The organism is Virgibacillus carmonensis, from assembly GCF_057836705.1.
Genome location: NZ_JBYQFJ010000002.1, coordinates 173,014 through 230,684, shown reverse-complemented (window position 1 = coordinate 230,684; position 57,671 = coordinate 173,014). Strand labels below are relative to the sequence as shown.

Annotated in this window: 57 protein-coding genes and 1 riboswitch (2 of these 58 only partly in view); of the genes, 43 read left to right on the top strand and 14 right to left on the bottom strand. The window is 39.0% G+C overall.

Features of this window, described 5'->3' with window-relative positions; genetic code table 11:
- A protein-coding gene (locus tag AC3G7N_RS02415) for a queuosine precursor transporter (protein ID WP_489420540.1) crosses the window boundary here: on the top strand, nucleotides 1-38 show its final stretch. It extends 574 nt beyond the left edge of the window; only the last 38 of its 612 coding nucleotides appear in the window; its start codon lies beyond the left edge, outside the window; it ends in the stop codon at nucleotides 36-38.
- Between the two features lie 52 nt (nucleotides 39-90).
- Here the strand turns inward: AC3G7N_RS02415 and AC3G7N_RS02410 are convergent, their stop codons facing one another.
- Both AC3G7N_RS02410 and AC3G7N_RS02405 read right to left on the bottom strand, forming a co-directional pair.
- Nucleotides 91-1,944, bottom strand: coding sequence for an FtsX-like permease family protein (locus AC3G7N_RS02410; RefSeq protein WP_489420539.1), 1,854 nt, complete (start codon nucleotides 1,942-1,944; stop codon nucleotides 91-93).
- A gap of 15 nt (nucleotides 1,945-1,959) precedes the next feature.
- Nucleotides 1,960-2,727 (bottom strand): ABC transporter ATP-binding protein, encoded by a 768-nt coding sequence (locus AC3G7N_RS02405; protein ID WP_489420538.1) that lies wholly within the window; start codon nucleotides 2,725-2,727, stop codon nucleotides 1,960-1,962.
- A gap of 357 nt (nucleotides 2,728-3,084) precedes the next feature.
- Between AC3G7N_RS02405 and AC3G7N_RS02400 the strand changes: the two genes are divergently transcribed.
- Together AC3G7N_RS02400 and glpK are read left to right on the top strand one after the other, a co-directional pair.
- The gene (locus AC3G7N_RS02400; RefSeq protein ID WP_489420537.1) at nucleotides 3,085-3,921 is read left to right on the top strand and encodes an MIP/aquaporin family protein; all 837 of its coding nucleotides are present in this window, start codon (nucleotides 3,085-3,087) and stop codon (nucleotides 3,919-3,921) included.
- Nucleotides 3,922-3,934: 13 nt separating this feature from the next.
- Nucleotides 3,935-5,428 carry a glycerol kinase GlpK gene (glpK, locus tag AC3G7N_RS02395; protein WP_489420536.1) on the top strand — a complete coding sequence of 498 codons (1,494 nt, stop codon included), beginning with the start codon at nucleotides 3,935-3,937 and terminating at the stop codon, nucleotides 5,426-5,428.
- Between the two features lie 54 nt (nucleotides 5,429-5,482).
- On the opposite strand, the gene AC3G7N_RS02390 is transcribed toward glpK, so the two are convergent.
- Both AC3G7N_RS02390 and AC3G7N_RS02385 read right to left on the bottom strand, forming a co-directional pair.
- Entirely contained in the window at nucleotides 5,483-5,944 is a 462-nt protein-coding gene (locus AC3G7N_RS02390) for a hypothetical protein (RefSeq protein ID WP_489420594.1), read from the bottom strand.
- 174 nt (nucleotides 5,945-6,118) lie between these two features.
- A complete protein-coding gene (locus AC3G7N_RS02385) occupies nucleotides 6,119-6,904 on the bottom strand; it encodes a Cof-type HAD-IIB family hydrolase (RefSeq protein ID WP_489420535.1) in 786 nt (261 codons plus the stop codon).
- Nucleotides 6,905-7,095: 191 nt separating this feature from the next.
- On the opposite strand from AC3G7N_RS02385, the gene AC3G7N_RS02380 reads away from it, so the two are divergent.
- From AC3G7N_RS02380 to AC3G7N_RS02360, 5 genes are all read left to right on the top strand, one after another.
- On the top strand, nucleotides 7,096-8,274 hold the full coding sequence (locus tag AC3G7N_RS02380; RefSeq protein ID WP_489420534.1) for a pyridoxal phosphate-dependent aminotransferase: 1,179 nt from the start codon (nucleotides 7,096-7,098) through the stop codon (nucleotides 8,272-8,274).
- A 60-nt stretch (nucleotides 8,275-8,334) separates the two neighbouring features.
- Nucleotides 8,335-8,446, top strand: a riboswitch (SAM riboswitch).
- A 76-nt stretch (nucleotides 8,447-8,522) separates the two neighbouring features.
- Nucleotides 8,523-9,536, top strand: coding sequence for a methionine ABC transporter ATP-binding protein (locus AC3G7N_RS02375; protein ID WP_489420533.1), 1,014 nt, complete (start codon nucleotides 8,523-8,525; stop codon nucleotides 9,534-9,536).
- Nucleotides 9,526-10,191 (top strand): methionine ABC transporter permease, encoded by a 666-nt coding sequence (locus AC3G7N_RS02370; RefSeq protein ID WP_489420532.1) that lies wholly within the window; start codon nucleotides 9,526-9,528, stop codon nucleotides 10,189-10,191. Before AC3G7N_RS02375 ends, AC3G7N_RS02370 begins: the two co-directional genes overlap by 11 nt.
- Before the next feature lie 16 nt (nucleotides 10,192-10,207).
- Nucleotides 10,208-11,029, top strand: a complete 822-nt coding sequence (locus AC3G7N_RS02365) for a MetQ/NlpA family ABC transporter substrate-binding protein (RefSeq protein ID WP_489420531.1) — start codon at nucleotides 10,208-10,210, stop codon at nucleotides 11,027-11,029.
- A gap of 53 nt (nucleotides 11,030-11,082) precedes the next feature.
- A complete protein-coding gene (locus tag AC3G7N_RS02360; RefSeq protein WP_489420530.1) occupies nucleotides 11,083-11,280 on the top strand; it encodes a YwbE family protein in 198 nt (65 codons plus the stop codon).
- Nucleotides 11,281-11,473: 193 nt separating this feature from the next.
- Here AC3G7N_RS02360 and AC3G7N_RS02355 read toward each other — a convergent pair whose 3' ends face one another.
- Entirely contained in the window at nucleotides 11,474-13,171 is a 1,698-nt protein-coding gene (locus tag AC3G7N_RS02355; RefSeq protein ID WP_489420529.1) for a M3 family oligoendopeptidase, read from the bottom strand.
- A gap of 157 nt (nucleotides 13,172-13,328) precedes the next feature.
- Between AC3G7N_RS02355 and AC3G7N_RS02350 the strand changes: the two genes are divergently transcribed.
- From AC3G7N_RS02350 to AC3G7N_RS02340, 3 genes are all read left to right on the top strand, one after another.
- Nucleotides 13,329-13,589, top strand: a complete 261-nt coding sequence (locus tag AC3G7N_RS02350) for a DUF2164 domain-containing protein (protein WP_489420528.1) — start codon at nucleotides 13,329-13,331, stop codon at nucleotides 13,587-13,589.
- Between the two features lie 272 nt (nucleotides 13,590-13,861).
- Nucleotides 13,862-14,983, top strand: coding sequence for a glycerate kinase (locus tag AC3G7N_RS02345; protein WP_489420527.1), 1,122 nt, complete (start codon nucleotides 13,862-13,864; stop codon nucleotides 14,981-14,983).
- A gap of 16 nt (nucleotides 14,984-14,999) precedes the next feature.
- Nucleotides 15,000-15,200: a hypothetical protein gene (locus tag AC3G7N_RS02340; RefSeq protein WP_489420526.1), complete on the top strand. Its 201-nt coding sequence runs from the start codon at nucleotides 15,000-15,002 to the stop codon at nucleotides 15,198-15,200.
- A 66-nt stretch (nucleotides 15,201-15,266) separates the two neighbouring features.
- Here the strand turns inward: AC3G7N_RS02340 and AC3G7N_RS02335 are convergent, their stop codons facing one another.
- The 5 genes from AC3G7N_RS02335 to AC3G7N_RS02315 all read right to left on the bottom strand — a co-directional run bounded on the left by AC3G7N_RS02335 (nucleotide 15,267) and on the right by AC3G7N_RS02315 (nucleotide 19,371).
- On the bottom strand, nucleotides 15,267-15,857 hold the full coding sequence (locus AC3G7N_RS02335; protein WP_489420525.1) for a DNA-3-methyladenine glycosylase: 591 nt from the start codon (nucleotides 15,855-15,857) through the stop codon (nucleotides 15,267-15,269).
- A gap of 74 nt (nucleotides 15,858-15,931) precedes the next feature.
- Nucleotides 15,932-16,666 carry an amino acid ABC transporter ATP-binding protein gene (locus AC3G7N_RS02330; RefSeq protein ID WP_489420524.1) on the bottom strand — a complete coding sequence of 245 codons (735 nt, stop codon included), beginning with the start codon at nucleotides 16,664-16,666 and terminating at the stop codon, nucleotides 15,932-15,934.
- 9 nt (nucleotides 16,667-16,675) lie between these two features.
- Nucleotides 16,676-17,377 (bottom strand): amino acid ABC transporter permease, encoded by a 702-nt coding sequence (locus AC3G7N_RS02325; RefSeq protein ID WP_489420593.1) that lies wholly within the window; start codon nucleotides 17,375-17,377, stop codon nucleotides 16,676-16,678.
- A complete protein-coding gene (locus AC3G7N_RS02320; RefSeq protein WP_489420523.1) occupies nucleotides 17,364-18,185 on the bottom strand; it encodes an amino acid ABC transporter substrate-binding protein in 822 nt (273 codons plus the stop codon). Before AC3G7N_RS02320 ends, AC3G7N_RS02325 begins: the two co-directional genes overlap by 14 nt.
- Before the next feature lie 331 nt (nucleotides 18,186-18,516).
- Nucleotides 18,517-19,371 carry a CvfB family protein gene (locus tag AC3G7N_RS02315; RefSeq protein WP_489420522.1) on the bottom strand — a complete coding sequence of 285 codons (855 nt, stop codon included), beginning with the start codon at nucleotides 19,369-19,371 and terminating at the stop codon, nucleotides 18,517-18,519.
- 615 nt (nucleotides 19,372-19,986) lie between these two features.
- Between AC3G7N_RS02315 and AC3G7N_RS02310 the strand changes: the two genes are divergently transcribed.
- The 22 genes from AC3G7N_RS02310 to AC3G7N_RS02205 all read left to right on the top strand — a co-directional run bounded on the left by AC3G7N_RS02310 (nucleotide 19,987) and on the right by AC3G7N_RS02205 (nucleotide 41,947).
- Nucleotides 19,987-20,298, top strand: a complete 312-nt coding sequence (locus tag AC3G7N_RS02310; RefSeq protein WP_489420521.1) for a CHY zinc finger protein — start codon at nucleotides 19,987-19,989, stop codon at nucleotides 20,296-20,298.
- Nucleotides 20,299-20,370: 72 nt separating this feature from the next.
- Entirely contained in the window at nucleotides 20,371-20,610 is a 240-nt protein-coding gene (locus AC3G7N_RS02305) for a ferredoxin family protein (RefSeq protein WP_489420520.1), read from the top strand.
- Nucleotides 20,611-20,775: 165 nt separating this feature from the next.
- Nucleotides 20,776-22,248: a Na+/H+ antiporter NhaC family protein gene (locus tag AC3G7N_RS02300; protein ID WP_489420519.1), complete on the top strand. Its 1,473-nt coding sequence runs from the start codon at nucleotides 20,776-20,778 to the stop codon at nucleotides 22,246-22,248.
- Between the two features lie 213 nt (nucleotides 22,249-22,461).
- Nucleotides 22,462-23,358, top strand: a complete 897-nt coding sequence (locus AC3G7N_RS02295; protein ID WP_489420518.1) for an AEC family transporter — start codon at nucleotides 22,462-22,464, stop codon at nucleotides 23,356-23,358.
- A gap of 60 nt (nucleotides 23,359-23,418) precedes the next feature.
- Entirely contained in the window at nucleotides 23,419-24,087 is a 669-nt protein-coding gene (locus AC3G7N_RS02290; RefSeq protein ID WP_489420517.1) for a GntR family transcriptional regulator, read from the top strand.
- 226 nt (nucleotides 24,088-24,313) lie between these two features.
- Complete coding sequence (hpaI, locus tag AC3G7N_RS02285; protein WP_489420516.1) at nucleotides 24,314-25,216, top strand: 2,4-dihydroxyhept-2-ene-1,7-dioic acid aldolase; 903 nt, start codon at nucleotides 24,314-24,316, stop codon at nucleotides 25,214-25,216.
- Nucleotides 25,217-25,222: 6 nt separating this feature from the next.
- Nucleotides 25,223-26,722, top strand: coding sequence for a 5-carboxymethyl-2-hydroxymuconate semialdehyde dehydrogenase (gene hpaE, locus AC3G7N_RS02280; RefSeq protein WP_489420515.1), 1,500 nt, complete (start codon nucleotides 25,223-25,225; stop codon nucleotides 26,720-26,722).
- Between the two features lie 20 nt (nucleotides 26,723-26,742).
- Nucleotides 26,743-28,203 (top strand): 4-hydroxyphenylacetate 3-monooxygenase, oxygenase component, encoded by a 1,461-nt coding sequence (gene hpaB, locus AC3G7N_RS02275; protein ID WP_489420514.1) that lies wholly within the window; start codon nucleotides 26,743-26,745, stop codon nucleotides 28,201-28,203.
- 23 nt (nucleotides 28,204-28,226) lie between these two features.
- Nucleotides 28,227-29,210, top strand: coding sequence for a 3,4-dihydroxyphenylacetate 2,3-dioxygenase (gene hpaD / locus AC3G7N_RS02270; RefSeq protein WP_489420513.1), 984 nt, complete (start codon nucleotides 28,227-28,229; stop codon nucleotides 29,208-29,210).
- A gap of 43 nt (nucleotides 29,211-29,253) precedes the next feature.
- The gene (locus AC3G7N_RS02265; protein WP_489420512.1) at nucleotides 29,254-29,730 is read left to right on the top strand and encodes a flavin reductase family protein; all 477 of its coding nucleotides are present in this window, start codon (nucleotides 29,254-29,256) and stop codon (nucleotides 29,728-29,730) included.
- A 39-nt stretch (nucleotides 29,731-29,769) separates the two neighbouring features.
- A complete protein-coding gene (locus AC3G7N_RS02260) occupies nucleotides 29,770-30,909 on the top strand; it encodes a Leu/Phe/Val dehydrogenase (RefSeq protein WP_489420511.1) in 1,140 nt (379 codons plus the stop codon).
- 61 nt (nucleotides 30,910-30,970) lie between these two features.
- Nucleotides 30,971-32,038 (top strand): pyruvate dehydrogenase (acetyl-transferring) E1 component subunit alpha, encoded by a 1,068-nt coding sequence (pdhA, locus tag AC3G7N_RS02255; RefSeq protein WP_489420510.1) that lies wholly within the window; start codon nucleotides 30,971-30,973, stop codon nucleotides 32,036-32,038.
- Nucleotides 32,038-33,033: an alpha-ketoacid dehydrogenase subunit beta gene (locus AC3G7N_RS02250; RefSeq protein ID WP_489420509.1), complete on the top strand. Its 996-nt coding sequence runs from the start codon at nucleotides 32,038-32,040 to the stop codon at nucleotides 33,031-33,033. The genes pdhA and AC3G7N_RS02250 overlap by 1 nt, the downstream gene beginning before the upstream one ends.
- Before the next feature lie 12 nt (nucleotides 33,034-33,045).
- A complete protein-coding gene (locus AC3G7N_RS02245) occupies nucleotides 33,046-34,248 on the top strand; it encodes a dihydrolipoamide acetyltransferase family protein (protein WP_489420508.1) in 1,203 nt (400 codons plus the stop codon).
- Entirely contained in the window at nucleotides 34,249-35,679 is a 1,431-nt protein-coding gene (locus AC3G7N_RS02240; RefSeq protein WP_489420507.1) for a dihydrolipoyl dehydrogenase family protein, read from the top strand.
- Nucleotides 35,680-35,846: 167 nt separating this feature from the next.
- Nucleotides 35,847-37,262 (top strand): Na+/H+ antiporter NhaC, encoded by a 1,416-nt coding sequence (nhaC, locus tag AC3G7N_RS02235; protein WP_489420506.1) that lies wholly within the window; start codon nucleotides 35,847-35,849, stop codon nucleotides 37,260-37,262.
- A gap of 11 nt (nucleotides 37,263-37,273) precedes the next feature.
- Nucleotides 37,274-38,065, top strand: coding sequence for a fumarylacetoacetate hydrolase family protein (locus tag AC3G7N_RS02230; protein ID WP_489420505.1), 792 nt, complete (start codon nucleotides 37,274-37,276; stop codon nucleotides 38,063-38,065).
- On the top strand, nucleotides 38,062-38,817 hold the full coding sequence (locus AC3G7N_RS02225; RefSeq protein WP_489420504.1) for a fumarylacetoacetate hydrolase family protein: 756 nt from the start codon (nucleotides 38,062-38,064) through the stop codon (nucleotides 38,815-38,817). Before AC3G7N_RS02230 ends, AC3G7N_RS02225 begins: the two co-directional genes overlap by 4 nt.
- A 52-nt stretch (nucleotides 38,818-38,869) precedes the next feature.
- Complete coding sequence (locus AC3G7N_RS02220) at nucleotides 38,870-39,256, top strand: 5-carboxymethyl-2-hydroxymuconate Delta-isomerase (RefSeq protein WP_489420503.1); 387 nt, start codon at nucleotides 38,870-38,872, stop codon at nucleotides 39,254-39,256.
- Nucleotides 39,257-39,388: 132 nt separating this feature from the next.
- Complete coding sequence (locus AC3G7N_RS02215; protein WP_489420502.1) at nucleotides 39,389-39,664, top strand: hypothetical protein; 276 nt, start codon at nucleotides 39,389-39,391, stop codon at nucleotides 39,662-39,664.
- A gap of 585 nt (nucleotides 39,665-40,249) precedes the next feature.
- On the top strand, nucleotides 40,250-41,041 hold the full coding sequence (locus AC3G7N_RS02210; RefSeq protein WP_489420592.1) for an SDR family oxidoreductase: 792 nt from the start codon (nucleotides 40,250-40,252) through the stop codon (nucleotides 41,039-41,041).
- 90 nt (nucleotides 41,042-41,131) lie between these two features.
- Nucleotides 41,132-41,947: a ZIP family metal transporter gene (locus AC3G7N_RS02205; RefSeq protein ID WP_489420591.1), complete on the top strand. Its 816-nt coding sequence runs from the start codon at nucleotides 41,132-41,134 to the stop codon at nucleotides 41,945-41,947.
- A 9-nt stretch (nucleotides 41,948-41,956) separates the two neighbouring features.
- Here the strand turns inward: AC3G7N_RS02205 and ytaF are convergent, their stop codons facing one another.
- The gene (ytaF, locus tag AC3G7N_RS02200) at nucleotides 41,957-42,580 is read right to left on the bottom strand and encodes a sporulation membrane protein YtaF (protein WP_489420501.1); all 624 of its coding nucleotides are present in this window, start codon (nucleotides 42,578-42,580) and stop codon (nucleotides 41,957-41,959) included.
- A gap of 159 nt (nucleotides 42,581-42,739) precedes the next feature.
- On the opposite strand from ytaF, the gene AC3G7N_RS02195 reads away from it, so the two are divergent.
- The 9 genes from AC3G7N_RS02195 (at nucleotide 42,740) to AC3G7N_RS02155 (ending at nucleotide 55,507) form a co-directional block, all read left to right on the top strand.
- Nucleotides 42,740-44,911 carry a DNA topoisomerase III gene (locus AC3G7N_RS02195; protein WP_489420500.1) on the top strand — a complete coding sequence of 724 codons (2,172 nt, stop codon included), beginning with the start codon at nucleotides 42,740-42,742 and terminating at the stop codon, nucleotides 44,909-44,911.
- A 382-nt stretch (nucleotides 44,912-45,293) separates the two neighbouring features.
- Nucleotides 45,294-46,913, top strand: a complete 1,620-nt coding sequence (locus AC3G7N_RS02190; protein ID WP_489420499.1) for an ATP-binding protein — start codon at nucleotides 45,294-45,296, stop codon at nucleotides 46,911-46,913.
- An 8-nt stretch (nucleotides 46,914-46,921) separates the two neighbouring features.
- The gene (locus tag AC3G7N_RS02185) at nucleotides 46,922-47,596 is read left to right on the top strand and encodes a response regulator (RefSeq protein WP_489420498.1); all 675 of its coding nucleotides are present in this window, start codon (nucleotides 46,922-46,924) and stop codon (nucleotides 47,594-47,596) included.
- Between the two features lie 218 nt (nucleotides 47,597-47,814).
- Entirely contained in the window at nucleotides 47,815-48,795 is a 981-nt protein-coding gene (locus AC3G7N_RS02180) for a tripartite tricarboxylate transporter substrate binding protein (RefSeq protein ID WP_489420497.1), read from the top strand.
- 33 nt (nucleotides 48,796-48,828) lie between these two features.
- Complete coding sequence (locus tag AC3G7N_RS02175; RefSeq protein ID WP_489420496.1) at nucleotides 48,829-49,278, top strand: tripartite tricarboxylate transporter TctB family protein; 450 nt, start codon at nucleotides 48,829-48,831, stop codon at nucleotides 49,276-49,278.
- Between the two features lie 11 nt (nucleotides 49,279-49,289).
- Entirely contained in the window at nucleotides 49,290-50,783 is a 1,494-nt protein-coding gene (locus tag AC3G7N_RS02170) for a tripartite tricarboxylate transporter permease (protein ID WP_489420495.1), read from the top strand.
- A 37-nt stretch (nucleotides 50,784-50,820) separates the two neighbouring features.
- On the top strand, nucleotides 50,821-52,344 hold the full coding sequence (gene tcuA, locus AC3G7N_RS02165) for an FAD-dependent tricarballylate dehydrogenase TcuA (RefSeq protein ID WP_489420494.1): 1,524 nt from the start codon (nucleotides 50,821-50,823) through the stop codon (nucleotides 52,342-52,344).
- A gap of 283 nt (nucleotides 52,345-52,627) precedes the next feature.
- A complete protein-coding gene (locus tag AC3G7N_RS02160; protein WP_489420493.1) occupies nucleotides 52,628-53,998 on the top strand; it encodes an SLC13 family permease in 1,371 nt (456 codons plus the stop codon).
- Between the two features lie 174 nt (nucleotides 53,999-54,172).
- The gene (locus AC3G7N_RS02155) at nucleotides 54,173-55,507 is read left to right on the top strand and encodes a DUF2252 domain-containing protein (RefSeq protein ID WP_489420492.1); all 1,335 of its coding nucleotides are present in this window, start codon (nucleotides 54,173-54,175) and stop codon (nucleotides 55,505-55,507) included.
- A gap of 101 nt (nucleotides 55,508-55,608) precedes the next feature.
- Here the strand turns inward: AC3G7N_RS02155 and AC3G7N_RS02150 are convergent, their stop codons facing one another.
- Nucleotides 55,609-55,983: a hypothetical protein gene (locus tag AC3G7N_RS02150; RefSeq protein WP_489420491.1), complete on the bottom strand. Its 375-nt coding sequence runs from the start codon at nucleotides 55,981-55,983 to the stop codon at nucleotides 55,609-55,611.
- Nucleotides 55,984-56,121: 138 nt separating this feature from the next.
- On the opposite strand from AC3G7N_RS02150, the gene AC3G7N_RS02145 reads away from it, so the two are divergent.
- Entirely contained in the window at nucleotides 56,122-57,156 is a 1,035-nt protein-coding gene (locus AC3G7N_RS02145) for a potassium channel family protein (protein ID WP_489420490.1), read from the top strand.
- A 115-nt stretch (nucleotides 57,157-57,271) separates the two neighbouring features.
- Here AC3G7N_RS02145 and AC3G7N_RS02140 read toward each other — a convergent pair whose 3' ends face one another.
- Both AC3G7N_RS02140 and AC3G7N_RS02135 read right to left on the bottom strand, forming a co-directional pair.
- Entirely contained in the window at nucleotides 57,272-57,427 is a 156-nt protein-coding gene (locus AC3G7N_RS02140; RefSeq protein ID WP_489420489.1) for a hypothetical protein, read from the bottom strand.
- A gap of 68 nt (nucleotides 57,428-57,495) precedes the next feature.
- Nucleotides 57,496-57,671, bottom strand: partial view of an amidohydrolase gene (locus tag AC3G7N_RS02135; RefSeq protein ID WP_489420488.1) — the final stretch only. It continues 1,429 nt past the right edge of the window; 176 of the gene's 1,605 nt are visible here — the last part of the coding sequence; the start codon falls outside the window, past its right edge; its stop codon occupies nucleotides 57,496-57,498.

The window sequence follows — 57,671 nt, the reverse complement described above, 5'->3', positions numbered from 1 at the left end:
TGGTTAAAATGGCTAAACGGCCTGAAAAAAGTATGTAAGTCCAACCAATAAAGTACAACGTTATACTAACGTAACGTTGTACTTTTAATTTTATATTTCTTTCGGCAATACAATCCGTTTATACATCTGTACAGTTAACCAATAATAGATTCCATAGATTACGATGAAAAAACTGATTGGAAGCCAGATTTTGGTGTACGGTTCGACCAAAATAAACGAAAACATTTGCATACCTACTAATACGTGTACTAATCCAACCAAAGCCGGGAACAAGAATATAAGGAATAACTCCTTATAAATAGACCTGACTAAAAGAGATTTGCGCACACCAATTTTTCGTAGCATACTGTATCGATGGGTATCTGCTGTAGCGCTTGATAAGAGCTTAAACATGAGCACACTTGCCATCATCATGAGAAAGGCAACTCCAAGGAAAAACCCCATAAAAATTGTGCCACTAGCAATGCTTTTGAAAACGAGATAATTCGCTAGTTTACTCCCTGAACCTTGCAACTCATCCTGCATTCCCGCTAGTTTTTGTTGACGCTTTTCTATTTCTTTTATTTGCGGGATAGCATCTGTAAAATCCTCAACACGTACATTTAAGACCTTTGTTTCATCCATCGATAACTTTTGATAGTTTTCTTGATTATAAATAAAAATGGCACGCTCGCCGAACATCTGATAATTCGCTCGTAGCTCCGTTAATAATGCTGTTGCCCAGGGTTCAGGAATTGAATTTATTCCTTTAAGTCCACCAAGAACGTATTTTTCTTTTGGAATCGGGGTTGATATCCGCTTTGCCTCAGGTAATTCCATTGATTTTGAGTTAAACTGTTTGATTAAAGGCGGGTGCTCTACTAAATCCTTCTTCAGGAAATATACACTCCCATCATCGATTTTGTAATGATAGGCTTTTTCCTCCACAGTTTCCATTTCACTTACTAGTTTCATATCTGTTTCCGTTGGCTGGTGAATCGCTACGTCACTTGCATGGAACATCGACGCCTGAAGTTCGACATTATTGTAAAAAGATAGCCCTGCAGCCATGGCGCCAAGTCCAAGTGCTACAAGCATCGCTACGGTACCAAGGACCTTTGTTAACGCGTTAATTCGAAACCGTAATTGTGCAAATGTGAAGGAGTTAATCCCTTTTTCATTTAGCCGCCGAATTACTTTTAGTTTCTTCATTAGAAAAGGTAGTAGTGAAATGAACATCAAATAAGTTCCAATTGTAATGGTGATTGCTGCTAAAATTACCCCAAATTGCATGAGCTTGTCTATATTAATCATGGCATAATAGCCGACGCCGATAAGAATGATGGCAAAGATCACACCAATAATCGTCAAGCCACCTTTTACTTTTACGCTATCGTGTTTCTGGCCCGCATGAAGTAGATCTAACACAGATTTTCTAGCTATCTTCACTGCGTTTACAATCGATGTCAAGAGGAATAATGCTACATAAAAAATTACCGTTGTAACAATAGATGATAGATAAAAGGCTTGAAATCTTTCTCCTGAAAAGTCTAATTGGTTCATGATTAATGTTGCAATACCCTGTGCTAGACCAATCCCAATGACTAATCCAATGATCAAAGAAATAATTCCGATAAAAAAGGTTTCAAAAAACATGAGTTGTGTCACTTTATGCTTTTTGGCACCAAGTGTCATGTACATTCCCATTTCTTTTTGTCGCATCGAAAGCATAAATGAGGTGGCATAAAATATATAAAATAGTGTAATGGCAGCTAAAATAAAGCTTCCTACGTGAAAAATAAACATAATGGAAGCGATCATTGAGTTTGCTTCAAGAAATGCCTCGTTTTGTGCAAGTGTCTCAAACATATAAAAAATTGAAATGGAAATCGTTAGTCCAAACAACAGGACTAAATAGTCTTTAAACATTTTTTGCATACTGGCAAATGATAATTTTAGTAACATGTGATAATCTCCTTTCTATTCTATATCATGTGGGGAAGCGAATTCAGCAAGTACGTGAAGAATCTCCTGATGAAATTCATTTCTATTTCCAGCACGTCTAATTTCTTTATATAACGATCCATCCTGAATGAATAAAATACGCTCACAATAGCTTGCACTAAGTGGGTCATGGGTAACTAACATAATAGAGACATCATGGTTTGTATTTAAATGCACCATTGCTTTCATTAAGTCTTTGGCATTTTTCGAATCAAGTGCTCCAGTTGGTTCATCCGCCAAAATAATGGCAGGTTCATGCACCAATGCTCGAGCTGCGGCTGCCCGTTGCTTTTGTCCACCCGAAACGGTAATTGGATATTTATCCAAAATAGTTTGGATGCCTAGTTTTTCTGCTACCTTCATTACACTTGGTTTAATCTTTTTCGACTTAACGCCTTGCAGTGATAATGGAAGAGCAATATTTTCATAGATGGTGAGGTTTTCGAGTAAATTGAAGTCTTGAAAAATAAAACCTAATTGTTCGGAACGAAAGTCTGCGAGCTGTGCTTGTTTCATGGTAGTAATGCCAGTTCCAGCTATTTCAATTGTACCGCCTGTTGGTTTATCTAGTGTGGAAACAACATTTAAGAGTGTAGTTTTACCAGCACCCGAAGGCCCCATAATTCCTACAAATTCTCCTGCTTGTATATCAAATGAAACACCGTTTAATGCGTGAAACTGGTTTTCACTTTTCTTGCCGAACGTTTTACGAACGTTTTTTACGTTTACAACTGTGTTACTCATTTTTATTACCTCCTGTAAATTGATCTATTGCCAGTTTATCTATCTTGAGGGAAGTTTCCTATGTGTTTTCCTTACGAGAAGCTTACAGTTTTGTAAGGTATAGACACTGATGTTGCTAAATGAACAGGGGTGTGTACATATACCTATTTTAGCAATAATAATATAAATAGATTGACAGCGTTTTCAATTTACGATAAATTATATGTACAAGTTAATTTTCGTGGCCTGAGATTAGGAGACCCACACTTACAATGGTGCTTTCGTATGTAAAGTGCACTATTTGAGTGTGGGTCTTTTTATTTTAGGATTTACTTGTAGTAGCAAATGGGGAAACATATACTTAAAAGGAGTGCTAGTATGTCAGAGTCCGAGTTTTTAGCCGAATTAATTGGTACAATGATACTTATTATCTTTGGTGCTGGTGTTGTTGGTGGCGTAGTTTTAAAGAAATCGAAAGCGGAAGATTCTGGTTGGATCGTTATTACGATTGGGTGGGGTCTTGCTGTCACAATGGGTGTTTATGCAGTTGGTAGTTTTACAGGTGCACATATTAATCCTGCTGTAACGTTAGGCTTTGCGGCAGCTGGTGAGTTCCCTTGGTCCAAAGTGCCAATGTATATTAGTGCGCAAATCATTGGCGCCATTATTGGTGCTGGTATTGTCTTTTTAAATTATTTGCCACATTGGAAGGAAACAAAAGATCAAGCAGCAAAGCTAGGTGTGTTTGCTACAGACCCTGCTATCAGGAGTCCTTTTTCAAACTTAGTTAGTGAAATCATCGGTACATTTGTTCTTGTAATGGGGCTTATGTTTATCGGTGCGAATGAATTTACAGAGGGTTTAAATCCAATTATTGTTGGTGCATTGATCATCGCAATTGGAATGTCGCTGGGTGGAACAACTGGTTACGCGATTAATCCTGCGCGTGACCTGGGTCCGAGGATTGCGCATGCGATTCTTCCAATCCCAGGTAAAGGTGGATCAGATTGGAAGTACGCTTGGATTCCTGTAGTAGGGCCAATTCTTGGTGGTATATATGGTGCGTTGTTTTATAAGGCAATATTTATTGCTGAGTATTCTGTAGCATTCTGGTTATTAAGTGTCGTAATGGCAGTAATAGTAGTTGGTGCTGCAAGCTCTGAGCTTAAGAAGAAGGAAACAGTTGCTGATCAATTTGAAGAAAAAATAAGTTAAGGGAGAGGTTACGATGAGTAATCAATTTATTTTATCATTAGATCAAGGTACAACTAGTTCACGTGCAATTTTATTTAATCATGATGGGGAAATCGTTGAAACAGCGCAAAAGGAATTTGAGCAATTTTTTCCAAAGCCAGGCTGGGTCGAACACGATGCCAACGAAATATGGACATCTGTCCTTGCATGTATCGCGGAAGTATTGCGCAAAGCTGATATAGAACCAGACCAAATTGCTGGCATTGGTATTACCAATCAGCGTGAAACTACGGTTGTATGGGATAAACATACCGGAAAACCAATATACAAGGCGATTGTGTGGCAATCACGTCAAACTGAAGATATTTGTAAGAAACTTCGGGAGCAGGGTTATAATGATTTATTTAGAGAAAAAACAGGTCTGTTACTTGATCCGTATTTTTCAGGTACAAAAGTAAAATGGATACTTGATAACGTAGAAGGCGCTAGAGAAAAAGCCGATAATGGAGATTTATTATTTGGAACGATGGACACATGGCTTGTTCATAAGCTAACTGGTGGAAAAAAACATATTACAGAGTACTCGAATGCGTCTCGAACGCTGATGTTTAATATTTACGATCTAAAATGGGATGATGAATTGCTCGACATCTTAACGGTTCCAAAAAGTATGTTGCCAGAAGTACGTCAATCTTCCGAAGTATACGGCGAAACGGTAGATTATCATTTCTTTGGCCACGCGGTTCCGATTTCGGGTATAGCTGGAGATCAACAGGCAGCATTGTTTGGTCAAGCTTGTTTTGAGAAAGGTATGGCAAAAAACACGTATGGTACAGGCGGCTTCATGTTAATGAATACAGGCGAAAAAGGTGTAGCATCTGATAATGGTTTGTTGACCACATTGGCTTGGGGTGTTGATGGCAAAGTAGAGTATGCACTGGAAGGTAGTATTTTTGTATCCGGTTCAGCAATTCAATGGCTTCGTGATGGGTTAAGGATTATTAAAAACACGCCAGAAAGCGAAGATTATGCGTTGAAGGTGAAATCGACAGATGGTGTATATGTGGTACCTGCTTTTGTTGGACTAGGTACACCATACTGGGATAGTGATGCACGTGGTGCGGTCTTTGGATTAACCCGTGGAACAACGAAGGAACATTTTATTCGCGCAACGTTAGAATCGCTTGCTTATCAAACGAAAGATGTGCTGGATGCAATGATTGCGGATTCAGGTATTGATTTAAAAACATTGCGAGTTGATGGGGGAGCAGTTAAAAATAACTTCCTTATGCAATTCCAGAGTGATATTCTTGGAGTTCCAGTTGAACGTCCCGTTGTACAAGAAACAACGGCGCTCGGTGCAGCGTACTTAGCAGGACTTGCTGTTGGGTACTGGGAAAGTAAAGAAGAAATCGCTTCACAGTGGAAAAATGACCGTACGTTTACAAATGAATTAGATGAGGGAAAAAGTAATGAACTTTATGAAGGATGGAAAAAGGCGGTTGAAGCAACTAGAGTTTTTAAGTAAACCCTATTATCATTCACTACAAAAAAAAACTGGGCTAATTTGGCCCAGTTTTTGTTAAAATTCTTTGTTAAAACCTTCTTCATCTAAAAACTGTGTGGCCTGTTTATAGGAATGAAAAGATCCATCAAGATTTTGTCCTGCGTATACGTTCCACAATCCGTCTTCATAGACAAGTAATAAAGTCTGTTCATTCGCATTTAACCAGTGCTCCTCATCCGGAATTTCCTCAGCATTTGCTTCCGGTGAAAGGGACTTGATAGCTTGTTGGATAACGTCAATCAATTCACTTTCCGAGTAATCACGGACATTGGTCATCCCTTTATTATCTGTTTCAAAATTGCCTACATTTTTAGTATATACAAAACCGTTGCCATTTGGATGTAAGTGTTGAACGACGATTTTTTTATCCAAAGCGCTCTCTTCGTAATGAAAATTTACCCGTCCCATTGATATATCTTTTCGTTCCAGTTCGGGAAAATTGTTAATGATAGATAGTTTTTCTTCAAAAGTTAGCATAATTCCTCCGTTTACCATTGATTTGACTTGTAGTTAGTATAGCCTTATATCTCGGTTTCATAAAATGGAGACGATCGTTTACGATCAACTCTCGGCCGAGGACGAGCGACTTTTTTACGATTACGATCAACTCTCAGTCGGAGACGATCAACTTCCTTACGATTACGATCAACTTTATTCCACTAATCCAAGCGTTTTTAATCCGTTATAAATTCCTGAATTGGATACGGTTGTTGTACGTTTTTTTGCATAGGCAAACAAGTCTGGGTGGGCGTTACCCATGGCAAAACCCTCCCCGACGGTTTGAAGCATTTCTTTGTCATTCATGCCATCACCGAATGCAATCGCATCTTCTTTTCTACGGCCCAACTTTTTAAGGACAGTTTTGATTGCTTCACCTTTGTTGACGTTTTTTCGAATGACATCAAAGCAATTATTAATTCCGCCGACATTCACTGGTGATAGATACAAATTTTCATCTATGGAATAAAGGGCAAGATCATCATCGTCGATATTAATCAATGTCATACTTAAAATGTCATTTTTTATATCTGGCGTTATTTGATCATTTTCCTTTAGAAGAAATGCATTAATAAATGCCTTTGTAGCGCGTGAATCAGGTGCTGAGTAATAATTCTTTTCGCTTGTATAGACGACAATTTCATGGTCGTGTTTGTCAGCTGTCTCCAGGAAATGTTCAACGGTACTGGTATCCATCGGTTCATCTACTACTGTTTCATTTTGATAGATCGCAAATGCACCGTTATATCCAATAAAAGAATCAATCGATAGTTCTTCAGCCAAATCGTAAATTTCATGGAGTGGGCGCCCTGTGGAAAGAAAGACTTCCATACCCTGTTTTTTAACTTGTTCGATTGCATTTTTTGTAGAGTCCATAACAGTATGATCAGGTCGCAAAATAGTCCCATCTATATCTAAAAATAGTGTGTTGTATGTCATTGTTGATCTCCTTACCTTTTTTATTATCTTGTAATAGTACCATAATAGTCCACTTTTATCTAAAATGTGGATATATTGGTTGTATTATCATTAGAAAGATATGTGAGATGGTGTTGCATTTTTCTTCCTTTACAAACCACTAATCAGAGGCTATTATTAGTAGCAATTATCAGAATTGGGGAGTGAGAGATTTGCATAGGTTTGAACAGTCTGAGGCATTGAAACGTTTGCCAGAGCAATTTTTTGCGAAGCTTGTAAAAAAAGTGCAGCAACTGCAAAACGAGGGACACGACGTGATTAACTTGGGGCAGGGAAATCCAGATTTACCTTCACCCGATCATATTGTTGAGTCATTACAAAATGCTGCAGAAGATCCAATCAATCATAAATATTCACCGTTTCAGGGTTTCGGGTATGCTAAACAAGCGATGGCTGACTTTTACAAAAGGGAATATGGGGTTGAGGTCGATCCAGAAACGGAGGTGGCCATCATGTTTGGGGCTAAATCCGGCCTTGTTGAGCTGAGCCAATGCCTGCTAAATCCAGGTGATACGGCATTGTTACCTGATCCAGGTTACCCGGATTATATGTCAGGTATTGCACTTGCAGATGCAAAAACGGAAATGATGCCATTACTTGAGGATCATAATTTTTTACCTGATTATGGCCAGATTCGAGATGACGCATTGGACAGAGCGAAATTAATGTTTTTAAATTATCCAAATAACCCGACGTCAGCGACTGCTACAAAGGAATTCTTCGATGAAACTGTTGAGGTTGCAAAAAAACATGGTATCTGTGTGTTGCATGACTTTGCGTATGGTGCGATTGGGTTTGATGGGCAGAAGCCACAAAGTTTCTTGCAGTCAGAAGGGGCAAAGGACATTGGAATCGAGATGTACACCTTATCGAAAACATATAATATGGCTGGCTGGCGTGTTGCGTTTGCCGTTGGGAATAAGTCAGTAATTGAAAGCATAAATTTAATCCAGGATCATGTTCACGTTAGCTTGTTTGGTGGGATTCAACAAGCTGCAGCGACTGCACTGAACAGTGACCAGGAAGCGGTACAAAAATTAGTGTCGACATACGAAGAACGCCGAAATTGCTTTATCGAAAAGCTAAATGAAATCGGCTGGAAGGTTGAGGCGCCAAACGGAACATTTTTCGCTTGGTTACCAGTTCCAGAGGGCTATACCTCAGAAGAATTTGCAGACTTGCTACTAGAAAAAGCACATGTTGTTACAGCACCTGGAAATGGCTTTGGCCCGGCAGGAGAAGGATATGTGCGGATAGGATTGTTAGCTGATGAAAATCGACTGTCGGAAGCGGTACGTAGAATCGGAAAATTAAATCTTTTCCGAAAATAATTATTGACAAATATGAAAAACGGCTATATGATTAGTCTTATTAAAATTTTACAACTACATATCTTATCCAGAGTGACGGAGGGACTAGGCCCATTGATGTCACAGCAACCTTCCGTTTTGGAGTGGTGCTATTTCCTGCAGAATGATAGTTTACCATTCTGAAAGATAAGGATTGAATACAAACTCAACTCCCTCTTTCATTTTGGAAGAGGGTTTTTGTGTTCTTGAGAGGGAGAGGGGGGTAAGCGATGATTGAACTTCAAGATATTGAAAAGGTTTATCAAACGAAACATGAGAAAATTATCGGGGTTGACCGTGTATCACTGCAAGTGAAAAAGGGGGAGGTATACGGGATTGTTGGCTATAGTGGTGCTGGAAAAAGTACGTTGCTTCGCTGTATGAATATTTTGGAACGCCCTACATCAGGAAGCGTCTTGGTTGATGGGGTTAATCTACTAGCCTTGCCTCCGAAAGCGTTACGAACAGCACGACAATCAATCGGCATGATATTTCAAGGTTTCTATTTAGTCGCTTCTAAAACGGTGTTTGAAAATGTTGCGTTTGCGTTAAAGGCAGCTGGGCTGAGTAAAGATGCCCGAAAAGATAGAGTAGTAGAGTTGTTGGATTTAGTAGGTTTAACCGACAAGATCAATCATTATCCAGCGCAGTTAAGCGGGGGGCAAAAGCAACGCGTTAGTATCGCAAGAGCTCTTGCAAATAATCCGAAAGTACTGTTGTGTGATGAGGCCACATCAGCGCTTGATCCTAGTACAACAAAGTCCATTCTGGCATTATTGAAACAGATTAATGTAGAGCTCGGTATCACGATAGTCGTGATCACACATGAGATGGAAGTTGTCAAAGAAATTTGTCACCGATGTGCCGTAATGCAGGATGGGAGGATTGTTGAGGAAGGTGCTGTTTATGATATTTTTTCCGATCCAAAAGAAGGGCTAACGAAAAAGTTTATTCAAACTGTACTGCAATTTTCATTACCTGATAAATTGTTAGCAAGATGTAAAGGTACATTGATTAAGCTTCAATTTCGAGGAGAGCTCGCAAAAGAAGCAATTGTATCTGATATGCTTCAAGGATATCGGGTTAGCGGAAACATTTTACATGGAAAAGTTGAATACATTCAGGATGCGCCGCTCGGAATTTTTGTCATGGAGTTAAATGGTGATAGAGATGAAGTGGAAAAAGCAATTACTTATCTGATGAATCGCGTGAAACAGGTGGAGGTGATTCAGCATGGAGTTTAGTCGTCTAATCGATATTTTGCCAGAACTTAATTTGGCATTCTTTCAAACGTTGTACATGGTTGGTGTAGCGTTAGTGATTGCTATCGTAATCGGACTACCACTTGGAATAGTATTGTATGTCACAGATCGAGGGCTATTTTTGGAAAATAAAGTGGTAAAAAGCATCGCTGGGGTAGTGACCAATCTAATTCGTTCGGTACCATTTATTATTTTACTAGTTTTCTTATTGCCTTTTACGAACTACATATTAGGTACGACAATTGGACCCACCGCTGCTGCAGTCCCATTATCAGTTGCTGCTATCCCATTTTTTGCAAGAATAGTGGAGTCTGCTGCGCGTGAAATTGATAAAGGTGTGATTGAAGCGGCAATTTCTGTTGGCGCTTCGCCGTGGATGATTATTAAAGATATTATTCTACCTGAAGCTAAGCCTGGAATTATTAGTGGATTAACGATTACGACGATCAGTTTAATCGGGTATTCCGCAATGGCAGGCACAATCGGTGGCGGTGGTATTGGTGATCTAGCGATTCGATATGGCTATTACCGCTACGATGATATGGTGATGTACACGACTGTAATTGTATTGATTGTGCTGGTGCAAGTTATTCAATACACTGGTGATTTCATTGCAAGAGCAGTTAATAAACGATAATAAGGAGGATTTTACTATGAAAAAGGGATTAGGTCTAATTTTTACGTTAGTTATTTTATTGGTGCTGACGTCTTGTGGTTCTGGAGGGGCATCTGGTGAATCAAAAGATGACAAGACAATTACATTTGGTGCAACGGTTGGCCCTTACAGTGACATGGTAACTACAGCATTAAAGCCATTACTTGAGGAAAAAGGATATACAGTTAAAAATGTTGAGTTCAGTGATTACATTCAACCAAACAAAGCTTTGGATAACGGAGATTTGGATGCGAACTTATTTCAGCATAAGATATATTACGAAGCATTTGAGAAAGAGCATGGCATGGATTTGTCTGAGATAAAAATTGTTCCAACAGCTCCAATGGGTGTGTATTCTACTAAATTTGATTCGTTAGAGGACATAGAAGACGGAAGCACAATTACGATTGCGAATGATCCAACAAATTTAGCTAGAACATTGATTATGTTACAGGATGCAGGTCTTGTTACGATTAAGGATGATATTGATCCATTACGTGCGACGGTTGATGACGTGGTGGATAACCCGAAAAATCTAACATTCCAACAAGTGGAAGCTGGACAACTGCCACGAACAGTGGAGAGTGAAGATTTGGCTGCAGTCCCAGGAAATTATGCGCTAGCAGCAGATCTAGATTTATTGGATGCCTTGGTCCTAGAAAATATGCCTGATGACTACCGCAACCGAGTGGTTGTTAATACAAAAGATTTAGAAACAGAATGGGCAAAGGATATTAAAGAGGTAATTGAATCTCCGGAGTTCGAAAAAATAATCGATGAAGAGTTTAAAGGATTTGGCAAACCAGAGTGGATGAAGTAATTGATTCTGTCATGTATAATGTGAATAGCTTTAAACAGAGAGGATAGTTTGACATGACAATAGATGGAAGATATCGGGAACAGGTACAACCTGGACTTGAGGTTGATATTGTATTGAAAAAAGACCAACGTACTGGTCAACTGACCCATGGCGTTGTAAAAGATTTATTGACGAAGTCATCCTATCATCCACACGGCATCAAGGTTCGTCTTGAGGATGGGCAAGTTGGTCGCGTAAGTAATGGGAAGTAAATAACCGCTAACCTCTGATATAAGGAGGTAGCGGTTATTTTTTTATAGTAAAGAAAGTATAAACGAAAATCTGTCTAGCTTCAGCACCTAGACCCTCGAGACATAAGCAGTTCGCTTCTGCGCGAGGAAACCCATCCACACTGCGCCGCTCTGCTTATGCTTGTCGTGTCTTTCAAGGCGCCCTGAGCTTTTCTTATAGTGACTGATCATCTACTGAATCAAGCCACTCTTCAATCGTGTCTACTACAGATTCAACCGTTCCTTCTGTAAACGGTGATCGTAGGTTGGCTGATTCAACCAGCCCTAAAAATGCTTTTTGTCCACCTAGCTGACAAAGTTTAATGTAGTCATTCCACGCTTCCTTGTGATCTTCTTGTGCGCGTTTCCAGAACTGGAAAGCACAAATTTGAGCGAGTGTGTAGTCAATGTAATAAAACGGTACATCGTAAATATGACCTTGACGTTGCCAAAACCTTCCTGATTCTAGATAGTCATTTCCATCATAATCACGGTGTGGCAAATAGGTTTTTTCAAGCTTCTTCCATGCTTGGTTTCGGTCTTCTGGAGTCCATTCGGGATTTTCATAAACAAGATGTTGGAATTCATCTACCGCGACGCCATATGGTAAAAACTGTAAACCGTCTGCCAAATGGGAGTATTTATACTTCTCGGTATCATCTTGGAAGAATAATTCCATCCATGGCCATGTGAAAAATTCCATGCTCATCGAGTGAATTTCTGCTGCTTCATGCGTCGGAAATCCGTATTCAGGGATACCAATATGCCGGCTCTCATAAACCTGGAATGCATGACCGGCTTCGTGTGTCAGAACATCTATATCACCGGATGTTCCATTAAAATTTGCAAAAATAAATGGTGACTGGTAATCATCAATAAATGTGCAGTATCCACCAGCTTCTTTTCCTTTTTTTGCTTCAAGATCCATTAAATTACGATCCAGCATATAATGGAAGAATTCATTCGTTTCTGGCGACAATTCTTCATACATTTTCTTGCCATTTTCAATAATCCATTCAGGCGTGCCTTTAGGATTAGCATTTCCGGACTCAAATTTGAATGATTCATCATAGTTTTTTAAGGAATCCACGCCAATTCGTACAGCTTGTTTTTCATATAGCTTGGTTACAAGAGGTACGATCGAATCTTTAACTTGTTTACGGAAAATAGTAACCATCTCTGCATTATAATCGATACGAAGCATGCGGATATACCCAAGTTCCACAAAGTTTTTATAACCGAGTGTGGTTGCGATTTCATGGCGTGTTTTCACAAGTTGATCGTAAATGTCATCAAATTTATCGGAATGCTGTGCAAAAAAACCTGAGCTCGCTTCAGTTGCCTTTTTACGTGTCTCACGATCCTTGTCCTGTGCATATGGTCCAAGCTGTGCGAGTGTTAACGTTTTTCCTTGGAAAGCAACTTCAGCTGAAGCAACTAGCTTCGAGTACTCAGATGTTAACTTATTTTCTTTTTGCAGCAGCTTGATCACTTTAGGGTCAAATGACTTAATTTCGAAGTCTGCTATTTCGAATAGTTGCTCGCCCCATTGTTTTTCCAGATCCTCGCGATAAGTGGATGCAACTAATTCTTTGTAAAAATCTGTATTTAATGATTTGATTTCTGGCTCAATGTCATCAAAGAATTCACGTTCTTTTTGATAAAACGCATCGTTTGTATCAATGGATGCTCGGATATAAACAAGGTTGAAAAGTGTTGATAATCTGTTGCGGAATTTGTTAATTCCGTTGATTGCATCGTTTGCTTCCTCGGTTGTAGAAGCGTTTTTAAAGGTGTTAAGCAAATCAGCGAACGCACTTTTTTCTTTTTCTAGATTTGGACGTTCGTATGTATAGTTTTCAAATGTCTGCATAGAGACCCTCCTCGTATACGTTTTCTTATTCGACAAAAAAGATGGGATTCCTGCTTTTTGAGGCTGTTTAGAAATGTAATTTAGGATACTTTTGTTATAATGTAGATAATCGTTTTTTTACATATGATACATGATTTTTTTATGAAAGGTGATTGCAATGAAACCAAAATTCCAGTTAACAAAAGAACAGAAGGATGACATGAGTGATATAATTAAGAGATACTTTGAAAAGGAACGTGGAGAGGACATAGGAAATCTAGCCTCTCTATTAATCGTGGATTTTTTCATTGAGGAGCTTGCGCCATTATTTTATAACATTGGGGTAGAAGATTGTCATGCATATATGTCCAACAAGTTAGATGATTTATTTGAAATTCAAAAACAGCATAAAATCACGAAATTTAACATACAAGAATAGTGTGGTTTATAAATCATCAAGTCTGGGTAATTTATAATATATGCATATAGGTTACTGCCAAATGAAAGGATGATTGACATGCTTCGAACAATTTTAATGGTTGTTGGTGCTATTGTAGTAATTGGCTGGATTATTTCAATATTATAAAAGTATAGTAATAAGAGTGGAAACCACCCAATATACTGAGTGGTTTCCTGTTTTGTAAGGAAATACATATTTCGTTTCCCTGTTTAGAAAATACTAGTTATCAATTGAAGGAGAAAAAATTTGTTATGAAAATTGTTATCGCACCAGACTCATATAAAGGAAGTATGTCCTCATCACAGGTGGCGGAAGTGATGCGGAATGCAGTATTGTCCGTCGCACCTCACAGTGAGGTAGTCATGAAACCAATGGCTGATGGTGGTGAAGGTACATTGGACGCCTTACTTGCTTCGTCTGGTGGAGAGCGAATTTCGGTAAGCTGTACAGGTCCCCTTGGAGAGATAGGTCGTACATCGTATGGAATAGTAAATGGAAAAACTGCAATTATTGAATATGCAAATATTGCGGGGTTAACAATGGTTCCGGCCGATCAACGTAATCCTGATTTTACCACGTCAAGAGGTGTTGGTGAGGTAATACTTGCTGCACTTGAACGAGGATGTACGTCTATTATTCTCGGGCTAGGAGGAAGTGCAACAAACGATGGTGGACTAGGTCTGCTGCTAGCGCTTGGCATGAAAGCCTGGGATGCTAATGGAAATGCAGTGGAAGGATTAGGACAGGATTTATGCAGGATTGAAAAGGTTAGTTTTGCTGAAGTGGATAAAAGGCTCGCATCTATTGACATTAAAGTTGGATGTGATGTAGATAATCCATTGTGTGGAGAAAATGGAGCCAGCTTCATATATGGACCACAAAAAGGCGCGACTAATGAACAAATTATTCAATATGATCAAGCAATGTACAAGTATGGCAGGCTTATTGAGAAAGAGATGGAACAACGGGTGATGGATAGGGCTGGAGTGGGAGCTGCAGGGGGAGTTGGATTTGCCTTGTTCGTTTTAGGTGGCCAACTTGTTTCTGGGGCAAAGCTGATAGCTGATGCTGGGCACTTGGATGAATCAGTTAAGTTCGCAGATTTAGTATTGACTGGTGAAGGACAAGGGGATGAACAGACACTTTCTGGTAAAGCACCAGGTTATGTAGCCATGCTGGCACAAAATTATGGTGTACCAATTGTATTAATTTGTGGTAGCTTATCTGGTGATTTAGATGCATTACGGAGCCAATTCATTGGTTGTTTTTCTATTATTAACAGACCATTAACACTTGAAGCAAGTATCGAGAACGCTGAGGAATTACTTTTTGACCAGACAAAATCAGTCATTCACTTTATGCTGGCAATTTGAAAAGGGGGGAGTAGGTATGGTCATTAAAAATGGTGCAACATTAAGTAAGGACTATTTCCGATCCTATTTTAAGTTACGAATGAATACACAAGGATGCTCGCTTGATGAAGCGCGGGATCAAACGTATGAGGAATTTTTTGGTGAAAACGAAGAGCGATTCGGAAAGGCAACATACGCGCATTTTTTAGAAGCATATGAGGAAATGAATAACCAATAGTTAAAATAAGCTTGTAAATAGAAAGGCTTAACGGTGCGACTAACACCATTCAGCCTAGTCTCACCTTTATTTTGAGATAAATTTGTTTCCTTTTACATAGAAACGCCAAGGATAATTTACAGCTTCACCAGAATTATGAATACCGATTCGTGGTCCAGCTGTAATGTACGCCTCATCTATCTGCTGCCCTTCCGTAATTTGAAGTGGAGCTTTATCTAGTGGATGACCATAGTCAGACATGGTGATACCAAGTGCTTTAGTTAACTTTCCTGGCCCATTTGTCCATTGGCATTGATTCTTTGCTTTTGGCCTTCTTTCAGCCATTAATTCATGCCCCGTAACTGGTTCAACCGCTCTAATCAGTATTGCTTCAGGTCGATCGACCACGCCACTGACTACGTTAACAAGGCAATGTGTATGCATGGAATACGTATACGTGTTACCAGGTTCGCCAAACATAATCTCGGTACGTTTGGTGCGCCGATTGCCAAAGCTGTGTGCTGCTCGGTCATCTGGTCCCATGTATGCCTCTGTTTCCACTATAATACCAGATGCTGTACCTTCTGGTGTTTCTTTGATAAGTATGCATCCGAGTAGTGCTTTTGCAAGGTCAAGTGTTGGTTGGTGATAAAATTCTTTAGCAAGTGGTGAGAACATGTTATCCTCCCTTTTTGTATGAGTGTATCATATCATATAATTCCGCAAAAAAAGGCTAACCTATAGTCAGCCTATTATTGCAGTTTGTTTAAAAATTGCTTCGTTCTATCTTGTTTTGGGTTATCGAATATGTCGTTTGGTTTTCCTCGTTCTATAATTACACCGTCATCCATGAATAGTACCTCATCAGCCGCTTCTTTAGCAAATTTCATTTCATGACTGACAACTACCATGGTCATACCTTCTTCAGCCAAATCCTGCATGACCTTTAGAACCTCACCAACTAGCTCTGGGTCTAGTGCAGATGTAGGTTCGTCGAATAAAATAAGCTGTGGATCCATTGCTAGTGCACGCGCAATTCCGACACGTTGTTGTTGTCCACCTGATAGTTGGTAAGGATACACGTCAATTTTTTCACCTAGTCCTACTTTAGTCAAAAGTTCATGGGCTATTTTTCGTGCTTGGCCTTTTTTCATTTTTTTAACCGTAACGAGTCCTTCCATCACGTTTTCCGTAGCAGTGAAATGAGGAAATAGGTTGTGTGTTTGAAAAACCATACCTGTCTGTTTCCGCAATTCTCGTATTTCTCTTTTTTTCGTGTTGGTCTGAAAATCTACCTTTTTATTGTTGATCGTGATAATTCCTTTATTCGGTGTTTCTAATGCATTTAAGCAGCGAAGAAAAGTAGTTTTCCCTGACCCTGAAGGACCAATCATGACAATGACTTTTCCTTTTTCAAGGCTTAAATCAAGTCCTTTTAGTACCTCCAGTTCGCCAAATTGAATGTGTAAATCAGTAACAGATAACATGATAACCTCCTATTTTGCGATATAGCGATCTAATTTTCGTTCGATTCGTCCTTGGGCAAAAGAGAGAACCATACATATCACCCAATAAATTAGCGCTGCTTCTGAATAGACAAGCAAAAATTCATAGTTTTGGGCAGCGATTTCCTGTGCTTTGCGAAACATTTCCGCCACGATTATCGTAGACGCAAGCGATGTATCTTTTACCAGGCTAATAAACGAATTGGATAACGGTGGTATAGAAACACGGGTTGCCTGTGGCAAAATGACGCGTCGTAATGCCTGCGTATACGTCATGCTGATAGAAAACCCAGCCTCCCACTGCCCTTTTGGAATAGACAAAAGGGCTGCACGGATGATTTCAGAACCATATGCCCCAACGCTTAAAGAAAATCCTATGATTGCAGCAGTAAAGGAATCAATGGTAATACCGATACTTGGCAAACCGAAAAATATAATAAATAATTGCACAAGTAGAGGCGTTCCTCTTAAAATGGAGACATAAAAACGGGCAATCCATTCTAACGGTTTGATGCCTGACAAGCGTGCTAGTGCAGTTAATACAGCTAGAATGAGTCCAATAACAAATGTGATTAAGGCTAACGGAATAGTATAGATTAAAGCTCCCTGGATCAAAGGCCAAAGGGAGCTTATAAAGATATCTAGGTATTCCTGTTGCATTTCTGGACTTGTGAAAATATTATTTAGATACATCTTCGCCAAACCATTTTTTCGAAATTTCTAGGTAAGTGCCATCTTCTTTCATGTCAGCCAGTGCCTTATTGACAGCCTTAATCAATTCGTCACTGCCCTTACGGAATGCAAGTGCATTTTGGGATGCATCATCTGCGCGGTCAACAATTTTAACTGGTGCATCTTTTTGTGTGTTCAAAAAGTCTAAAACAGATAAACGATCATTAATTGTTGCTTTGACACGTTTAGATGAGATCAGTTGCATTGCCTCTTTAAACCCATCAACAGAAGTTATATCGGCACCATATTTTTTTGCGATATCTGCATAGTTACTGGTTAATGATTGTGCAGACGCGACGCCTTTAATATCTTCAAAGCTTTTAATTTCAGTGTTGTCCTTATGTGTTACAAGTACTGCAGATGATTGAATGTATGGATCTGAGAACGCATATTTTTCCAAACGTTCTGGTGTCATACCAACTTGGTTCGCAATTACATCAAAACGCTCTGAATTTAATCCTGCAAACATGGAATCCCACTTTGTTTCTTTAAAAACAGCTTCTACGCCAATACGATCGGCCATCTCGCGAGCAATTTCTACGTCAAAACCGGTAAGGTCGCCTTCTTCATTATGGAAAGTAAACGGTGGATAGGTACCTTCTGTTCCGATAAGAATTTCACCTTTCTCCTGGATGCTTTCATACAAATTTTTGCTATCTGATTCTGAACTGCTGTCACCATTGCCCGTATTTTCTTCATTTGAGCCACAAGCAGCAAGAAAAAGGATAAAGATTAGTGCAATAAACGTGCTTAAGATTCCTTTTTTCATGATTATTTCCTCCTTTATGTTAATTCCAAGTACACTTATATGAATTAATGCCTTTAACATCTTAATTTATAGGCTATAAATAGTCAAGAGTTGAAGCTTACGTTTTAGTACTATGCAACAGGTCAGTGATAACTATTCAATGTGTGGGATGATTGAAGAGGTCGAATAGTTGAAAAAACCTGATAAAATTTAAATTATCCCGATAAATGATTGGAAATCCTGATAAAATTAAAAAAATCCTGATAAACTCACTCGCTAAAGTGACGGGTTTCGTATGTAAGAATAAAGTCAAAATAAAAACACCTGCACTTAGACAGGTGTTGCGAGATTACTATTTAAGGTAAGTCTTGCCATCAGTTTGTTCGATTTTTCCTTCTTTCATTAACTTGCCTAGAGCGCGTTTGAAAGCTGATTTACTTATGTTAAATGTTCCTGAAATATCGTCTGGATCGCTTTTATCGCTGAATGGAATGACACCATTATTTTCCTCCAGCTGAAAAAGGACAGCATCTGCATCATCAATCATGCTGTGTTGTTTCAATGGACGCAGTGACATGTTTAGGCTAGCGTCTGCTTTCACTTCAATGACACGGGCTGCGACCCATTCGCCGAGTCGTGGTTCCGTCTTTCGTTCGGTGTGGTGAATAAATCCGCGATAGTTTTCTTCCGTGAGAATAACTGTACCTTCTCTACTTGTTCGATAAACACGTCCGTTTAATGTTTGATTTAATACTTCTACAGGTGCGTCTACACATTCAATTTCAAGGATTCCCTCTGACCCAGGAAGTGCAAGCAGGCGTCCTTTTCGATCGGTACCGAGTGTAACGTACAGCTTGTCTCCAACTACAGGCCAAACAGCCTCATACAAAGGTAAATCGTCTGTAGATACAAGCATTTCTTTTGTTGTCCCAATGTTAACGAAAACGCCAAGGTTTTTAACGACCTCAACAACCTCTGCCCAACCAAATACATCCCGCTCTATAGTTGGAAGCTTTGCTGTTGCAATTATCTGGCCCTTTTTGTCGGTATATAAAAAAACGTCAATTTCTTGATTTTCTTCTAATTCTTCTGAGGTTTCGTTGTGGTGTAACAGTACTTCTGACATGTCTTTATGCAATACATATCCGGTATCAATTTTTCGAAGTACATTCAAGCTTTGAATTGTCCCAATAGTTAAGTCGCTCATCATTTTACCTTCCTTCTGTTTTCTTGTCTTTTCTCTATTTTGCACAGGTCAGTAGAGTCCATACGCCACTGAAAAGATACGTGTGTTTGTATATGTATTGGAAAAGGGGCACCCTCATAGTAAGAGTACCCCTCCGATTCATAACGTAACATAAAAGTCTTGATTTATTTTCCATCCCTCTTTTACAGGGAGAATAATTTCCATTGAAAGTGCATTGCTTTCATTACCGCGGTAATTGTTCCACTAACTTAAGCAACGTAAACCCTACCTGCTTTTACGTCCTTGCGACCCCTTAGTCGCGCCAGTGTGAATAAGTGTTCTAAAAAATATATTGCGTAGAATGCCAAAATATCTTAACTTTAATATATTACAAAATCTAACTACTTTATTATACACTTTTACTAATAAATGTCAAGTTCATCATACTTGACTCTAGGTGTGTGTGTTAAAAACTCGACACTCGCCTAAGGTGCGCGTAGTATATTCGAAGCCATATATTTTGTACTATATTTAACTTTTTCAGTGGTCTCCTTATCATTTGGTGACTTTTTGAATATCCTCTATAAGTTGCAAAGATGACCTATGCTAATTTATCCTAAAGATGGAGGGGTTTCGATGAACGTTATCGGTGCAATTGATAATGAAACACGTTGTAAGCATTACCATAAGGAACAAGATCGAATAGCGATAAAATTTTATTGTTGTGGAAAGTATTATCCTTGTTACAAATGCCACGATGAATATGGTTGTGGAAGTTTGCAGGTATGGCCCAGCTACAGGTTTGATCAGTTTGCTGTGTTGTGTGGATCGTGTGGGACAGAACTTACCATTCAGGAATATTTGGATTGTGATTCAGTTTGCCCAATTTGCTATGCTGCATTTAATCCTGGATGTTCATTGCATTATCATTTATATTTTCAAAAATAAGCAGGGCACTTGAAATTTGTGTCCTTTCTATTATTTAATAGAGTCAGGTAGGATTTTTAAGGAGGGAAAGTTGTGGCTTTTGTAATATTGGACCCATGTGGCCCGGAAAAATCGGCAGAATGTGTCAGTGTATGTCCTGTGGATTGCATTGAAGAAGGCAAGGATCAATTTTACATAGACCCAGACATTTGTATTGATTGTGGTGCGTGTAAAGCAGTTTGCCCAGTCGATGCAATTGAGGAAGAATATGACTTAGCGCCTGATCAGGAAAAGTTTTTGGATAAAGCAGAGGCGTTTTTTGCAAATAAATAGGTAATCCCTAATTTCTAATATCTATAATTTATGATAGAATTATAATAGAAAGATAAAGTGAACAGTCATCTATTTGGTGGCTGTTTTTATTTTAACTTGCAGCATACATTCTACAAACTACAAATTTTGAGTGGCGTCAGTGCCGAGAATGAGGAGGAGAAAAAGATGACATCTGATGAGGAAGAGTTGGCGCGTACAGAAGGAAGTAAGCGTATTCAAAAGCTGGATTTCAGATTAGGAGCATTTGGAGCAGCAGTTCCATTAATATTTTTCGTTGTTTGGGCTATTACAACGAGTGTAATGAAGCTTTCATCTGAGATAGGTCTTGTAATGGGTGCGTTAATCGGAGTTACACTTGGACTGTTTTTTAGTAAAAGTAAATGGGGAGACTATGCACAAGGATTATTTGATGGGTTGGCACAACCTGTTGGAGTTGTAGCAATTGTTGCATGGTTTTATGCGGGAATGTTTGCCCAAATTTTACAGGTTGGAGGACTTGTAGAAGGACTCGTGTGGATTGGTGGTGTCACTGGTGTTACAGGTGGACTATTTGTGGCATTGACATTCTTACTTGCAGCAACCTTTTCAACTGCAGTTGGAACAGGCTATGGAACAACGGTAGCATTCTGTACATTAATGTATCCAGCAGGAGTGGCAGTGGGTGCGGATCCTGTTTTTATGTTCGCAGCAATCTTGGCTGGTGCTGTATTTGGAGATAACCTAGCACCAGTTTCCGATACAACAATTGTTTCGGCTACTACACAGGAAGCCGATGTGCCTGGAGTTGTGCGCAGTCGGTTTAAATATTCTATTATGGCGGCGATACCAAGTACCATTTTGTTTGCTATTTTCGGTGGTGGCGGAAGTATCCCGGGAGCCGAATCAGCTGACGCACTGATGAATGCGAACGAACCTGCTGGCCTGATTATGCTAGTTCCATTTGCAATTGTACTTATTTTAGCTTTAACCGGACAGCATTTGGTTACATCCTTAACGTGGGGGATTTTAGCGGCGATTCCAATTATCGTTTTTATGAATTTAGGAGCGTTTTCTGAAATTATCAGTTTCGACCCTGATTCTGAAACGGTAATTACAGGCGCCTTAGTTGAGGGTGTAATGGGCTATATGAATATGGCAATATTAATTTTGCTCATTGTTGCGTCTGCGCATTTATTGAAGCTAGGTGGAACGATGGAAGCCATTACTGGCGGTATGATTAAATGGATTAAAAACTCTGTTCGCCGCGCAGAGCTTGCTATCTGGAGTATTGTTGCGTTACTCAACAGTGCCATAACCATTAATACAGCGGCCGAAATTGCAGCTGCACCGTTTGTAAAAGAATTAGGCAGCAAATATAAGATTCATCGTTATCGCAGGGCAAACATGCTTGACGCGGTAACATCTGCACTGGGCTATATTTTCCCATGGGGGGCACCAGTATTATTAGGTTGGTCGACCATTAAATTAATGCAAGAAACATACGAATGGTTACCAGTTGTATCTCCAACCGAGGTATTTCCATATGTATTTCAAGGCTGGTTCCTAGTGGTCATTATGCTAATTGCAGCAATTACCGGATGGGGACTTCGTTTTGAAGGTAAAAATGGTGAAGAATTAAAAGAACGTCCAAACGACTAATTTGTTATATGAACCCATACAATGGCAGTAAGAATAGCCATTGTATGGGTTTTGATTTTTGTACTGATCTAAGCCTTTTGCTATTAAAACATAGCGATAAGCCAAGTTTTCTAATCGACAAATTTCGAATGATGCCTGGAACGACCCGAAAATGAATGGGGGCTAGGTACTGTGTGATACACTTATCTATATTTAGGTATTGGAGATGTCAGTATGGGTTTATTTTTTGAGGTTGTATTGCCAATTATAGCTGTATTTGGAGTAGGATTTCTATTGCAGCGGATACGAGTATTAGATGTGAAGTCGATTGCTACGGTATCTATTTATATCTTTTTACCAGCACTTGTATTTACGTCGCTATATGAAGCGGAGTATAATCAAGGGTTTACAATTATTATTGTATTTGCTTTCTTCTTGTTATTTATGATGATTGTAATTAATAAAGTTTTGGCCCGTATTTTTAAATGGAATCAATCGGTTGAAAGTGCAACCATATTGACGACAGCATTTATGAACGGTGGAAATTATGGTGTACCTGTAATTCTGTATAGCGTTGGAGACATGGCTCTTCCATACGCAATTTTCTTTATGGTTTTGCAATCGTTGGTGATGAACTTTTTTGGTGTGTATTATGCTTCAAGAAGCAAGAGTGGAATTCCGCGAGCATTGAAGACCATTTTCAAAATGCCTGCCACGTATGCAGCAGTATTTGCATTTATTTTTCAAAAAATTCCCTGGGAGATTCCGGATCCTGTTTATTCCACTTTGTCAATGGTGGGGAGTGCGGCTATTCCACTAATGATGGTGATGCTTGGGATGCAGTTAGCATCAATCACTTCGCTCAAATTTAACTGGCAGATTTTAACTTCTGCAATAGTGGTTCGAATGATAGTCTCACCAGTTCTAGCGGTATTGTTTATCACAGCGTTTGATGTGGATGCATTAATCGGTTCCGTTCTGTTAATTGTAGCTGCTATGCCAAGCGCTGCGACGACTACGATGTATGCGATTGAATTTGATACGGAACCTGATATCGTTTCAAGCATTACCTTGGTAACAACACTAGTTAGCGTTTTAACCGTGACCGTTTTATTGAATTTTATTGTATAAATTATTTAAAGAGGAAAACCAGTTGACGTCATATATCAAATCATATATTATTAGACTATTATGATAAAAGAAAACAAGCAACAAAAAGCATATCGGGTAATTAAGGCAAGAATTATTGAGAGGGTTTTTGTGCCGGGACAACGGATTGTGATTGACCAGTTGGCGAAGGAGTTAAAATCAAGTTCGATTCCGGTTCGGGAAGCCATTCGACAGCTTGAATCGGAGCGGTTGATATACTATAAGCAAAATGTTGGTCCCGTTGTTGCAGAGGTGAATGAAACAGCGTATTCGGATACATTACGTGTTTTAGCGGTGCTAGAAGGATATGCCACAGCAATGACAGGTGCGGACTTTCCAAAAGAAAAAAGGATACGGTTACGGGAAAAAAATAAATTGATGGAGGAGGCCCTAGAGGAGTTTGACATTTTACAGTATGGAAAATTGAATGCCGAGTTTCATCAAATTATATGTGAAGCGTGCAATAATCCATTTTTAGTGGAATCAATCAAGGATACATGGTCCAGATTGGATTCAATTCGCGGAATTGGGTCTACATTGTATTCAGTACGTGTAAAAAAGTCGATCGAAGAGCATGAAGAGCTAATTGATATGCTTGAAAATAAAGCGGCTTTTTCAGATATAGAAAACTTAGCACGAATGCATAAAATAAGAACAGCGGAGGATTTTGAGCGAAGGCGATTAAAACAATTAGAAATGAGTGATACATAAAAACTTTGTTTTGGATTTTTCATACCAAAACAGAGTTTTTTTGCATTCAAAAAGAAAGCGTTTCCATAATCTGATATTTTTTTATATGGACGTAACTTAAGTGGCTCAACGTTTTCCATGAAAACCGAATTTTACCAGCATTGACATCATATTTGAAATCATATACGATTTAATTGTTCAGAAAATTGGTAGTTATTTAATTTAGTAAAACGGGAGGACAAAAGCAATGGCGTATGAAGAAGCTAAGAAGCGGTTCAGGGGATCGATTTCTCCAGTCATTACACCGTTTAACGAGGATGAAAGTATTGATTTTGATAAATTCAAGGAGTTAATTAACTGGCATATTGAACAAGGTAGTCATGGGATTTCGGTTACTGGTACATCTGGCGAACCAAGCTCGATGTCTGTAGAAGAACGCGTAAAGGTAATGGAAGCGGCATGTAAAACAGTTAACGGTAGAGTTCCGTTTATTCCAGGAACTGGTTCAACCAATCATCAAGAAACAATGCGCATGACAAATGATGCTCAGGAAATGGGTGCAGATGGCGCGATGGTTATTGTTCCTTATTATAATAAACCTAACCAGCATGCCTTATATAAGCATTTTAAAACGGTAGCTGATTCTGTTGATATCCCAATTATTTTATACAATATCCCTGGCCGTACAGCGGTGAACTTAGAAGCTGACACGATTGCTCGGCTGGCTGAGGACTGCTCTAATATTATTGGTGTAAAAGAAGCAAATAAGGACTTTGAGCATGTAAATAAAGTGTTGTTAAAAGCTGGACGTGATTTCAATCTTTATTCAGGTATAGAGGTACTTTGTTACCCGATGCTTGCGATTGGTGGCGCTGGCCATATTAGTGCGACAGCGAACGTTGCACCAAAAGAAGTTGCTGACCTGTATAACAAATGGGAAGCAGGCGATGTGAAAGGTACACAAGACCTGCATTATTCGCTGATGTCACTGAATGATGTGTTATTTCGTGATACAAATCCTGCGCCAGTGAAGGTGGCACTCGGTATGATGGGCAAAATTAAACCCGTATTGCGCAAGCCACTTGATATACCATCAGAAGTTGTGCAAAATGAGATTCGAGAAACGTTAAAAATATATAAATTACTATAAAAGCAGGTGAACTTTTTGGAGCACAAAAAAGTAGATGATGTAAAACATTACATCAATGGTGAATTTGTAGAGGCTCATAATTCGGAATACTTCGATAACATGAACCCATTTACAAATGAAATCACGAACCGTGTAGCTAGTGGCGGGAAAGCAGATATTAAAACGGCTGTGAAAGCTGCGGATGATGCTTTTCAAATAGGACCATGGGGAAATATGAAACAAAAAGAACGTATGGCATACATTGATCGAATAGCTGATTTGATTGATGAAGAAGTGGAAGAGATTGCGATACTAGAGTCGCTTGACTCCGGGCTTCCGATTAGTCAGACACGCAAAATGATTGCCCGTGCAGCAGAGAATTTCCGTTTCTATTCTCGAATGGTGCAATCACGTATGCATGGTGACGCATATGCGGTGGATGATGAGTTTATCAATTATACAGTCTATAAGCCACTTGGAGCTGTCGGTTTAATTACACCCTGGAACGCTCCGTTTATGCTGACGACGTGGAAGGTAGCGCCTGCACTTGCAACGGGTAATACGGTTATTTTAAAGCCTGCAGAATTATCACCTCTATCAGCGAACAAGCTCGCCCAAATTATCGACAAAGCAGGATTGCCAAAAGGCGCATTTAACGTCGTTCACGGATATGGTGAAACAGCAGGAGATGCGCTTGTTAAAAGCTATAAAGTGAAAGCGATTTCATTTACAGGTGAAACGGTAACAGGGAAAACGATTATTAAAAACAGTGCAGATTCACTGAAGAAAACATCGATGGAGCTTGGGGGGAAATCACCACTTATCGTGTTCGAGGATGCCGATTTTGATCGTGCATTGGATGCAGCTGTGTGGGGGATCTTTTCATTCAATGGTGAGCGTTGTACCGCAAACTCACGGGTCTTTCTTCACAAAAATATGAAGGAACGCTTCGTAAAAGCATTAAAAGAGCGTATTCAAAACATAACAATTGGCAATCCAATGGACACAGGAACACAGCTTGGGCCACTTATTAATAAGGGACATTTTGATAAAGTAACCGGGTATATTGACCTTGCTAAAAAAGAAGGTTGTGAGGTCTTACAAGGAGCCGTTCCTGAGGGTGTGAAAGCAGGCAATTTTGTCCCACCAACCGTGTTACTGGAAGCCAAAAATAACATGCGCGTTTGTCAGGAAGAAGTTTTTGGACCGGTAATGGCTGTCATCGAATTTGAAACAGAAGAAGAAGTCGTTCAGATGGCAAATGATGTGGATTACGGTTTAGCTGGATATGTTTGGACAAACGACATCAAGCGTGGACATCGTGTCGCACAGGCAGTTGATTCTGGCATGCTTTGGATTAATGCACAAAATGTTCGTGACTTACGGATTCCATTTGGCGGCATGAAGGCGAGTGGAATGGGACGTGAAGGCGGTCATTTTGCGATTTTAGAATTCTATACGGAACCAAAAGCAATCCATGTTGCAATTGGAGAACATCATATACCGGAGTTTGGGAAGAAAGAATAGAAATTAAAGGAGGCAAAACTATGCCAGCAAAAACAGGTCGAGAATATATTGACCGATTGAAAAACGCGAAAAACAATGTTTATATTCACGGAGAGCGTGTTGAGGATGTAACGACACACGCTGCATTTAAAAATGTGATTAAATCAATGGCACACCTCTATGATTTACAATATGAAAAAAAGGATTCTATGCTTTACACATCACCAACCAGTGGAGATCAGGTAGGGATGACTTTCTTACAACCAACAACAATTGATGATTTAATCATGCGCCGTGATGCGATGCAGGAGTGGGCTCGTACGTCCGGTGGTATGATGGGACGTTCGCCAGATTACTTGAACGCGGAAGTTATGGCGATGGGTATGAATAACGGATTGTTCGCAGAGGCGGATCCACGTTTTGCAGAAAATGCTAGAAATTATTACGAGTATGCTAGAGAAAATGATATTAGCCTTACACATACATTAATACACCCACAGGTGAACCGTGCGAAGATGCAGTCTGAGCTGAAGGATGGCAATGTGGCATTGCAACTTGTTGAGGAACAGGAAGATGGCATTATTGTAAACGGTATTCGTTTACTTGCTACACAGGGTGGGATCACCGATGAAATCCTCGTATTTCCATCAACCGTTAAAAAGGCTGGGGAAGAAGATGATCCATACTCATTAGCATTTGCGATTCCAAATAATACGAAAGGATTAAAGTTTATCTGCCGTGAATCGTTTGATTATGGCAAAAACGAATGGGATCACCCACTAGGTTCACGCTTTGAAGAAAGTGATGCGATTGTCTCCTTTGAAAATGTATTTGTCCCTTGGTCGCGTGTTTTTGTTTGCGGTAACTCTTCTGTTTGTAACCGTACGTTTCGCGAAACAAATGCAGTAGTTCACATGACTCATCAGGTTGTTGCGAAAAATATCGTAAAGACCGAGTTCATTTTAGGTGTTGCGTTAAACATGATGGATGCCATCGGAATTGATCAATTCCAGCATGTTAAAGATAAAGGATCAGAAATTATCCTTGCACTAGAAACAATGAAGTCTCATTTATACCGTGCAGAACACAATGCGAAAATAGATGAATCTGGCACGATGACTCCAGACTTTGATGCATTAAATGCAGCTCGTAACTGGTATCCAAGGATTTATCCGAGATTAGTAGAAATCATCCGTATCTTGGGCGCATCAGGTTTGATGGGGATTCCAACACATGACGACTTTATGAACGAAGAAATTGGGCCAATTATTAAAAGTGGTTTACAAGGCAAAAATTTAGAAGGTGAAGAACGTGTACAATTATTCCGTCTAGCATGGGATGTAACCATGAGTGCGTTCGGTGCAAGGCAAGCGCACTATGAATACTATTTCTTTGGTGATCCAATTAAAATGGGGATGTCTTATTTTGATGAGTATGAAAAAGAATCCTATAAAAAATTCGTCTATGAATTTTTAGGGAAATCAGCTGGTGTTGAAGTATAAATGAAAAACTAGGGGGAATATCGATGGACTTTTCTATTATCCGTTGTGCACGAGCAATTTTACATGTGACAGATCTTGCGGTTTCACGGAAATTTTATGTGGATGCACTTGGGTTTATTGAAACAGAATCAGATTCAGACCACATCTATCTCCGTGGTCTAGAAGAACATACCCATCATAGCCTTGTTTTGAAAAAGTCTTCAGAACCAAATGTGGAGGTTTTAGGATACAAGGTTTCTTCTGACAATGATTTGAAAGCGTTATCAAAATTGTTTGAGGAAAAAGGATACGAGACCAAATGGATGGATAAAGGCGAACAACATGCAATTGGTCGGACACTAAGAGTGCAAGATTGTTCAGGGTTGCCTTTAGAATTTTTTGCAGAAATCGAACCTGCTGAACGTTTATTGCAACGCTATGATTTATATAAAGGAGCACGAATGCAGCGGATTGATCATTTTAACTGCAGTGTACCAGATGTTAAAAAAGCACAAACGTTTTATCAAGAAGATCTTGGCTTTGCTTGTTCAGAGTATACAGATACTGAGGATGGTGATGTTTGGGCAACCTGGCTCCATCGCAAACAAACTGTACATGATCAGGCGTTTATGAATGGAGTAGGTCCACGTTTGCATCATATCGGTTTTTGGTTACCGGATCCATTGGCGGTTATTAATACGTGTGATGTGCTCGCATCAATGGGCTACGGCGGAAGTATTGAGCGTGGACCTGGTCGACATGGTCTTTCAAATGCATTTTTCCTTTATTTACGTGACCCTGATGGCCATCGAATTGAACTATATAATGGTGATTATTTAACAAGTGATCCAGATTTTAAGCCGATTCGTTGGGACATCAATGATCCAATGCGTCAAACATTCTGGGGACACGAGGCACCGGACTGCTGGTTTAATGAAGCCTCTTCCGTATTAGATGTCATAACGGGAAAGAAAGTCGAACAAAAGCCAGCAAAGTTGAAACAACATAAACCTACTTTTGTCATTTAATAGACAGGGAGACAGCTAGTTTTGGAGAAGGGAGTTGGAACAGATGGATGATCGTACATTTCGAACCGCAATGGGAAAATTTGCGACTGGGGTTACTGTTATCACAACAAAGCTTGGTGATGAGGTTAAAGGGATGACAGCAAATGCATTCATGTCGGTTTCATTGGATCCAGCCTTAGTACTTATTTCCATTGGTGAACATGCACATTTGAATAGATATATTAGGGATTCTGGCAAGTTTGCGGTAAGTATATTAAATAGTGAACAATTAGATATGTCTACCTATTTTGCCGGTCAAGTTAAGGAAGATAGATCCATTGATTTTAACTGGTTTAATGGGATGCCTACAATCAAAGATTCACTTGCTAATTTGACATGTGATGTGCACAACTCCGTAATTGCAGGAGACCATACACTGTATATTGGCGAGGTGACAGATGTCTGCATTACAGATGGCGAGCCACTAGCATTTTATTCCGGAAAATACAACAACTTACAGGCATGTGAAAAAGTGAAGTAAAGCGGTTTAGATTCGATTTATTTATTGGGGGTAAGGAAGATGAAGCAACAGCTTGAAAAGTCGACGGCGAATTCTGATATGTTTCAAAAAATTGCTGGTCATGAACAGGTTGTCTTTTGTAATGACCCTGCATCAGGCTTACAGGCGATTATTGCCGTTCATAATACAACACTTGGTCCGGCGCTTGGCGGAACAAGAATGCGCCCATATGATTCAGTCGATGAGGCGCTCGAGGATGTCCTCCGTTTGTCTCGGGGAATGACCTACAAGTGTGCTGCTGCTGATTTAGATTTTGGCGGTGGAAAGGCAGTGATTATTGGTGATCCAAAAACAGATAAGTCACCCGCATTATTCCGTGCTTTTGGTCAATATGTCGATTCGTTGAATGGACGTTTTTATACCGGAACAGACATGGGAACAACAATGGACGATTTTGTTCATGCGATGAAAGAAACAAACTTCATTAATGGTATACCGGAAGCATTTGGTGGCAGCGGTGATTCATCCATACCAACTGCACAGGGAGTTATCTATGGGTTAAAAGCAACGAGTCAATTTCTAAGTGGAAGTGCTCAATTAGCTGATAAAACCTATGCAATACAAGGCTTAGGAAAAGTCGGCTTTAAGGTTGCGGAACATTTACTGCAGGCCGGTGCTTCAATTTATGTAACGGACATTAATCAGGAAGTTTTAGGATTATTGGAGGAAAAAGCTGCACAAATAGATGGAACGGTGAAAGTCGTTGATAATGCAGAAATTTACCGTGTTGGAGCGGACATATTTATTCCATGTGCGCTAGGTGGAATTATTAATGATCACACAATTGAACAACTTCAAGTAAAGGCAGTAGTCGGATCAGCAAATAACCAATTGCTTGATGCAAAGCATGGAAAAATACTGCACGATAAAGGAATTTTGTATGCGCCTGACTATATTGTGAATTCTGGTGGATTGATTCAGGTTGCCGATGAGCTTTATGGTCCAAATAAAAATCGTGTCTTGGCAAAAACAAAGGCAATTTATACATCGTTACTGGAAATATATAAAGAAGCGGAACTAGATTCGATTACAACAGAGGAAGCTGCAAATCGTAAATGTGAGAAGCGTTTGGAAGAACAACGTACACGCAGTCATTTCTTCGCGCGAGATCGCCGTCCTAAGTGGAATATTCGTGAATAGAATTGGAAATCGGGCAATAACCACAAAAAAACAAAACTTTATGATTAAAGGTGTGAAATAGATGGAAGCGAACTATCCGCTCTTTCAAATAATAGATAAAAACGGAGAAGTAACATCGGGTGACTATCAGGATATTTTAACAGAAGACCAAACGAAGTCCTATTACTACCACATGCTACGGATCAGAACGTATGACCATAAAGGAATTGCGCTCCAGCGGCAGGGTAGAATTGGTACATATGTCCCGTTTGAAGGGCAGGAAGGATCTCAGGTTGGAAGCGCGCTAGCCCTACAAGAAGACGATTGGCTTTTTCCAACTTATCGCGATCATGGAGCAACGTTAACATTTGGCGCAGATTTGCATCGATTGCTCCTTTACTGGAATGGCCGGATCGAAGGCTGTGTTCCTTCCCTTACAAAAAATATTTTTCCAGCATCAATTCCAATTGCAACGCATCTCCCGCATGCGACTGGTGTAGCAATGGCGGAAACTTATAAAGGTACTAAGAACGCTGCCATTGCTTACTTTGGTGATGGCGCAACATCTGAAGGTGATTTTCATGAAGGATTAAATATAGCGAGTGTATTTAAGGCACCGGTTGTTTTTTTTAATCAGAATAACGGTTTTGCTATTTCCCTTCCAATTAAAAAACAAATGAATTCTGAAACGATCGCACAAAAAGCGGCAGCATATGGAATCCCGGGTTTTCGAGTTGATGGGACAGATGTGTTTGCGGTGAATTTTGTTGTGAAAGAAGCATTGGAACGGGCGCGTAACGGAGAGGGGCCAACTTTGATCGAGGCTGTTACATGGCGATTTGGTGCCCATACAACTGCAGATGATCCATCTAAATATCGTGATCAAGCGGCAAGTGATGCCACGCGCGAGGAACGTGACCCTGTACTTCGCTTAGAAAAATTCATGAAGAAACAAAACATATGGGATGAGTCATGGGTTGAATCAATTAAAAAAGACATTCATGAGGAATTAAACAAAGCTGTTGTTGACATGGAGTCATATGAAAAGGCGAATGCAGATGTCATGTTCGATTATGTTTTTGAAAAGCCGACTTGGACAATTGAAGAACAAAAGAAAAGCTTCAACGCGCTAAAAGGAGGCAGGTCCTAATGGCAGCAACACAAAAAACCAATGCGTTAACGTTAATCCAAGCTGTTCATGACGGGTTAAAAGTTATGTTAACAGAAGACACAAACACTCTCATTTTAGGTGAAGACATCGGAAAAAACGGCGGTGTATTCCGCGCAACAGTTGACCTTCAGGAACAGTTCGGTGAAAAACGTGTAGTGGATACGCCATTAAGTGAAGCAGGCTTTATGGGCGCTGCTGTCGGAATGGCGCTAAATGGATTACGGCCAATCGTGGAAATTCAATTTCTAGGGTTTATTTATCCAGCTTTTGAGCAAATAGCAACACATGTGACAAGAACCCGTACCCGGACAATGGGGCATTACAGTCTACCAATGGTAATACGTGCGCCGTATGGTGCTGGAGTTCGTTCACCGGAAATTCATTCCGATAGTGTGGAGGCACTTTTTACACATTTACCAGGTATTAAAGTTGTTTGTCCGTCTAACGCTTATGATGCGAAAGGCCTGTTGGTTGCAGCAATTGAGGATCCTGATCCCGTGTTGTTTTTAGAACCGATGCGGCTATATCGCGGGGAACGAAATAATGTTCCAGCAGAAAAATATACAGTAGAACTTGGAAAAGGTACTCGTGTTCAAGAAGGAGAAGATGTATCTATCCTTGCATGGGGTGCAATGGTACCAGTTGCTTTGAAGGCAGCTGAAGAAGTGGAGAAGAAAAACATTTCATGTGATGTGATTGATCTCCGGACACTTTATCCACTTGATAAAGATATTATCGCCGAAACGGTACAGAAAACAGGTCGAGTGGTGATTGTACATGAAGCACATGCAACTGGTGGTGTGTCTGGAGAAATCATCTCTGTGATTAATGATACATCATTTTTATACTTACGGTCACCAATCGAGCGAGTGACAGGCTTTGATGTTCCAATTCCATTATTTGCGATAGAAAATGATTATTTGCCAACACCTGCACGCATTGTCGAATCTATTAAAAAGGTAGTTGAGTTTTAGGGAGGTGAAACAATGGTTGAAGTAAAATTTCATGATATTGGTGAGGGAATGAACGAAGGCGAGATCATTCATTTTTTCATAAAGATTGGGGACGAGGTTACGGTTGATCAACCACTTGTTGAATTGCAAACAGATAAAATGGTAGCAGAAATTCCTTCTCCTGCGGCAGGGAAGATTAGTAGAATCCACTTTGGTACAGGTGAGGTTGTAACAGTTGGAACCCCTATTATCGAAATTGATGATGGGAAAGAAAATAGTACTCAGCAAGGAAAATCTCCAGAACAAACAGTTGAGCCGATGGAAACAGGACAAAAATCTGCAAAAGAAGCAGTGATTAAAAAACACACGCGAATTTTAGCAGCGCCTTTCACACGAAAAATTGCGCGTGATCACGATATCGATATTGAACAAATCAACGGAACAGGCCCAGCAGACAGAGTGACTGACGAGGATGTTTACCGATTCATTAATGGTGATCAAACAGCTATGGAAGAGACGCAGCACAACCAACATTCTGAGCCTGAATCAGATACAATTCCGTACACCGGCATACGGAAGAAAATTGGTGACAATTTAACGAAAGCTATTACCACCATTCCCCACGTGACACATTTTGATGAAGCGGATCTGACTAATATTCTAGCATTTCGGAATGAGTTGAAACAAGAAGGTGAACACATTTCAGTTGTCGCGTTTTTCCTAAAGGCGATTACAATTGCACTGAAAGAACACCGAATTTTCAATGCACAACTTGATGAGCGAAACAATATGATTCGGTTAGCAAAAAGCTATCATATTGGGCTAGCAACGAACACAGAAAAAGGACTAGTCGTGCCAGTACTCAGAGATGTGGACAAAAAATCGATACGCCACATCAATACCGAAATGAAAGCATTGACGAAGAAAGCACAGGATGGAAAACTAACTCCCAATGACTTCAAGCATGGGACATTTACAATTAGTAATGTTGGTCCAATTGGTGGAACTGGTGCTACACCGATTATTAATGGATCACAAACCGCAATCATTGCATTTCACAAGACGAAAAAAATGCCGGTTGTCATGGACAATGATGAAATTGCCATACGCCAAATCATGACGATGTCACTATCCTTCGATCATCGTGTTGCAGATGGAGTGAAGTCTGTTGAATTTACCAACCGCTTCATCGAATTGATGGAAGAACCAAAAAAGCTGTTATTGGAGATGGTCTAAATGGTCGTTGGAGAGTTTGCAGAAAAGCGGGACGTGGTCATTATCGGCGGTGGTCCTGGTGGCTATAATGCGGCGATTCGCGCGGCACAACTAGGTAAATCAGTGACTTTGATTGAAAAAGCTTCACTTGGCGGTGTTTGTTTGAACCAAGGATGCGTGCCGTCTAAGGTTTTTACCCATGCAGCAAAGCAATTAGCCCAGATTCCAGCAATGAACAACATGGGAATTGTAACCGTGGAACCTACTGTTGATTTTGAAACACTAATTGCTTACAAAGATAAAACGGTGGAACGATTGCGGGGTGGCGTTGAATCATTATGCAAGGCGAACAAGATTGAACGCATCGAAGGGGAAGCCAATTTCACTGCAGAAAATAAAATCGGGGTTGCGAATGGTCACCAATTTGATGTATACGAGTTTGAGTATGCCATCATTGCGACAGGAAGCACGTCAATTATCCCGGATGGAATCAACAAGTTACATGAACGAATTTTGCTTCCAGAAACCGTTTATCAACTAACGGAACTTCCTGATTCACTCATTGTTTATGGTAGTGACTATATTTCCCTTGAAGTTGCGTTTAGTTTTAAAAAGCTTGGTAGTGAAGTAACAATCGTTCTTGATGAACGAGCTGATTTTCCATTTGATGGCTCTATTAATAAAGAGCTGAAGCGTATGTTGAAAAAGGAAAAAATCAAGGTGCATCGAGGATATAAGCTTAATGGTGTGGAGCCGACTGAAAAAGAAATTACTAGTAATCTTTTAAAAGAAGGGGAAACAAAGAAAATTACCGCCTCACATGTTTATGTGTCAACAGAAAAACAAGCAAATATTCAGGAATTAGGTGCAAAACGGATTGGTATAAAGCTATCTAGCAATGGGTTTATCCAAACCGACCATACCATGAAAACATCAGCCACAACTATTTTTGCTGTGGGTGATGCTACAGATGGTATGGCAAGTGCAGTCAAAGCGATTAAGCAAGGCAAGGTTGCTGCTGAGACAATAGGTGGTATGAAAAGTGAGGTGGATTTGACGTTTATACCAACAGTCGTTCACAGTACACCGCCAATCGCTACAGTAGGATTAACAGAAAAAGAAGCAATTGATCAGGGTTATTCGATTAAAACAAGTCAAACATCGTTAAGTGGAAATAGTTATGCAATGATTTCTGGTGAAAAATCTGGTATAGTATCTGTCATTAAAGATGTAGAGACGGATTTATTATTAGGTTTTCATATGATCGGTGCTGGAGCAGTTGAACTGGTTAGTACAGGTGTGACAGCACTGGAAATGGTGGCACGAGAAGAGGATTTACGTTTTCCATCTTACCCACATCCAAGTATGAACGAGGGAATTGTGGAGGTGATGGATGGATTAGCAGATATGGCAATCCATACACCACCTAACAAAAGCATAAGCGCCCGTTAAGCGACGTATGGATTGGACTGAGCCGTATGAGATAAAGGAAATCCAATAGTCGTTGGGCGATGAAGCTAGAGGTACAAAAGGAAAATAATAATGAATCAACAGCTACGGAAACTCTCTATATTAGGAAATAAACATTCGACAATTATACACACAAAGGAGAATTTCTTATGTACCGAATAAAAGCTGTTCAAAAGCCATCATTAATCGAAGCGTTGATGATGACCATCGCGGTTTTGGCTGTAATTAGTTTTGGAATCATTTATTTTGAAGCGGCACCACATATTCCACTTGTATTTGCGCTACTTCTTTTAGTCATTTATGGCCTGATGAAGCGTTTATCTTATCAAACAATTGAGGATGGAATTACAGAAGGGGCAAAAGCAGGAATGGGGGCAGTATTCCTTTTCTTCTTTATTGGTATTTTGATAGCTGCCTGGATGATAGGTGGAACGATTCCTTCGTTAATTTATGGAGGGTTTGAGCTGGTTACACCGAACTTTTTCTTGTGCATTGTGCTTGTTGTGACGTCAGTTGTTGGAATTTGTGTAGGAAGCTCTTTAACGACTGTTGCAACTGCTGGTCTTGCATTTATCGGAATCGCAACTGCGGCGGATGTTTCGTTAGCAGTAACAGCGGGTGCGATTGTATCTGGTGCGTTTTTTGGGGATAAAATGTCGCCATTATCTGATACAACCAATATGGCATCTTCTATTTTGAAGGTGGATTTGTTTGACCATATTCGCAATATGTCATGGACCACAATTCCTGCATTTGTGATCACCTTGTTTATTTTTGCTATCATTTCACCAGAAATTACGGATACAAGCTTTGCTAAAATGGAAACATTTCAACAAGGGTTACTCGATACAGGGCTCGTTACTTGGTATAACGGATTAATTCCAGTAGCGGTTTTAGTGATTTTTTCCATTATGAAAGTACCTGCTTTATTAACATTAGCAGGTGGGGCTGCGAGTGCAATTGTGATGGCATATATCAATGGATTCATTCCGTTGAAAAACTTGCTCGGCGTACTATTCGGTGGCTATGTTTCTGAAACCGGTATTGAAGAAATTGATGCGTTGTTAACGCGTGGAGGACTAAGCAACATGATGTTCACAATCGGTATTGTGTTACTTGCATTAAGTCTTGGTGGGTTATTGTTTAAGCTCGGGATTGTTCCTCGATTACTAGAGTCAATCGAAAGTATGCTGAAAAAAGTTGGATCAGTCATCGCAGCAGCTGCGTTTACAGCGATCGGTATTAACGTTCTTATTGGGGAGCAATATTTGTCGATTCTATTAACAGGTGAAGCATATCAATCTCGATTCGCCAAAGTAGGTCTTGCAAATAAAAATCTATCACGTGTCGCAGAGGATGCTGGAACAGTTGTCAATCCACTCGTTCCATGGAGTGTGTGTGGCGTGTTTATCACCACTACATTAGGTGTATCGACCTTAGCATATCTCCCATTTGCCTTCTTCTGTCTGTTATCACCGATTTTAACGATTTTATTTGGATTTTCGGGTAAAACGTTAACGTATATTGAAAAAAGTTCAACGGAAACTGAATCAGAAACTGTGTAAGGAGGAATTTTGTGAAGCAAGCAAAAGTGAAATTTGCAGGATCTGCACAATTTGATGAGATAGATCATGATTTTTCAGATAAGATTAAATGGAATGGCATGACTTATCACCATCGTGATGTTTCCTGGCAGTCTCCTGTATCAGGGACGATTTATGGAACACTATTAAACTTCCAGGGACAGATAGATTTAATGGGTGATGCTTTACATGAAAAACCTTATCATGCAGCGCCGCAAAAACCAATTATGTACATCAAACCAGCTAATACGGTAAACTGCCATAACAGTGCTGTCGCAATACCTAAGGGTGAAGACGATGTACAAGTCGGTGCAGCACTGGGGATTGTTTTTGGAAAAACTGCAACGAATGTGTCAGAAGAAAATGTGATGGAATACATTGCAGGCTATACGGTTGTTAATGACGTCAGTATTCCACATGAAAGTTTTTACCGACCAGATATTCGAAACAAAGTACGTGATGGGTTTTGTCCTGTTGGTCCATGGATTATCGACCGTGATGCGGTACAAAATCCAGACAATGTAAACGTTCGTGTATATGTGAACGGGGAACTTGTGCAGGAAAATAATACGAAAAATCTCGTGCGGTCTGTTGCACAATTAGTGTCAGAAGTAACCGACTTCATGACTTTATATAAAGGTGATATGCTTCTTGTCGGGGTGCCAGAACATGCTCCACTCGTTGAAAAAGGAGATTCCGTTCGAATTGAGATTTCAGATGTAGGATTTTTAGAAAACACATTTGTGGAAGAAGTAGATCTTGTTCCAGGAGGTGGCCATAGATGAAGCATGCACGTGTCGCCTGTTTTGGGGGAATCCATGATGCAGAAGTAATGGACGATAAGATAATGCTTGCAGACGGAAGAACTGTCACTGAGACTGACGTGGTTTGGCTGACACCAGTTGAAGCAAGAACAATTTTTGTACTTGGATTGAACTATGCAGACCATGCGAGTGAAATTAGTTTTAAGGCACCAGAGGAACCGCTTGTTTTTTTAAAAGGACCAAACGCTGTTGTTGGGCATAACGGACAAACAAGACGTCCCAAAGATGCCACCCACATGCACTATGAATGTGAACTTGCTGTCGTGATTGGAAAAACAGCACGTCATGTAAAAAAAGAAGACGCGTATACTTATGTAAAAGGTTATACGATTGCAAATGATTATGTTATTCGCGATTATCTTGAAAACTATTACCGCCCTAATTTACGGGCGAAAAATAGAGACGGATTGACACCGCTTGGCCCATGGTATGTTGACCGTGATGATATTGGAAATCCAATGAATCTTGGCCTTCGTACATATGTGAACGGGGAACTGAAGCAGGATGGATCGACGAAAGATATGGTGTTCGATATCCCACATTTAATTGAGTACCTTAGCAGTTTTATGACATTAAGTGAAAATGATATAATTTTAACTGGAACCCCAAAAGGTACTGTTCATGTATATGAAGGAGACGTAGTAGAAACCGAAATAGAAGGAATTGGATCATTGAAAAGCACCATTGTCGGTGACAAGGTTTTTTCGAGATGAAAAGCGGAGGCAACTGGTCAGCGGGCGTGAATAGACAAGGGGAGGTACAAAAATGCCACATGTTACAGTTGAATACACAGATAATATTGAACACAAAGCAAACATTGGTCAATTTTTGAAAAAAATTAATGAATCATTGATTTCGGAGGGAAACGCGTTTTCACCTGGAGCAATTCGTTCTCGTGCAATCAAGCTAACCGAATACTATGTAGCAGATGGAACTGGCGAGGACGATGCATTTGTTCATGTGACATTGAAAATTGCACCAGGTCGCACACCGGAAGTAAAAAAAGCTGCATGTGATCATTTATTCGAGATGATGCAGGAACACTTTAGCCATTTGTTTGAAAATTGCTATTTGGCGCTTTCACTGGAACTGTTTGAGTTTGGTGAGGGTGGAACCTATAAGCAAAACAATATCCATAAACGGTATAAATAAGAAATTTAGGCTGGTCTACAGAATTTTTGTAGACCTGTTTTTTTTAGTGAAAGATAGTAGTAATACATAATACGAAAAATCTAAGGAACAATATATATAGATTTTCATCAAAAAAATATTGGAGGGACTTATATGGTCGAACAGAACCTACATCAGAAATTACAACAAGCCAGTCAACAAATAAAGGAGGCTCAGCAGGCTGTTCTTCAGGCACAAGGCTCAGATTCTCAACTATTGCAACAAGCACACGAGCAGTTACAACAAGCGGAAGAGGAATTGCAAAGTGCTCGGACTCAAGCAGGCTCTGAAGCAACAGAGAATCCACAATTCCAGCAAGCTTCTGAACAGCTGCACGATACACGTCAACAGGTGCAGGAAGCGCAGCAAAATAACAATGATGTTTTATAATTAAGCCGGTTTAACTAGTAGGTTATAAAGGGATATAAAATGTATTCCTTTTCTACCGAAGCTATAAAACTGGCAATCTTTCCCGACAATAGAGGTATTCAGGAACTTACATTTTTTAATTGTAATTAGGCAAGCTAAATGAAAAGGAGGTTTTTTATATGGCAAAAGGCAAGACAAAGACAAAAAACAAAAGCAAGGAAGAGTTGAACGATATGAAGAATCAAAATAAATATAGAACGAATCGCCCACCAGGAAATTAAGAAACACCGAATGTAAAAAAGAAAAAGTTCTACCATACTTAAATCCGTATCCGATACGGATTTAAGTATTCAATTTCTTTAGTGTCAGCCTCTCCATACTACACTTGAAAAATTGCTTCAATCTGAAATCCTTCCAGCACTTTTAGCTATTCTCTTATCTTTTTATACTTCAATTTTTGCCTATATCTATAGTCGAGCTTCTTTTATATCATTTGTGTTTAATTTTTATCATGTTTTTACTAATAAAGCATAAGCCGATGGAATTGTAAAAATTCATTTAGAAGTGGATAATAATTACATAAATCAAAAAGGGGTGAACGCAACTATGGACCTATTTTTAAAGGACAAATCAATTATCGTTACAGCTGCAAGTAAAGGACTCGGCCGAGCTATTGCAACGGAATTCGCACGTGAAGGAGCGCATGTCCTTCTAGCAAGTCGAAGCGAAGAATCATTACAACAAACGGTTACCTCCATTAAACAGGAAACATTAAATGAGCATGTTGATTATATTGTGTGTGACATGAAGGATCCTTATGCAATCAAGACTATGGTGGAAAAAGCTGTGAAATGGAATGGAACAATTGATGTATTGATTAATAATGCGGGGGGACCGCCTGCAGGGAATTTTTTAGATATGGGCGATGATGATTGGTACCATGCATTTGAGCTGAACTTATTAAGCTTTATCCGTACGACACGTGAAGTGATTCCTTTCATGAAGAAACAAAAGCACGGACATATCGTCAACGTTGCTTCATCATCCATTAAACAGAGCTTGGATAATTTGGTTTTATCAAATACGATGCGCCCAGGAATTGTCGGGTTAGCCAAAAGCTTATCACAAGAATTGGGCGAGGATAACATCTTAATCAATACGGTTGGTCCAGGAACAATTGAAACAGACCGGATCAGTGAGTTGAATCAGCGAAAAGCAGCTAATTTAGACATTCCGGTTAATGAGGTCCAGGCAAATGCAGAACAACAAGTACCGATGAATCGTTATGGCCAGCCTGATGAATTCGCAAGAGCAATTGTATTTTTAGCTTCTGGCGCAAACACGTATATTACAGGTCAATCGATACTTGTGGATGGTGGTTTGGTAAAGGCATTATAAAAAAGTCTGTCTCATTGTTTGTCAAATGCAACTTTTCTGTGTATGGTGAACAATAAGTACTTTTTTACTTTAGACGGAGCGGATGAAAATATGTTTGATTATTTAGCGAGCTTAGATCCTATTATTTTGGCTTTATTGGCAACATTGTTTACATGGGGAATGACGGCGCTTGGGGCTGCACTTGTTTTTACTCAAAAAAATATGAATCAGAAATTCCTGGACAGTATGCTTGGTTTTGCCGGTGGAGTAATGATTGCAGCAAGCTTCTGGTCCTTACTTTCCCCTGCGTTAGAGATGGCTGAAGGTGGACCGGTACCAATTTGGGTTCCCGCTGCTATTGGTTTTATGCTTGGTGGACTTTTCCTTTGGGGCGTGGATAAAATTCTGCCCCATTTACATCCAGGGCAGAAAATGGACAATGCGGAAGGAATCAATCCAAAAAAGAAAAAAAGAAGTACATTACTTGTTTTGGCAATCACGTTGCATAATATTCCAGAGGGTCTTGCAATTGGTGTTGCCTTTGGTGCAGTTGCAGCGGGGTTTGAAACTGCATCTATTGCAAGCGCAATGGCACTCGCAATAGGGATTGGTATTCAGAACTTTCCAGAGGGTGTTGCAGTAGCGATGCCTTTAAGACGTGATGGGATGTCACGGAGAAAAAGCTTTATGTATGGGCAGTTTTCTGGATTGGTGGAGCCAATATCAGCTGTAATTGGTGTGCTTGCGGTTACATTTATTGAACCAATGCTCCCGTATGCATTAAGTTTTGCAGCTGGCGCCATGATTTTCGTGGTTGTAGAAGAAGTAATCCCAAGCTCCCATGAAGAGGGCAACAAAGATTTGGCATCCTTAACACTTATGGTGGGATTCACTGTTATGATGATTTTGGATGTTGCCCTGGGATAGGGGGAGAGATTAAAAGATATTAAATATACCAAGTGCGATTAAAAACAAAGGTGGCAGCAATGTCACCTTTTGCATGGATTTATTCTTTGATAAGAAAATGCCTGCATGAATACCGCTGTAAACAAATAATCCACTCATCAATGCAATTAATATGGAAGTTACAATTGGTGAGTAACCAAGCATAGCTGCTCCGATTCCTGCCCCAAATGCATCGAGCGCTAAAGCAGAACCTAACAATAGAGCTTCAGCTGCAGAAATCGAACCAGAATGGTCTAAATCCGCGTGTTGCGGTTTGGTTAGAACACTTCTGTATTTTTCCAATCTGCTGGCCTCAAGTATTTTATTTTGATTCTTCATGAAGGTTTGATCACTAATTTTGGTGCGTACCACATTTAGTAGACAATAAAAGCCAATTGCAATTAAAATTGCCCCACCAAGTCCCTCCGCTATCACTGGTTCAATGAACGTCCTGAGGTATGTTCCAACTGTCATGGAAACCAATACAATAATTCCAGAACAGAGCATAATGATAATTAATGCAAAAAATGGGACGCGAATTTTCCTCATACCATAGGTAACTCCTACACCAAAACCATCTAAACTAACTGCAATAATCAGAAGAAATAATCCCATATAAAAAAACATTCTGTATCAGTCCCTTGTATTTGTTTTAGAATATTGTATGGAAATCACGATTTGATGTGATAGGTTTTTTGGGTATCAAGAACTGTTATAGACAGCCTTTTATGATAAAGTAAGAATAGATGTTTTTTTACAGAAAGGATTTTTCACATGAGTAAAACGGTTGTATTAGCAGAGAAACCATCTGTTGGACGTGATATCGCACGTGTCCTGAATTGTACCAAAAAAGGAAATGGCTATATGGAAGGGAATTCTTATATTGTTACCTGGGCCCTTGGCCATTTAGTTACACTCGCAGATCCAGAACTATATGATGATAAATATAAAACATGGAAGCTTGATGATTTACCAATGCTTCCACCACACTTAAAGCTTGTTGTGATGAAAAAAACTGCTCAACAGTTTAATACAGTAAAAACGCAGCTTAATCGTAACGATGTACGCGAGATTGTTATCGCGACAGATGCTGGACGTGAAGGTGAACTTGTTGCCAGATGGATTTTGGAAAAAGCACGCGTGAAAAAACCTGTGAAGCGGTTATGGATTTCATCTGTAACAGATAAGGCGATTAAAGATGGGTTCAAACAGCTAAAACCCGGTGATCGTTATAAGAACTTATATGATGCAGCAGTCGCGCGCTCAGAAGCGGATTGGTATGTTGGGTTGAATGCGACTCGTGCACTGACAACAAAACATAATGCCCAGTTGTCAGGAGGGCGCGTTCAGACGCCGACACTTGCTATGATTCAAGCACGTGAAAATGAGATCAAGGCATTTAAGCCACAGCAGTTTTATGGTATCCAGGCGGTTACGGATAAAGGAGTAAAATTCACTTGGGTAGACGTGAAAAATAATAGCCGCATGTTTGCTAAAGACAAGGCTGACGCGATTTTGCAGAAAGTAAAGAACAAAAATGCAACAATTGTCTCGGTTGAAAAGACACATAAGAAAAAGTTTGCGGCTCAATTATATGATTTAACCGAACTACAACGTGACGCAAACCGTATTTTTAATTTTTCCGGAAAACAAACATTGTCAATCATGCAAAAATTGTATGAGCGACATAAAGCATTAACCTATCCACGAACCGATTCACGGGTAATTTCAACGGATATTGTCCCGACATTGAAGGACCGCGTGAAAGCATGTGGTATTGATCAATATGCTAGATTTGCAAACAATGTGCTGAAACGTCAATTTAATCTTACCAAAACTGTCGTCGATAATGAGAAAGTTTCGGATCATCATGCTATCATTCCCACCGAACAATCGGTTGTTTTGGAGGATTTAGATGACAAGGAACGAAAGATTTACGATTTAGTTGTGAAGCGGTTCCTTGCTGTTTTGTCTGACCCGCACGAATATGAGCAGACATCAGTAGAAGCGAAGATTGGTGAAGAGAGGTTCACTGCAAAAGGTAAACGTGTGATCAAACAAGGCTGGAAAGAAATCTATGATAATCGGTTTGACGATGAAGAAGAAGCAGACCAAACATTGCCAAAACTATCGAAGGATGAGACTTTTGATAAACTAAGGGTTTCCCAAACGAACGGCGAAACAAAGCCACCAGAGCGTTTTACGGAAGGTGGGTTATTGCAAGCCATGGAAAATCCAGTTCGGTATATGAGTTCTGAAGAGAAGCATTTGGCGGGGAGTATAACGAAAACAGGTGGTCTCGGAACTGTGGCAACACGTGCAGATATTATTGAGAAGCTTTTTAACGGGCAGTATATGGATAAAAAAGGGAAACACCTATTTTTAACCTCAAAAGGTAAACAGTTACTAGACCTAGTGCCAGAAGATTTACGCTCACCAGCACTCACTGCTCAGTGGGAGCAAAAGCTTGGTCTGATCGCCGATGGTAAGTTAAAAAAAGATGCATTTATTGCCGAAATGAAGGGCTATACAAAAGAAGTTGTGCAAAAAGTAAAAGGCACAGACGCGTCATTCAAGCATGATAATATGACAGGAACCAAATGCCCGGATTGTGGCAAGTTGATGCTTGAAATTGATAATAAGAATGGAAGAATGCTTGTTTGTCAGGATCGCTCTTGCGGACATAAAAAGAACATTGCCAAACGGACTAATGCAAGGTGCCCAAATTGTCATAAGCGGCTTGAGTTACGTGGAGAAGGCGAAGGACAGATGTTCACGTGTAAATGCGGCCACCGTGAAAAATTGTCTACTTTTAATAAACGTAAACAGCAAGAGAAAAAGCATAAAGTTTCTAAGAAAGATGTTAATAAATATTTGAAGAAAAATGATGATGATGGGTTTAAGAACAATGCATTAGCCGATGCGTTGGCAAAGTTGAAGAAATAGAGTTACTTAGAAGATTTCCCGCTATTAAAATGCGGGAAATCTTTTTTTGATTGCTTAGGAAATTATAAATTTGGAACACTGTGGATAAGTGAGGTACATCATCAGTCACGTCCAGCTTCAGCGCCCATTGCCTAGCGCCTTTCCGGCACCTCCTTACGATAACAGTTCCGACATTAGTCGAACGTCCCTAATCGCTTACGCTTTTCGTGTTTCCTTTATCCCATGCGGGTCCGTCCAGTCATACGGCAACAAGGCGCCCTAAGCTTTTCTAATGAAAAAATTTATATTATATTTTTCAAACTTTCAGATATTCAGTATAGTTGCTATTATGATATTATTAGCAATGTAACCTGCATTAAATAAAAAGATAATGGAGAATATCATGAAACGCCTTCTTAATGTGTCATTACAGGTAAAAATTTTAGGACTAATCATATCGTTGATTCTACTTATAGTAGGGTTGATAACTACGACTTTTGTTATTTTGGAATCCAATGAAGATATAAGTAAAGCTGAGAGTATTGCACTTCAAACAGCTAAAACCTTATCTTATATGCCTGTTGTTCAAAGGGCAATTATTAACAACAATCAATCAAAAGAGGTGCAGTCAATTGCTGACCATGTGGCAGAAGAGGTAAATGTATCAGCTATTATCATTGAAAACAGGGATGGCGATCTTTTGACCAATGTGCCAACTAATATCTATGATCAGTTATCCAGTGGTAAAAAGAAGTATCGCGCACTGGTATTTGGAAGTGCATATGCAACTAATGCAGGCGAGGGTGCGGATGCTCTTTTACTAGGTATTGCACCCATACAAATTGATTATGGATTATACGGAAAAGTTGAAGGAACTGTAACAGTAGTTTACAAAATGAAAGCAATAATGAATGATATCGCAACCGATACAAAGAAAATTTTAATTATATCATTTGGAGTACTCCTAGCCGGTATATTTGGCGGTGTCATGCTTACGAAAAGTATACGAAAGGATACGTTTGGGCTGGAACCAATTGAGATTGCATCCTTGTACAGAGAGAGAAGTGCTATCATACAATCGATCAAAGAAGGAATAGTGGCGATTGACTCGAATGAAAACTTTACAATGATGAACAATTCTGCGAAACAACTTCTAGATATTAAAACAAATGTAAAAGGAAAATCACTGGTTGAAGTATTCCATTCAGCCCGTTTGATTCATGTTTTACAATCTCGTTATGAAAATAGTAACGTGGAGCTTGAACACAATGGGAAAACTATAATTGTAAGTTCTCAGCCGATAGTAGAGGGAACACAAAAGATTGGAACAGTTGCTAGTTTTAGAGACAAAACTGAAATTCAAAAGATGGTAAATACACTCTCTGAAGTAAAGCAATACTCGGAGGATTTAAGAGCACAGACACATGAATTTACCAATAAATTATATGTATTACTCGGACTTATTCAGCTTGGTAAATACGACGAAGCGATGGAATTTATAAAGATAGAGTCGAGGTTTCAAGAAGTACATGCTGACATAATTTTTAATCATATTAAAGATGAAAAGATTCAAGCTATTTTATTAGGGAAGTTAGCAAAAGCATCTGAGAATAGAACTGAATTCATTATTAATCCGGATAGTTCATTATCTAAATTGCCGGAGCGGTTTGAATTGTTACCACTGCTCATTATTATTAGTAACTTGATTGATAATGCTTTTGATGCTGTTTCCAAGGTTAAGACAGGAAGAATATCATTTTTTACAACTGATATTGGCAATGACATCATTTTTGAGATAGCGGACAATGGTCAGGGTATTCATGAAAAGGCTATACCATATCTCTTTGAAAAAGGATTCTCTGAAAAAGGAAAAAACAGGGGATATGGTTTATCCAACGTAAAAGAAGAGATAGAGAGTTTAGGTGGTTCAATTGAACTTCATACTTCAAGTAATGAAGGGACTATTTTTACGGTATTCCTTCCGAAAAATTTGAATAAGATAAGCTTGGACAAAGGGGGATGAAGGTCAGGATGATTAATGTAGTAATTGCAGAGGATGACTTTCGAGTTGCTCAAATTCACGAGGCATTTTTAGAAAAAGTAAGTGGGGTACGTCTGGTAGGAAAGGCTATCAATGCATTCGAAACATTGGAGTTGTTAGGAAACCATTCAGTGGATCTATTATTACTTGATGTTTATATGCCTGATCAGCTAGGTACAGATCTTTTGCATAAAATCAGATTGGATTATCATGGACTAGATATAATTATGATAACTGCTTCAAATGATAAGGCATTTTTAGAAAAGGCTTTAGAATATGGGGTATTTCAATACCTTATAAAACCAGTTCAATTGGAACAATTTAAACAAGCATTAGGGCAGTACAAAAAAAAGAATCGATTTATGGAATCGACAGTGGAGGTAAATGAAGAGGTACTTGAACAATTATTTGGAAATCGTGCAAAAGAGAAAGCCCAAAGTTTGCCCCCTGGTATAGATTCCTTAACTTTAGGAAAAGTAATCGAGTTAATCCAAGCAAACGCTGAAGGGCTCACATCCGAAAATGTAGGCCAGAAAATGGGAGCTTCACGCACCACCGCAAGGCGATATTTAGAATATTTAGTAGGAGTGGGTCATGTGCGAGCGGAAAGTGTTTATGGAATTGTTGGTCGGCCAGAGCGAAGGTATTATGTAAATGAAAAATAAATATAAATGTATGTCACAAAAGCCGGGCGGATGCTCGGTTTTAGTATTTTTAAATTAATCATGAACTTTATGAACAAAAGTGTTTTTAAATTTTTAAAAAACAGTATTTTGGAAACGTTTACATAATTAATCGCTACGGAGTAAGATATGGTTATCAGATTTCAATACTTTATGGTTTTGGATGACGGAATCTTTAAAAAATGGAAGGATGGATTTGTATGAAGAAGATTATGGTTTTATTTTTATTTTTGGTATTACTATTAGCTGCATGTTCTAATTCGGAGTCAGCATCTGGTGGGAAAGAGTTTCCATCAAAAAACATTGAAGTAATAGCACCAGCATCACCAGGTGGTGGATGGGATTTAACCGCTCGTTCTATTCAAAAGGTATTAACAGATAATGAACTAGTTGATCAAAATATTAATGTAATCAACAAACCTGGTGGTGGAGGAGAAGTAGGTTGGAAGTATTTACAATCTAAAGACGCTCATCATCTAGCAATTAATTCTAGTTTAGTGCTAACAAATAATTTATTAGGGTCAAGTGAGCTTAGCTATAAAGACTTTACTCCTATTGCTATTTTAGCAACAGAATGGCAATCGTTAGCTGTTCCAGCAGATTCAAAGTATGAGAGTTTAGAAGACTTAATGACACAATTAAAGAAGGATCCGAGCTCCATTAAAGTGGGTGTAGGACCTGCATTAGGAAATGATGACCATTTGTCCTTTGTACAAGCAGCTCGCGAGTACGGTGTAGATCCGACACAAGTCGACTTTCTTGTTTATGAAGGTGGTGGGGATGTTGTAACCGCACTTTTAGGAAATCATGTTGATGTTGTTACGACATCACTTTCTGAAGTGAAAGATCAGCATTTAGCAGGTAAGGTCAATATTTTAGCTGTTTCCTCAGGTGAGAGGTTAGATGATATAAAAGAAGTGCCTACCTATAAAGAACAAGGTGTAAACATGGAATTCCCACATTGGAGAGGAGTCATGGGACCGCCAGACATGAGTGAAGAGGAAATTGCTTTTTGGGATAAAAAGCTTGGAAAAATGGTTGAGTCTGATTTATGGGCAGAAGTACTGGAAAACAATGATTGGGAAGACTTTTATAAAGATAGTAAGGAAGCAAAGCAATTTTTAGATGAGCAAGCTGAATTGTATGATGGATTAGTTAACGATTCAGGGTTGGCGGAATAGTTTCCGAACTTCTTATATGGAGAGGAGTATATTATGAAGGCATTTAAAATTGGCATGCCAGCATTTCTGATTATATTAAGTATTGTTTCATTTATTGGAGCTATAAACTTGCCCAAGGCTAATTTAGGTAATCCATATGGACCGTTATACTTTCCGGTTGGAATCAGTATTCTTTTGTTCCTATTTAGCATTGGTTATTTAGTTCAGGAGCTGAAGCATTTAAATAAAGAGAATGAAAAAATTACGGAAATGTTTACTGGTCGAACGCCAAAATTAATTGGAATGACAATTATATTAGGAATAGGGTACACGTTGATTTTTGAATCGATAGGTTTTCTGATTGCAACTGTTCTTTTTCTTGGAGCACTACTATTTGTAGTAAATGGAATAAGAAAGTGGAAAACAAATATAATTGTTGCATTAGTATTTTCATTTATTTCGTGGTATGCCTTCAGTGAGTTGCTTGGTGTTAGTTTACCGTAGGAGGTTAAAAAATGGGAATGGAAACATTTATGGAAGGTTTGATGACCTCTTTAGAACCAATAAATATCATGTGGATTATTATTGGTGGTTTTTTAGGGACAATTGTTGGAATGTTACCAGGATTAGGGCCAGCAACAGCTGTTGCTATCCTAATTCCTGTAACGTTTGGAATGGAACCAGTCAGTGCATTAATTCTGATGGCTGCCATTTACTATGGGGCGATGTATGGGGGATCGAGAAGCTCCATTTTGTTAAATACCCCAGGTGATGGTTCTGCTATTGCAGCTACTTTTGATGGATACCCAATGGCTCAAAAAGGCCAAGCTGGTCAGGCGATGGCAATTTCCGCAGTTGCTTCATTCATTGGAGGAATCATTGCTGTTATAGGGTTTATTCTATTAGCCAAACCCCTAGCAGATTTTGCACTGAAATTTGGACCAGCAGAATATTTTTTGTTAATGCTTCTGACATTATCTGCAATCGTATCTTTATCAATGGGTAAGATGGTCAAAGGTTTTTTAGCGATGCTACTTGGATTGTTGTTAAGTACTGTTGGAATCGATACACAAAGTGGTGTTTACCGATTTACATTCGGTATACCACATTTAAGTGAAGGAATTGACTTTTTAATCGTTATCATTGGAATTTATGCTATTGGCGAAGTTCTGTATAACTTTTTGACAATTGATAGGTTGAAGAAAGAAAAGAAAGAAGTTGGAAAGATTTGGTTTAGTAAGGAACAGTGGAGGCGCTCTAAATGGCCTATTCTACGAAGTGGGCCACTTGGATTTATTATTGGTGTTTTACCAGGAGCGGGTGGTTCCATTGCATCCATGATAAGTTATACCACGGAAAAGCAAATCTCAAAAAAACCAGATGAATTTGGTGAAGGTGCAGTCGAAGGATTAGCTGCACCGGAGTCTGCGAACAATGCTGCTTCTGTTGGTGCGATGATCCCGCTTTTAACAATGGGTATTCCGGGATCAGGAACCACAGCAGTTATGCTCGGTGCATTAATCATGTTGGGAATTAGGCCTGGTCCTTTGTTATTTGAGAATAATCCAGAAATGGTTTGGACCTTGGTTAATAGTATGTTTATCGGGAATATTGCACTGGTCATTATTAATATTCTTTTAGTTGGCCTCCTGGTTAAAATACTTGATACACCTGCAAAAGTTTTATATCCAATCATTTTATTGCTTGCTTTTATTGGTACGTATACATTGAGCTACAGTGCAATTGATTTTTTCTTGTTACTAATTTTTGGATACTTTGGATTACTTATGAAGGTAATGGATTTCCCTATAGCACCACTAGTATTAGCAATAATCGTTGGTGCAGATATGGAACAAAATTTTCGCATGGCAGTATTGTCGTCAAATGGTAGTTTTGGTGTCTTCTTTGAAACTCCAATTGCTATTGGTTTAATAATAGTCACTACACTTTCATTATTTTATCCATTACTAGTCCGTACGATCCAAAAAAGAAAATTAAGTAAATCCTAATACAGTATTTTTTTGAAGTTGGAAAGGGAGAGTTATATTGGCAAATATAAACGAGCTTTTATCTTATTATGACATCGTAGTTGTAGGCGCAGGAAATGCTGCACTTTGTGCGGCGATTGCTGGTACGGAAGAAGGGGGAAAGGTGCTTGTTCTTGAACGTGCACCAAAAGAAAAAAGAGGCGGAAATTCCTATTTTACAGATGGAGCAATACGAACTGCGTATGATAACTTTAACAATATTAGAAAGGTTATACCCGAATTAACTGATGAGGAAGCAGAAGAAATAGTTATGCCTGAATATAACAAGGAAGACTATTACAATGATTTAATGCGCGTAACAGAAGGTAAAAGCGATCCAGATTTAGCAAAACAATTAGTAGAGAAATCCTTAGAGACAATTGTTTGGATGAAGGAACAAGGCGTAGAATTTGAGCTAAATGCAGGAAACCAGTCTTTTGTTAAGGAGGACGGAAAGAGACACTTTTGGGGTGGATTACCACTTAAGACAAAGAATAAGGGGATAGGTTTAATGGGATCCCTATACCAGCGTATAGATGAACTTGGAATTGATATTTGTTATGATGCACGCGCCATTAAATTAGTTACTGAAAGCGACCAAGTTACAGGTATCGTACTAGAAAATGGAAATGTTAAAGTCATAGTAAATACTAGTAGTGTTGTATTGGCGAGTGGTAGCTTTGAAGCAAATAAAGAGATGCGAAAAAAATATATGGGTAAAGAATGGGAATCTGCTATTGTCAGAGGAACGGAGTATAATACTGGAGATGGTTTGGAAATTGGACTTGCGGCAGGAGCTCAAAAGTTTGGTGAATGGGGCGGTTGTCATTCCATTGGAACAGATTATCATGCTCCTAAAGTTGGGGATTTCAATCAACCTGGGGATATATTTAAAAAGCATTCCTATCCATTAAGTATTATGTTAAACAAAGATGGACTACGATTTGTTGATGAGGGTGCAGATTTCAGAAATTATACTTATGCCAAATATGGTAAGGAAATATTAAAACAACCAGAGCATGTGGCTTATCAAATTTATGATGCTAACGTTAGACCGCTGCTAAGAGATGAATATAATCTTAAAGAGGCGACTTACTTCCAAGCAGACACATTATATGAATTGGTGGATCAATTAGCTGTGGACAAAGAGAAGTTCCTAAGCACAATCCAGGAGTATAACGATGCCGTTCAAGAAGGAGAATTTAACCCTGCAGTAAAGGACGGGAAACGCACCATGGGCATTAATCCAGCAAAAACAAACTGGGCTATAAAAGTAGAAGAAGGCCCATTTTATGCATTTCCTGTAACTTGTGGCATTACCTTTTCATTTGGCGGTCTTCATGTAGACACGCAAGGCAATGTATTAAACAAAGATGATAATCAAATCGACGGACTATTTGCTGCAGGTGAAATGGTAGGAGGTATTTTCTATGGCAACTATCCTGGTGGATCAGGATTAATGTCTGGTGCCGTTTATGGAAAAATAGCTGGTACTTCCGCTGGTAAATATAGTCGGCAAGCACGAAAAAAAATTAATAACTAAAGTAGTTCCATGAGGATTAATTTAAAAAGTCACCTACGCACTTCGGTGGCTTTTTCTTTGATAGCAAAGAAAGTATAAAATTTTGGCGATTATCTGTCTAGTTCCAGCGCCTAGACACGACAAGATAAGCAGTTCGCTTACGCGCGGGCAAAGCACTCACACTGCACCGCTCTGCTTATGCTTGTCGTGTCTTTCAAGGCGCTTGCACTTTTCTTAATAGTGTAGAAACTTCTGTTAGGCAATAAGGCTTTTGAAGGAAGTTGTCTAGTAAAGGAGTACTTAAATGAAAAAAAAAATTTTGATTATAATAGCCACTTTACTATATTTGCTGTTTATACCTGATTATTTCCATTTTGATATAAAAGTTAAGGCATTAGTAACCTTAGTAATTATTCAAATTTTATGGATTGGAAGAGTTTTTCCATTAGCCCATAGTTCTATCCTATTAATACTAATACTATCTTTCCACTTTTTTAGTTATCAGGAAACGCTCGCGTACTTTGGTTCCGAAATCGTTTGGTTACTATTTTCAACTTTTATTATTTCACACGCTTTCATCAAAACTGGATTAGCAAGTAGACTCTCTTTAATGATGCTAAAGTTATCCAAGGGTTCCGGAAAGGCTTTAATCCTTCTATCCTATTTGCTTATGTTTGTTTTATCTATTATGATTCCATCTAATGTCGGTAAAGGAAGTTTAGTAACATCTGTTTTTGACAGCTTATTAAAAAGTTTAAAGCAGATAAAAAGTGTACATAACCTAGCCAAATCACTGTTTATTGGGATTGCATACCTTACAGCAATTTCAGGAGCATTTGTAGCGACTGGAGCAAGTTCCACTATATATGCATATGGAATACTAGATGACTTTTCAACGAATCTAAATTATATTAGCTGGATTATATACTTTGCGCCTCCTATTATTTTATTTGCAGTCATTCTATGGGGGGTATTTCTACTAATATTTCCACCAGAAAACGTTGACAAAAAGGTACTTATAGATTTACTGGATGATCAAATTAATAAATTGGGTAAAATCAGTCCGGCTGAAAAGAAAGTTATTATTATAATTGGTTTGACTTTACTGTTATGGAGCACACAGCAATTTCATCATATTTCCATACCTTTAATTGGACTCTTAGGGGCCACATTAACATTTACTCCTTTCATCGGTGTTTGGAAATGGGATGATGCAAAAAAGTCAATTGACTGGGATATGATATTGTTTTTTGCTTCTACGATAATGGTTTCAGGGATGCTAATAAAAACCGGTACAATTGAAATGATTGCTGACATACTAGTGGAAACTATTCCACTGGAATCATCATTCGTTGTATTATTAATCTTAGTGTGTTGCACAGCATTATTACGAGTTATCTTTGTAAATATTTTAGGATTTCTAACGATTGTTCTGCCGTTGGCTATTACAATTGGAGAATCACTACCTGGCTTATCACCATTACTGGTGACGATGGCAGTCTTTCTGGCGGGAATTCCTGGGTTTCTATTAATTACACAGTCTCCCGTTCATTTGATTACCTATTCGTATAAATACTTTACTGAAAAAGATCTCTTTAAAATTGGTAGTATTTCAATCGTGGTATGGATAGTTATTATACTAGTGACAACAAATACGTATTGGAAACTTATATAAAAATTTATTCTATTGGCTTGCTTCGAATCATCTTTTATCTGTAAAATAAATGAATGACAAGCCTCCCTGTTGATAACTTTAATACCTGAAATTACCGTATAAAAACTGTAAAATGGATTTATCGGTAACTTTATGGATAAGTTAGTAAAGTTACGTGGAAACGGAGGTTTTAAAATGGCTAATGAAATGATGGAACACATTCTATTAACTCGGCAAAAACTACGCAAAGAAACGGTTAAGACTGTAATGAAACAGTTTGATGGTGAATTACTTGGGTTGGATTTTACAAACCAACAACGAAAATATAAGAAGATGTTGGCGAGCCCATTTCAATTTTACAGGGGAAGCGCTTTTCTATTTTATTATGATGCGACACGAATACCATTTGCTTATCATACAGCTGATGATAAACCAACTTGGCTTCAAGGCGATTTGCACTTTGAGAACTTTGGAGCTTTTAAGAACAAAGAAGGCAATGTTGTTTATAACACAAATGACTTTGATGAAGGTTATCTAGGGTCTTACTTTTATGACGTGTACCGAATGGCGGTAAGTATTGCTTTGTATAGTGAGGAACTAGAGTATGATGAAAAAGATCAGATCAAGTTAGTTAACGTGTATTTACAAGCTTACTATAAGCAGTTGCTCGCTTTTGTTGATCGGGATGAGTTACCAGGTTCGTTAACTTTTCATGAATTAAATACGATAGGTCCTGTCCAAAAAGTATTAAAAGGATTGCCTGAGCGTGAAGTGAATGCTGTTTTGGATGCGGTTACTACTGTTGATAGTGGGGATCGAAAGTTCCAGGAAACGGATGGGCTAGAGCATCTGACTTTTAAGGAATATAATTTGCTTAAAAACTCATGGCCTGACTATGTCGCTTCGATTGATTCTGATAATCGACAAAGAGAAGGTTTTTATAAAATTAAAGATGTCGTGAAAAAACTTGGTGCTGGTACGGGATCAATCGGTCTCCAGCGTTATTATATTTTGATTGATGGGCATGAGAATGGAGATGATGGTGATCTAGTTCTTGAGGCAAAAGAAGCACGGACTCCTGCACCAAATCACTTTTTTCCATACGATGAATTGTTTTCAGATGATATACCTCACCATGGAAAACGAGTTATAACTGCTCAAAAAGCAATGCAGTATTTAGAAGACCCATATCTTGGTTATTTTTCGATTGGTGACCATGACTTTTATGTACGAGAAAATTCTCCATACGATGAAGCCGTTGATCCGAGCGAGTTAATGGTTAATGAAAACATGGAGTCAACTGTGGAAGTGATGGGAAAAGTCACAGCAAAAGCCCATGCACGCGCCGATGAATTTAAATTTGAACATGAGAGCGAAGAAGAAATAATAAAAGCAATCGGTACTGAATACGATGGATTCATTTCACAATTAATTACGGCATCAATAAACTACAAAAAACAAGTGAATGAAGACTATCGCATCTTTTCGGAATGGTGTAATGAAGAATTTGATCTCGAGGCAGAGCATTAGTAGATGAAATACCACAGTGATGATCACTGTGGTATTTTTAAGGAGTAGCCTTTTTGAGAAGAAACGTGGAGTTAATGGAGAATAATAATCTGCAAGGTGGATCAGGTACCAAATTTCTGTTCCTTTAGCTTTGTAATTTCTCTTTCATTGCGGATAATCTTTCCCCATGTATACTCCTGATCAGCTTCAAGGCTGTATAATTTCTGCATGACTTCCTGATGGCGTTGACCATTTTCAGAACGCAACTCATCAGTGCTAGATTTCATTTCAGAACGCAACTCATCAGTGCTGGATTTCATTTCGGAACGCAACACATCATTGTTAGATTTCGTTTCAAAACGCAACCCATCAATGCTAGATTTGAATTCAGAACGTAATTCCTTAATGTTTGTGTCCAATCTTTCATTAGTCTTTGCTACCATTCCTATTAGCTCTGATAACATGTTTTCCATCCGCTGAAATTGTTGTTCACTCAATCTGTTCACCTCCTTGTGTAAAGTATAACTATTTTTAAAAGAGTAGTCTATATTTTATTTGTTTCTAGTTTTGTACACATTTTATATGAAATAAGTTAAACTAACACTGACGATTAATAAGTAAGGAGAAGTTTACATATGATATGGTTTCTTACCAGGGTCTACCCTAAAATAAATCAAACCAATAATTTAAGACTTTTTTTACTAGTTATAGGGGTACTTGTATTTAGCTCGTTTTTTATTCACTTTTTAGAACCTGAAACGTTTCCGAATGCATTTGAAGGATTATGGTGGGTTATGACAACCATAACTACAGTTGGGTATGGGGATGTTTCGCCGACTACAACTGAGGGGAAGATTTTTGCCATGTTTCTTTTTGCAGTAGGTATTGGTCTAATGGGTGTTGTGATTGGAAAGGTAGTAAATTTATTCTCGTTGTATCGAATGTTGAAGGAGGAAGGAAAATTGCCATTTACAAAAAGCGGTCATTATGTATTGTTAGGTTGGGGCGAAAGGACAAAAAGTACGTTGAAAGAATTATTAAACGATGATGAGAAGAGGGAAGTCGTCATTATTGCGGACCTTCCTGAAACGCCTTTTAAACATGACAATGTAACGTTTGTGCAAGGAAACCCTGAAGACAGGGAAGTACTAATTGACGCAAATGTAGCTAAAGCATCTTCCGTACTAGTGTTTTCAGATGATAGGATACAAGATTCTTCTTTAGCAGATGGGAAAAGCCTTCTGATAGCATCTTCGATAGAGAAGCTATCTATTGAGTTAGATGAAAGTATTTATACGATTGTAGAAGTGCAAAAGGAAAAACACATTGATAATTTTAAGCATTCCAAAGTAGACGAGTTTGTTATTTCAGACGAGACATTCTCACGGATTATGGCTAAGGCCTCTCGTTATCATGGGTCAAGTAAGATCTATACATCATTGACCAGTGATTTGGAAGGGGAAAACATCTATCAAATTAATCTAGACCCACAGTGGAACACCTATAAAGATGCATTTCTTTCTTTACTTGAAAAAGGTGCAACACTCCTAGCAGACCGAAATGATTTATCGATTAATAAGCGATTAGATGAACAAATTCCGGCCGATGCAAAATTGTATGTGGTTTGCAGTGTAGACACGTACAATCGGTATTGGAAACAAGCTGAATAGAAAATTATCTATAAAAAAATCCCCGGTATGGACGCTTGAAGGAGTGGCATAGGCGCTGGAGCTAGACAAATAAACGCCAAAACTTATACTTCCTTACAAAGAAAGAAGCGAATCATCACGTATCGTGATGATTCGCTTCTTTCTCTACTTTATTAGCAATTTTACTGGCTATCCAGCGCTTTGCTATATCTTCGTCGATTTCGTACTCTTTTCCTGCACGAAGGATTTCACCGTGATAAGCAGTTTGCACGTTCATTAAAACCTTTTGCATAAAACTCGCCTCCCCAAAATGGGTTCATAGTGTATTTTACCATTTTCCATAAAAAAGCGCAGTCCCCCTTATCCTTTTTGAAAAACTCTTTCGCCTCTACTCCATGTCTCGACAACTTCTATGCTGTTTAATTCGCTGGGCTTCACTTCTTTTGGATGTTCTGACAACAGGATTAAGTCTGCCTGTTGACCAGCTTCCAGTCTTCCTTTTTCATGCTCACGGAATTCAAGTTCTGCAGCGCTTT

Bases quoted from the DNA above. Each gene is read 5' to 3' on its own strand.
- AC3G7N_RS02410 (WP_489420539.1), bottom strand. From the start codon at position 1,944: ATGTTACTAAAATTATCATTTGCCAGTATGCAAAAAATGTTTAAAGAC.
- AC3G7N_RS02405 (WP_489420538.1), bottom strand. From the start codon at position 2,727: ATGAGTAACACAGTTGTAAACGTAAAAAACGTTCGTAAAACGTTCGGC.
- AC3G7N_RS02400 (WP_489420537.1), top strand. From the start codon at position 3,085: ATGTCAGAGTCCGAGTTTTTAGCCGAATTAATTGGTACAATGATACTT.
- glpK (WP_489420536.1), top strand. From the start codon at position 3,935: ATGAGTAATCAATTTATTTTATCATTAGATCAAGGTACAACTAGTTCA.
- AC3G7N_RS02390 (WP_489420594.1), bottom strand. From the start codon at position 5,944: ATGCTAACTTTTGAAGAAAAACTATCTATCATTAACAATTTTCCCGAA.
- AC3G7N_RS02385 (WP_489420535.1), bottom strand. From the start codon at position 6,904: ATGACATACAACACACTATTTTTAGATATAGATGGGACTATTTTGCGA.
- AC3G7N_RS02375 (WP_489420533.1), top strand. From the start codon at position 8,523: ATGATTGAACTTCAAGATATTGAAAAGGTTTATCAAACGAAACATGAG.
- AC3G7N_RS02370 (WP_489420532.1), top strand. From the start codon at position 9,526: ATGGAGTTTAGTCGTCTAATCGATATTTTGCCAGAACTTAATTTGGCA.
- AC3G7N_RS02365 (WP_489420531.1), top strand. From the start codon at position 10,208: ATGAAAAAGGGATTAGGTCTAATTTTTACGTTAGTTATTTTATTGGTG.
- AC3G7N_RS02360 (WP_489420530.1), top strand. From the start codon at position 11,083: ATGACAATAGATGGAAGATATCGGGAACAGGTACAACCTGGACTTGAG.
- AC3G7N_RS02355 (WP_489420529.1), bottom strand. From the start codon at position 13,171: ATGCAGACATTTGAAAACTATACATACGAACGTCCAAATCTAGAAAAA.
- AC3G7N_RS02350 (WP_489420528.1), top strand. From the start codon at position 13,329: ATGAAACCAAAATTCCAGTTAACAAAAGAACAGAAGGATGACATGAGT.
- AC3G7N_RS02345 (WP_489420527.1), top strand. From the start codon at position 13,862: ATGAAAATTGTTATCGCACCAGACTCATATAAAGGAAGTATGTCCTCA.
- AC3G7N_RS02340 (WP_489420526.1), top strand. From the start codon at position 15,000: ATGGTCATTAAAAATGGTGCAACATTAAGTAAGGACTATTTCCGATCC.
- AC3G7N_RS02335 (WP_489420525.1), bottom strand. From the start codon at position 15,857: ATGTTCTCACCACTTGCTAAAGAATTTTATCACCAACCAACACTTGAC.
- AC3G7N_RS02330 (WP_489420524.1), bottom strand. From the start codon at position 16,666: ATGTTATCTGTTACTGATTTACACATTCAATTTGGCGAACTGGAGGTA.
- AC3G7N_RS02325 (WP_489420593.1), bottom strand. From the start codon at position 17,377: ATGTATCTAAATAATATTTTCACAAGTCCAGAAATGCAACAGGAATAC.
- AC3G7N_RS02320 (WP_489420523.1), bottom strand. From the start codon at position 18,185: ATGAAAAAAGGAATCTTAAGCACGTTTATTGCACTAATCTTTATCCTT.
- AC3G7N_RS02315 (WP_489420522.1), bottom strand. From the start codon at position 19,371: ATGAGCGACTTAACTATTGGGACAATTCAAAGCTTGAATGTACTTCGA.
- AC3G7N_RS02310 (WP_489420521.1), top strand. From the start codon at position 19,987: ATGAACGTTATCGGTGCAATTGATAATGAAACACGTTGTAAGCATTAC.
- AC3G7N_RS02300 (WP_489420519.1), top strand. From the start codon at position 20,776: ATGACATCTGATGAGGAAGAGTTGGCGCGTACAGAAGGAAGTAAGCGT.
- AC3G7N_RS02295 (WP_489420518.1), top strand. From the start codon at position 22,462: ATGGGTTTATTTTTTGAGGTTGTATTGCCAATTATAGCTGTATTTGGA.
- AC3G7N_RS02290 (WP_489420517.1), top strand. From the start codon at position 23,419: ATGATAAAAGAAAACAAGCAACAAAAAGCATATCGGGTAATTAAGGCA.
- hpaI (WP_489420516.1), top strand. From the start codon at position 24,314: ATGGCGTATGAAGAAGCTAAGAAGCGGTTCAGGGGATCGATTTCTCCA.
- hpaB (WP_489420514.1), top strand. From the start codon at position 26,743: ATGCCAGCAAAAACAGGTCGAGAATATATTGACCGATTGAAAAACGCG.
- hpaD (WP_489420513.1), top strand. From the start codon at position 28,227: ATGGACTTTTCTATTATCCGTTGTGCACGAGCAATTTTACATGTGACA.
- AC3G7N_RS02265 (WP_489420512.1), top strand. From the start codon at position 29,254: ATGGATGATCGTACATTTCGAACCGCAATGGGAAAATTTGCGACTGGG.
- AC3G7N_RS02260 (WP_489420511.1), top strand. From the start codon at position 29,770: ATGAAGCAACAGCTTGAAAAGTCGACGGCGAATTCTGATATGTTTCAA.
- pdhA (WP_489420510.1), top strand. From the start codon at position 30,971: ATGGAAGCGAACTATCCGCTCTTTCAAATAATAGATAAAAACGGAGAA.
- AC3G7N_RS02250 (WP_489420509.1), top strand. From the start codon at position 32,038: ATGGCAGCAACACAAAAAACCAATGCGTTAACGTTAATCCAAGCTGTT.
- AC3G7N_RS02245 (WP_489420508.1), top strand. From the start codon at position 33,046: ATGGTTGAAGTAAAATTTCATGATATTGGTGAGGGAATGAACGAAGGC.
- AC3G7N_RS02240 (WP_489420507.1), top strand. From the start codon at position 34,249: ATGGTCGTTGGAGAGTTTGCAGAAAAGCGGGACGTGGTCATTATCGGC.
- nhaC (WP_489420506.1), top strand. From the start codon at position 35,847: ATGTACCGAATAAAAGCTGTTCAAAAGCCATCATTAATCGAAGCGTTG.
- AC3G7N_RS02225 (WP_489420504.1), top strand. From the start codon at position 38,062: ATGAAGCATGCACGTGTCGCCTGTTTTGGGGGAATCCATGATGCAGAA.
- AC3G7N_RS02220 (WP_489420503.1), top strand. From the start codon at position 38,870: ATGCCACATGTTACAGTTGAATACACAGATAATATTGAACACAAAGCA.
- AC3G7N_RS02215 (WP_489420502.1), top strand. From the start codon at position 39,389: ATGGTCGAACAGAACCTACATCAGAAATTACAACAAGCCAGTCAACAA.
- AC3G7N_RS02210 (WP_489420592.1), top strand. From the start codon at position 40,250: ATGGACCTATTTTTAAAGGACAAATCAATTATCGTTACAGCTGCAAGT.
- AC3G7N_RS02205 (WP_489420591.1), top strand. From the start codon at position 41,132: ATGTTTGATTATTTAGCGAGCTTAGATCCTATTATTTTGGCTTTATTG.
- ytaF (WP_489420501.1), bottom strand. From the start codon at position 42,580: ATGGGATTATTTCTTCTGATTATTGCAGTTAGTTTAGATGGTTTTGGT.
- AC3G7N_RS02195 (WP_489420500.1), top strand. From the start codon at position 42,740: ATGAGTAAAACGGTTGTATTAGCAGAGAAACCATCTGTTGGACGTGAT.
- AC3G7N_RS02190 (WP_489420499.1), top strand. From the start codon at position 45,294: ATGAAACGCCTTCTTAATGTGTCATTACAGGTAAAAATTTTAGGACTA.
- AC3G7N_RS02185 (WP_489420498.1), top strand. From the start codon at position 46,922: ATGATTAATGTAGTAATTGCAGAGGATGACTTTCGAGTTGCTCAAATT.
- AC3G7N_RS02180 (WP_489420497.1), top strand. From the start codon at position 47,815: ATGAAGAAGATTATGGTTTTATTTTTATTTTTGGTATTACTATTAGCT.
- AC3G7N_RS02175 (WP_489420496.1), top strand. From the start codon at position 48,829: ATGAAGGCATTTAAAATTGGCATGCCAGCATTTCTGATTATATTAAGT.
- AC3G7N_RS02170 (WP_489420495.1), top strand. From the start codon at position 49,290: ATGGGAATGGAAACATTTATGGAAGGTTTGATGACCTCTTTAGAACCA.
- AC3G7N_RS02160 (WP_489420493.1), top strand. From the start codon at position 52,628: ATGAAAAAAAAAATTTTGATTATAATAGCCACTTTACTATATTTGCTG.
- AC3G7N_RS02155 (WP_489420492.1), top strand. From the start codon at position 54,173: ATGGCTAATGAAATGATGGAACACATTCTATTAACTCGGCAAAAACTA.
- AC3G7N_RS02145 (WP_489420490.1), top strand. From the start codon at position 56,122: ATGATATGGTTTCTTACCAGGGTCTACCCTAAAATAAATCAAACCAAT.
- AC3G7N_RS02140 (WP_489420489.1), bottom strand. From the start codon at position 57,427: ATGCAAAAGGTTTTAATGAACGTGCAAACTGCTTATCACGGTGAAATC.